This is a genomic window from Streptomyces sp. NPDC001914, from assembly GCF_042891215.1.
GTDB lineage: Bacteria > Actinomycetota > Actinomycetes > Streptomycetales > Streptomycetaceae > Streptomyces.
Window position 1 is genome coordinate 1 of sequence record NZ_JBIASW010000021.1, and the last position, 56,033, is coordinate 56,033.

The following is a 56,033-nucleotide window of genomic DNA, read 5'->3' on the forward strand; positions in this document are numbered from 1 at the left end:
AAGCGAACAAGCCCCACGGGGCTCCCTACGTTGTCTAGGCCCACCGTCAGGCATCGCCTGGGACCAGAACGTCAGGCATCAGCTGGGATCCGACAACGCCCTTGTACTGGGGCACCGTCGGCTGTTGCCATGAGTGCTGGGGACGAAAAGCGCACTTGGGGGCGGAGCCGATGGCAGATCTCACGGTGAATCCGTGGAAGCGGCACGGCAAGGACAGGCTCTATGTGAACCTGCCAGATGGCACGCCCGTCGCGTGGGCGGACCGGGATTCCAAGGTCATCACCGTCAAGGTCGCCGAGCATCGGCATGAAGCCGTTGTCCTGCTTCGTCAACATCTTGGTGATTCGGTGACCGTGCGCACTGACCGCCCCGACTCGTCGCCTTCTCGTCGGCCTCGGCCGGCCAAGCCTCCTCAGCAATCGCCACCCCCGGCGAAGCCCCAGCGTGATCGACGTTCCCTGTCTCTGCCCGAACTCACCGTTGCCGATGACTTGGCGAAGAATCCTCCTGGTGCAGCGATCCTCAGCGACATCGCCGTTCGTGGCCCCTCGGTTGTTGCGCGGGCCTGGTCCAAGTTACTGAGGCGCCCCTCCGGATGGGAGTCGTGGCTCGATGGCCTTGAAGGGGAAAAGAGGGTGGGGCGTGAGCTGGAGCGTCTCACTGTTCATGGCTGGCGGGTTCTGCATGGCATCCCCAAAGGCAATGGCGGGGACATTGATCACCTGTTGATCGGTCCCGGTGGGGTGTTCGTCTTCAACACGAAACGGCACCCGGGTGCTTCAGTCTGGGTCGGTGACGAGGTGGCCAAGGTCAATGGCGCTCCGCACCCGTACCCCGCGGTGAGCAAGGCGGAAGCCGCCTATGTGCGAGGGGTGATGGAACGCTACGCCGGATTCGCTCCCGACGTAGTGCCCGTCCTCGCCTTCGTCGACGTCTCCTCGGTAGTCCGCGCACCGACGCAGCACACCGTGCGGACCTACCAGGAACGGGAGGTCTCCGCCCTGGCGCCGTTGACAGGCCGGCTTACCCGGGAACAGGTCGATTCGCTGTTCGCGGTGGCGCGGCACAAACGCGCATGGCTTCGCGCTGATCCGCCTTCGGCACCTGGTCAGGCTTCGGGCGTCGGGAACACGTAACAGACGGCGTCGATCTCCTGGCCCTCGCCGTACGCGTGCCTGGCGGTCCCGATGCGATGCATCCCCAACCGCTCGTAGAGCCTGATGGCAGCCTTGTCCTTGGTCATGACGTCGAGAACGACCCGTAGTCCGTGAGCTCTGCTGTAGTCGAACGTGGTCCGCATCAGCTGCTCGCCGAGCCTTTGGCCGCGGGCCTCGGGTGCGATGAACAGGCGGGCGCACACAGCTACCTGGTCCGCGGTGTCGCCACTCTGCTCGAGCCACATCTTCACGGCGTCCTCGCCCTGAGGCTGGCTGAGCATGGCATGTCCAACGATCTTGCCGCCCTTCTCCGCCACCCACGCTTGAAGAACACCCGCGGGGCTCAGCCATTCCAGCGGGGCGTCGACGCCTTCCACCGGGTATCCGTCAACGGCGTGAACGGCGACAAGAGCCGCCGCCGCCCCTGGCAGGTCTGCTTCTGTGCGTGGGCGGATGGTCGTGGTCTGTCCGGCTGCGTCGCGGTGCATCTCGTTCCTCACCTCGTCCTCACTCGACAGGTACGTTGTAGCTGAGCCCGTTCATGTCGGCCCGCATCACGAACCTCGTCAGCTCGTACGGTTCGCCGTCCTGGTCAAGGCTGGTGTGGGCAACTTCGATCACAGGGACTCCAGACGGCAGGCCGAGGTAGCGAACCTCCTCGGGAGTGGGCATACGTGCCGTGATCTCGTCGTTGATCCGGGTCATGACGTGACCCTTCTCTTCGAGAATTCCGTGGATGCCGTACTGGTGGGGGACTTCCTCCTGGAGTAGCCCGGTGCCCTCCGCGATGCTCCACGGGATCCATGTCGTGACCCGGTAAACGGGGTCGTCGTCCGCATAGAACACGTTTTCCCGCCGCAGCACCGACTTCGTCTTGCCGGGCACCTTGAGCTGCTTGGCCAGTTCGGCGTCCGGCTTCACCCGCTCGATGCTGAGCACTTCGAACCGGCCGGTCTTCCCCTGCTTCGCGCACTCGATCAGGAACGGGGAGAGTCCGGTTTCCCGGTACTTGGGTGAGTACCTGTCGTTCCCCAGGCGGATCAGTGCCTGCTTCTCCCGTACGAACACCCCGCGCCCCCACTCCGAGGTGACGAGTCCCTCGCGGCCGAGGATCTTGAACGCTTCGTCCACGGTGTTGCGCGCTACGCCGTACTGCTCAGCAAACGCGCGTTGCGACTTCAGCTTCTCCCCGGGCTCGTACTCCCCGCCTTGAATCGCTGCGCGTAGTTCGTCGGCGATTCGCTGGCTGGGCGGCTTGCTCTCGCCGGCCTGATCCGTCATCGAGTCTCCTAACTGGCTGACGTCACTCTATCGCCTGGCTCAAGCCAGTTGCCGCCGAGGGGTTGACGCCACTGGCTTGAGCCAGTTCTACTGGTGCAAGCCAGTCCAACTGGCCTGAGCCAGTTGCCACTTGATGTCAACACTCACCCAAGGAGTACGCACGATGCGTCAGATCCCCGTCGACACCTCGTCCGCCACCGCGATGGTGGCGCAGCCCCCGCAGCCCAAGGTCAAGGACCGTCGGACCGGTGAGATCGCCACCGACCAGGAGACCGGCAGTGCGCTGGTGACCGTGGACGTTCTGTTCGTGATGAACGGAAACGCGGAGGTCATCACGGTGACCGTGGCCGAGCCCGACATCTCCGGCGAGCTGGTCATGGGTACGCCGGTCGCCCTGACCGGTCTGGTGGCCCGGCCGTGGGAGAACGAGTTCAACGGCCAGAAGCGCCACGGGATCAGCTTCCGTGCGGTCGCCGTCACCTCTCTGGTGACCGAGCCGGCCAAGCCCAAGGCGGCCTGATCATGGGCCGGTTAATGATCGCGCTCGCGGTCGTGGTCGGGTTCGCCCTGCTGCTGAGGTGGCGCCGCCCGGCCTGGTACTGGCTGACCTTCGGCGTCGCCCTGGCCGCGCTCCGGATCCGCTTCCGCTACGCGGCCGTCATGGACGCCTGCCACCTGACCGTGCCGGCCTCGCGCCTGCGGCTCGCGCTCGCCCGGTGGTTCAACAAGCCCGTACCGGAGCAGAGGGTGCCCCGACTGCTGTGGCTGCGGCCGACACGGACCGGCATCCGGCTGCGGATCAAGATGCGTCCCGGTCAGGACGCCTTCGAGTTCTCCGCCGCCGCTGACCGACTGCGCCACTCCTTCGGCGTCCATCAGGTCACCTCCCGAGAGGTCAAGCCGGGCGTCGTCGAGATCACCCTGACCGGCTACGACGTGCTCAGGCACGTACAGATGCCCGCCAAGACCGACCGCGGTCTGTTGAAGATCCCCGTCGCTCTCGTGGAGGACGGCTCGATCCACTATCGGGACTACCGGGAGGTGCCGCACTCGGTGACGGTCGGCGCTACGCAGTCCGGCAAGTCCGTCTTTCAGCGCACCGTGATCAAGGAGCTCGCCGCACAGCCGGTCGCGCTGGTCGGCATCGACTGCAAGAAGATCGAACTCGGACCGTTCGCACGTCGCTTCTCCGCGCTGGCCGACAATCCCGATGACGCCGCTGACCTCCTTGAAGCCCTCGTGGCCCGGATGGAATCCATCTACGACGTGGTCCGCCGCGAACAACGGATCAGCGCAGACACCCCGGATGCCGAGATCGCCGCGAACATCTGGGACCTGCCCGAAGCTCTGCGCCCGGTGCCCGTCGTGGTCACCATCGACGAGATCGCCGAACTCGCTCTCAGCGCCAAGCGGAACGATCCGCGACGGGACCGGATCGTCACAGCCCTTATCCGCCTCGCCCAGCTCGGCCGTGCGGCTGGCATGTTCCTAGACATCTACGGGCAGCGCTTCGGGTCCGAACTCGGTGACGGGATCACCATGCTCCGCGCCCAGCTGACCGGCCGGACCGTGCACCGCGTCAACGACGAATCGACGGCCAAGATGGCCTTCGGCGATGTCTCCCCGCACGCGGTGTTCGCCGCGACCCAGATTCCCAACGCCCGCCGCGGGATGGCCGTGGTCGGCTACTCCACCGGGGACTGGACCCGTATCCGCACGCCGCATACCTCGATGCGGCAGGCCGTCGCCGCCTGCAACCGGCACGCCCACCTCGTGCCGGATCTCCCGGAGCTGGCCCGCTTCCGGCCCGGGCTCGATCTCACGCCCGTTGAGGCTCCAGCGGTAGCTCAAGTCGCCTGATCCTTCCCCGCTCCACCGGCCGGCGCGACCGCCTCGCGCCACGTCCCTACCCGAGCCATGCCTGAAACAGGAGGACCACTCGATGTGTGAGCACTGCGAGGACTTCCACCGCACGGTGCTGATGCTCGGCTCCCTGGCCGTCTACGCCGAACTCCGCGACGCTGACCAGTCGTTCGTTGACACCGTGGGCCCGTGCCTGGCCGCATCTCTGCCGGAACCGCCGCCGGGGATGTTCCCGCCCGGCTACGACCCGAACGAGGGCCCCGAGTACCCCGGCCAGGGCCGGTGACCATGCCCACCGCCAAGAAGCCCGCCGGCCGCCGCAGGACCGCCGTACCCAAGCCCGTGAAGTGCCCGGACTGCGACGGTACCGGCGAGAGCACCGAAGCCGTCCGGGTCGGCTCCCGCAAAGGCCGCGCCACCGCCGATCAGCAGGCCGGACTCTGCCTCACCTGCTGGGGCAGCGGCGAAGTCCCCACCGACTGAACCGCACCGGGGCCCGGGCGGCCGGACACGATCCCCGCCCGGTCCCGGCTCCACCTACAGAAGAAGGAGGTGAAGACATGTCCCGCTCGATTCGCCCGGATGCCGTCCTCGTTCAAGCCGTGATCGCCGGTGCGCTGTCCTTCGCCCACCTGCATGACCTGGCCGCCGCTGCTGGTCAGGACGGATGGAAAGCCTGGGCCTATCCGGTCTCGGTCGACTTGCTCCTGGTGGCTGCCTGGCGACGCCTCCGCTCCGACGGGCCGTCGCGGCTGGCCTGGTCCTGGTTCCTGATCGCCCTGGTCGCCTCTCTCGGCGCCAACGTGGCCACAGCCGGATTCCTGGACCTGGCACATCCGCCGGCCTGGCTGCGGTTCGGCATCGCCGGATGGCCCGCGCTCGCCTTCCTCGGCGGGACGCTCCTTGCCCACTCCTACGCGCCTCCTGACCCGGAGCCCGCAGCACCGGCAACCGAAGTCCCGCCAACCGCACCGGACATGGGCCTGGAGTTCGAGCGTGAGCCCGCCCCTGAGGCTGAGTCGGCGGGGCTGCCTGCTGCCGAGGACCCGCCCGCACTTCCCGCCGCTGATCCTCTTCCGCCAGTCCCGGCCGCACTGGTCGACCATGCCCGCAAGGTCGCCGAAGACCACCGCGCCCGCACCGGCACCCCGATTGACACCGACACCCTGCGTATCCGCCTCGGCGTCCCGCCCCACCTCGCCGACGCAATCTCAGCCCACCTCACCTGACCCCGAAAGGAGAACCACCCATGAGCCTCTACCAGATCTGGCGCGAACTGCACCGCGTCGGAAAGGTCACCGTCGGCACCGCCCACGGACGACGCGGCCAGATCAAATACGTCGCCGCATGCGCCGCCGACGACTGCGGCTGGGCCGTCGAGTACGACGACATCAGCCCCGCCATGATCGCCGCCCAGGGCCACCGCTGCCCCGTCCGCTGAAAGGGGACCGGCGCCGTGTCCGTACCGCTGTGGTTCTTCATCGCCTGCGTCGGCCTGGTCGGCATCAAGCTCGTCCGCCCGCCGCTGTGGCTCGTGATCGTCCTGCTGATCGGCGGCTACCTCCTCGCCGACAGCTTCCTCGCCCCCGCCATCGACGCCACCACCAAATGAGCTGATGCCGAAGGGAGTTCCACCGTGTTCCAGCCCCGCATCCCGGTCAACCCGACCCCTGGCCAGCAGGTCCGCCCTGTGGTCACTCCGACCGCTGTTGAACAGCCCCACCACGCCACGGTTGCCGTCTGCGGTTGCCAGCACCACGCGCCGGCCGTCGTGGCTTCTGCACCGTCCCGGCCCGCTGCCCGGCTCACCCCGGGCGCCATTGTGACCGTTGCTGGCGCAGGCGTTGCCGTAGTCCTCGTGGTGGGCGTGGTCCTCGTCTCCATGCTGCTCGCGGTCGCCATTGCCGCCGCCTCCCTGGCGGTGTGCGCGCTCGTCGTCCGCTCGATCCTCGCCAGCGACACCCGACGCTGACCGGCCCCCGGAGCGGCCTCTACCGCCAAGTTTCGTCCGCTCCGGGAGCCGTGCCCCCGTCCGATCTCTCAACCGGAAGGAACGCCCATCATGGCGCACTACACCGAGCTCTTCCCCGACGACGGCCGCACGTGCCCCAACTGCTCGGGCTTCGGGCGTGCCGCCGTCACCGTCGGCACCCGACGCGACGACGGCTCCTACTCGATCGTCTTCGCCAATTGCATCGGCTGCAACGGCCTCGGCTGGCTGCCGCTCCAGCTCATCGCCGACGTGTACGACGCGGCGATCGCGCGTGGGGCGGTGGACCGTGTCCTCTGACCTCACCTACATCGACTTCTTCGCCGGGGTCGGTGGCTCGTCCTACGGCGCCGTCTCCGTGCCCGGCATTCGTCCGGTCCTGGCCGCCAACCACTGGGACCGGGCGATCGAGTCGCACAGCGCGAATTTCCCCGACACCGACCATTTTCGCGGTGACCTGCACGACGCTGATGTCGCCCGCTTCCCGGCGGCCGACGTGTTCTGGGCATCCCCGGAATGCCCCCAGTGGTCCAACGCGCGCGGGCGCCGCCGGGACTTCGACAAGCAGCCCGACCTGTTCGGCGAAACCCTGCCTGACCCGGCCGCCGACCGCTCCCGCGCCCTGATGTGGGACGTGCCCCGCTACCTCGAAGCCTGCCTGGCCAAGGGTCGGCCTGTGCTCGCCGGGATCGTCGAGAACGTCATCGACGTCCGGGCCTGGGACCTGTGGCACACCTGGCGGGCCATCATCCGCGAACTCGGTTACGACACCCGGCTGATCGCCCTGAACTCGATGCATGCCCGCCCGGTCCGCACGCCGTACGCGCCCCAGTCCCGAGACCGGCTCTACCTCGCGTATTGGCGCCGCTCGCTCGGTCGCGCTCCCGACTGGGACAAGTGGTTGAGGCCGTCGGCCTGGTGCCCCGGCTGCGAGACCTGGGTGCGCGCGGTACAGGTGTTCAAGAACCTCCGCCGCGACATGGGTCGCTACCGGCAGCAGTACGTCTATCGCTGCCCGCACGCCACCTGCCGCAACGCCCTCGTGGAACCCTCCGTCCTCCCTGCCGCCGTCGCCGTCGACTGGTCGCGCCCCGGCACACCGATCGGCGCCCGCCCCGGCGGCCTGTCACCCAAGACCCTCGCCCGGATCCGCGCCGGACTCGACCGCTACGCGCTGCCCGTCACCGTCCCCGCGGGCGGCACCTGGCGCACCGAGGCAAGCCCCGTCACGGCGCCGCTGCCCACCCGCACCACCCGGGAGAACGACGCCCTGGCCGTGCCTCCGCTGCTGGTCCCCGTGGAAGGCCGCGACGGCAAGCACGCCGCCCCGGCCGGCGAACCGCTGCGCACCCAGACCGCCCGCAACGAAACCGGCCTGGCCTGGCTGCCCTTCATCGCCGAACTGCGCGGCGGCAACTCCGACGCCCGCCCCGTCCTGGACGCTCTCGCCACCGTCACCGCCTCCGGCAACCACCACGGCCTGGTCACCCCGTCCAGCCTCGAACAGGTCCACTGGGACAGCCTCCTCATCCCGTACTACGGCACCGGTACCGCCCGCCCGGTAGCCGAACCCGTCGGCACCCTGACCACGCACGACCGCTACGGCCTGACCACGGGCAGCCATGTCGACCTGGACGACGTGCTGTTCCGGATGCTGGAGCCGTACGAGATCGGCCGCGGTATGGCCTTCACCGACGCCTACACCGTGCTCGGTACCAAGCGTGAACGCGTACGCCAGTACGGCAACGCCGTCACTCCACCCGTCGCGGAAGTCCTTGTCTCCGCCCTCACCGAGACCATCACCGGCACCCCGCTCGAGCGAGAGACGGTGGTGACCGCCGCATGACCGACACCGCGTCCCTCGCGGGCCTGGACCCGGCCACCCTCGCCGACACACTCCGGGTGGCCGGCTCCCCGGGTTTCGACCGCTGGCAGGACCAGATCCGCCGCACCGGCGGCTGCGCCAACCCCATCCACCTCACGGGCTGGACCCTCACCAAGGACAGGACGACCGGTGAGACGCTCCACCACTACAGCACCGAGCACGAGCCGGGCGCGCGGTTACGGATCGCCTGCGGAAACCGCCGCGCCTCCCGCTGCCCGGCCTGCGCCTGGACCTACGCGGGCGACACATACCACCTGATCCGCGCGGGCCTCGCCGGAGACGACCGCCACGGCATCCCCGCCACGGTCCGAGAACGGCCTCGCGTTTTTGCCACCTTCACCGCACCGTCCTTCGGACCTGTCCACAACCGGCCCACCCGCGGGTTCTGCCGCTGCGGCAGTCGGCACGCCGAGGACGATTCCGCGCTTGGTACGGCGCTGGACCCGGCAATGTACGACTACGCGGGCGCCGTGCTCTTCAACAACCACGCTGGCGACCTGTGGCACCGCTTCGTCAAGCGGTTGCGCCGTGAGATTGCCGCCCGCGCGGGCCTGACCCAACGCGTACTGGCCGATACCTGCCGCCTCTCCTACGGCAAGGTCGCCGAGTTCCAGAAACGCGGCGCCGTCCACTTCCACGCCGTGATCCGCCTCGACGGACCCGACGGGCCGGAGGATCCGCCGCCGTCGTGGGCCACGACCGCGCTACTCACGGAGTCCATCCGGGCCGCCTCCGTTCACCGTTACTCGACCGTCAGCACGCCCGCCGCGGGGCAGCAGTCGGCCCGCTCCTTCCAGTGGGGCACTCAGCTCGACATACGCCCCGTCAAAGCCTTCGGCGACGGTTCCGACATCACCGAGCAGGCGGTCGCCTCCTACGTCGCCAAGTACGCCACCAAGGCGGCCGAGAACACCGGAACCCTGGACCGGCCGATCGGCAACCGCGAAGCCTCGGTGGTGCTCGGCGTCCCCGACCACGCCCGCCGCCTCATCGAAGCCTGCTTCGACCTCGATTCGCTCTACCCGGATCGGCGCCTGCGGGCCTGGGCGCACATGCTCGGCTTCCGCGGCCACTTCTCCACCAAGTCCCGCCGCTACTCGACCACCCTCGGCACCCTGCGCCAGATCCGCGCCGACTACCGCGCAGCTCAAGAGCGCCAGGACCGCGGTCTCGACGACACGGAGCCGGACACGGTCCTCGTACTGGCGAGCTGGCAGTACGCCGGCCACGGCCATACGCCCGGGGAATCCGTCCTCGCCGCTGGCATCGCCCGGGACCTCCAGATCAACCGCGAAACGGCACGCGAAGCCCTGCCCGACCAACTAGCCCTGGAAGGAGCGCACCTGTGAGGGATGAACTGATGACCGTTCCGGAGATCCTTGACGAGCTGGGGAAGGTCTCCCGGCGCACCTTCTACCGCTGGCGGGAGCTGGGCCAGGCACCGAAAGCCCTGAAGCTCCCCAACGGTGAGCTGCGTGTGTGGCGAAGCGACTTCACCGCGTGGCTGCGCGAGCGGGAGGAAGCCGCATGAAGTCCTTGGACGTGAAGATCTGGGGGGTTCGCAAGCGTGCTTCAAAGCGACCCTCTTACGACGTGCGCTGGTCGGTTGCTGACAAGGTCTTCTCCGAGACGTTCCGGACCAAGGCGCTCGCGGATCACTACCGCACCAAGCTCATGGGTGCCGCGCGGGACGGTGAGGAATTCGACGACGCCACCGGCCTCCCGGACGCGATGGCCGAGCAGAAGGCCAAGCTCACCTGGTACGACTTCGCTTTGAAGTACCTGGCGATGAAATGGCCGCATGCCGCGCCCAACACCCGCGACGGGATCAACGAATCACTGACCTCGGTGACGATCGCGCTGCTCGGCGACCGCCCGGGACGGCCAAGCGCCTTTCTGATCAGGCAGGCCCTGCGGAACTGGGCGTTTGTGCTCCCCGGGCCGGCTGAGCGGGAGGCGCCTACCGAGATCGCCAACACGCTGCATTGGATCGCCAAGGCGTCGCGCCCGTTGAATGACCTGGTCGATCCTGTGACGGCGCGTGAGGTGCTCGACTCGTTCAAGATCCGTCTTGATGGGAAGTCCGCTGCAGCCGAGACCGTACGCCGTAAGCGCCGTACCTTCGTCAACGCCTTGCACTACGCCGTTGACCTCGGTGAATTCAGGGAGAATCCGCTGACTGCCGTGCGCTGGCAGAAGCCCAAGGTCTCCAGCGAGGTGGACCCGCGCGTTGTGGTGAATCCGCAGCAGGCTCTTTCCCTGCTGCACGCCGTGTCCTACGTGGGCGGCTACCGCAGGGCCCGCGGCCGTCGACTGGTCGGGCTCTTCGCCTGCATGTACTTCGCGGGCCTGCGGCCCGCCGAAGCCATCGGCCTCGCCGAAGCTGACCTGACGCTGCCCGAGCACGGCTGGGGAACCGCGCTCCTGCATCGCACCCGTCCGAGCGTCGGTAGACAGTGGACGGATTCCGGGGAGAGCCACGACGACCGCGGGCTGAAGAACCGACCGGCAGAGGATGTGCGCCGGGTGCCAATCCCACCCCAACTCGTGGCGATGCTCCGTGAGCACGTTGACACCTTCGGAGCGGCTTCCGACGGGCGCCTGTTCTTCAGCGAGGGCGGGGGAGTGGTGGCCTCCTCGACGTACTCTCGGGCCTGGCAGGAAGCCCGCGCGCTGGCGCTGCCGCCGGCCGCGGTGGCTTCGCCGCTTGCCCGTCGCCCCTACGACCTTCGCCACTCCGCCCTGTCCACGTGGCTCAACGCCGGGGTCGACCCGACCGAGGTCGCCGAGCGGGCGGGCAACAGCGTTGAGGTCCTCCTCGGCCGGTACGCGAAGTGCCTCGACGGGCGCCAGGAGGTGGCCAACCGCCGCATCGAGGACCTGCTGAACGAGTACGTCTGACCGGCGCGAGTATCGCGCGCCTACGCTGGGCCCCTGGACCTTTCCGGGGGCCTTCGCTGTTTTCTGGGACTGACCAGGGGAAACGCTCCAAGGTCCTGTCCACGAATAGTCCACAGACGCCGACATAGGGCCGCTCAGGGCGGCATGCGGCTGCACAAGGCTGTAGATACGCGAAGACCCCGGCCTCAGCGTTTCCGCTGGTGACGGGGTCTTTGGGCACCTCATGAGGGGTGCCCCCGGCAGGATTCGAACCTGCGCACACGGCTCCGGAGGCCGTTGCTCTATCCCCTGAGCTACGGGGGCGTGTCGGGCGCTTTGTGTGCGGCGACGGGTAGAACCCTACCAGCTCTTTCAGGGGTGATCGCCACGTCTTTTGGTCGGGGTGGGTGGTGTTGCGGGGGTGGGTGGGGGAGTGAGGGGCGAGAGGGGGAGCAGGGGGTGAGTGGGGTCCGCTCGGTGCGTGGGGGTGAGGTGGCTCGGGGGGAGGGGGTGGGGCGGTGCGGGGGTGTGGGGGGAGGGGCTCGGGGGTTGGGCTGGGTGGGGTGGAAGTGGGGAAAAGCCGGACGCGGTGGTGGGTGCGGACCTACTCTCGAGTTGTGCCAGGCGTGTCCGGTCGGGTGCTTGTTGTGGACGACAACAAGGTCATCCGGCAGCTGATCAGGGTCAACCTTGAGCTGGAGGGTCTCGAGGTCGTGACCGCGGCTGACGGTGCCGAATGTCTGGACGTCGTCCATCAGGTTCGGCCCGATGTCGTCACCCTCGACGTCGTGATGCCTCGACTCGACGGCCTCCGTACCGCCGCTCGGTTGCGTGCCGACCCGCGGACCCGGAATCTGCCCCTCGCCATCGTCAGTGCCTGTACGCAGTACGAGGTCGAGAGCGGGCTCGACGTCGGTGTCGACGCGTTCCTCGCCAAGCCGTTCGAGCCGTCGGAACTCGTCAGCCTTGTCAGGCAGTTGATCGAAGGGCGTGACTCGGGTGCCGACCCCGGTGGGGGTGCGGGTGCTGTCGAGCAGGCCGAGCCGTCCGGGCGCGCCGGTCACTGACTCGTGTCGCGGGGTTCGTGGCTCGTTAGCGACGGTTCGTAGCTCGTAAGCGTCGGTTCGTAGCTTGTAAGCGTCGGTTCCGATTCCGTCCTGGTCCCGGTTCCGCCCAAATCCCGGTTCCGGCCCCGGCCTCGGGCTCGGCTCCCATTCCGAGGTCGGTCTCGGGCTTGGTTCCCGTTCCGGCCCCGGACCCAGCCCCGATCACCGGGTCACCCGGCGCGTCGTAGCCACCCATACGAGCACCCCTCACGCCTCATGGCGTAGCCCGTGGGCGCGTCCGTCCGGGCTCGCGGGCTCGGTCATCCCTCGAGCTTCCGGCACGACACGGCACGGTTCACGCATTCCATTCCTGCTCGACCTCCGGCCCGTTCCGTCCCGCGCCCCCAGGAACTCAGCGCCCCGGCCGGCCCGAGCACCGGCACCGCATCCCACCCCGCCCCAGTCCACCCGGCCCCAGTCCACCCCGCCCCAGTCCACCCGGCACCTAGGTCCACCCGGCCCCCAGCTCTACCGGCCCCCTATCCCTCCGGCACCCCAGCCCCCCAGCACCACCACCCCCGTCCACTTCCCGCACCACCACCTCCATCCACATCCCGCACCCCCACCCCCGTCCACATCCCGGACCATCCCCCAAACCGGCTCGCTTTCCCACCCCCCTTCTCCCCTAGGCTTGTCCCGTGACTCCCGTCGAGCTCTCCCGGACCGTGCTGTGCGCGGTGCGTCGTGCTGTCGAGCAGGGGGAACTGGGCGGGGTCACCGTGCCCGAGCGTGCGGTGGTCGCGCCGCCGGGGCCCGGCGGGTGCGGGGACTACGCGACCGGCATCGCGCTGCGGCTGGCCGGGGCGGCGCGGCGGCCGGCGCTCGACGTCGCCGAGGTGCTGCGGACGTACATCGCGCGGGAACCCGGTGTCGCCGACGTGACCGTCACCGGACCCGGGTTCCTCAACATCACCCTCGCGGGCGGCGCCTCCGGCGAGCTGGTGGAGGCGGTGCTGGAGCAGGGTGCGCGATACGGGCACGGGGACACCCTCGCCGGGCAGGTCGTCGAGCTGCGCGTGCCCTACGACACCCGGGCCGAGGTCGTCGCCGACGCCCTCGTACGGATCGTCGCCACCCAGGGCGGACGCGCGGAGGTCCGGCACGCCGAGCCCGTGAACCTCCGGCCCGTGCCCGCGCCCGAGGATCCCGCCCCCCTCGGTCACGACGCCGCCCGCTGGGCGCTGCTCCACCCCGCGCCGCACGACCGGCCCCGGATCAGCGCCGATCACCTCCTCCAGCGCGAGAGCAACCCTCTCTTCCGCGTCCGGTACGCCCACGCCCGCACCCGGGCCCTGCACCGCAACGCCGCCACCCTCGGCTACTCCAGTGATCACACCGGGGAGCGCTCCGCCTCCGCCGTCCTGGTCGGCGCCGGCGCGCCCGTCGGGGCCGGTGCTCACGCCGGTCCCGCTGCCCGGCACACGAGTGCACCGAGCGCCCCGCTCCGCGCATCCGACCCCGCCCCCGGCGAAGCCGACCTCCTGGCCGCGCTCGCCGAGTACCCGCTCGCCCTGCGTCTCGCCGCGCGGCACCGGGCGCCCGACCGGCTGGCGCGGCATCTCGTCGTGACCGCCGACGCTCTTCTCGGTTTTCAGCACGTCGTGCTGCCGCTCGGCGACGAGAAACCCTCGGCCGCCCACCGTGCCCGGCTCGCGCTCGCCGAAGCCGCCGGGGCGGTGCTGGCCGGTGGCCTGTCCCTGCTCGGCATCAGCGCACCCGAATACCTTTGACGAAGTAGAGAGCACCGCAGACATGAGCCGTTCCGCACACCCCGCCGGGCCCCGTCACGCCGACGTCCTCACCGAGGGCCACTACAGCGCCCCGCCCGCCGACCTCAACGCCCTCGACCCGAAGGTGTGGGCGCACACCGTGAGCCGGGGGGAGGACGGTGTCGTACGCGTCGGCGGGCTCGAAGTCACCGCGCTGGCCGAGGAGTTCGGCACCCCCGCGTACTTCCTCGACGAGAGCGACTTCCGCGAGCGGGCGCGTGCCTGGCGCACCGCGTTCGGGCACGACGCCGACGTCTTCTACGCGGGCAAGGCCTTCCTCTCGCGTGCCGTCGTCCGGTGGCTGCACGAGGAGGGGCTGAACCTGGACGTGTGTTCCGGGGGTGAGCTGGCGACGGCCCTGTCGGCCGGGATGCCCGCCGACCGCATCGCCTTCCACGGCAACAACAAGTCCGCCCACGAGATCCGTACGGCCGTCGAGGCCGGTGTCGGGCGGATCGTGCTCGACTCCTTCCAGGAGATCGTGCGGGTCGCGCACATCGCGCAGTCCCTGGGCAGGCGCCAGCGGGTGCAGATCCGGGTGACGGTGGGCGTCGAGGCGCACACGCACGAGTTCATCGCCACCGCGCACGAGGACCAGAAGTTCGGGATCGCGCTCGCCGACGGGCAGGCCGCCGAGGCCGTACGGCGGGCGCTCGCGCTCGACTCGCTCGACCTCGTCGGGATCCACTCGCACATCGGCTCGCAGATCTTCGACATGGCCGGCTTCGAGGTCGCCGCCCGGCGCGTGGTCGCGCTGCTGGCCGCGGTGCGCGACGAGCACGGCGTCGAACTGCCCGAGATCGACCTCGGCGGCGGGCTCGGCATCGCCTACACCAGCGACGACGACCCGCGCGAGCCGCACGAGATCGCCAAGGCGCTGAGCGAGATCGTCACGCGCGAGTGCGAGGCGGCGAAGCTGCGCACGCCGCGGATCTCGGTGGAGCCGGGCCGCGCCATCGTCGGCCCGACCGCTTTCACGCTGTACGAGGTCGGCACGATCAAGCCGCTCGACGGGCTGCGGACCTACGTCTCCGTCGACGGCGGCATGTCCGACAACATCCGGACCGCGCTGTACGACGCCGAGTACAGCGTCGCCCTCGTCTCGCGCACCTCCGACGCCGAGCCGATGCTCGCGCGCGTGGTCGGCAAGCACTGCGAGAGCGGGGACATCGTGGTCAAGGACGCGTTCCTGCCGGCCGACCTCGCGCCGGGCGACCTGATCGCGGTGCCGGCCACCGGCGCGTACTGCCGGTCCATGGCCAGCAACTACAACCACGCCCTCCGTCCGCCGGTCGTCGCCGTGAAGGACGGGGCGGCGCGGGTGATCGTCCGCCGCGAGACGGAGGAGGACCTCCTGCGTCTCGACGTCGGGTGACGTCACCCGACATCGAGTGACAAGGGGTGACGTCAGGTGATCGGATGGACCGGATCCGGCGGGTGCGGACCGGGGCGGAAGATCTCCTGTCGTCACCTACCAGAAAAATGAAATGGACGTCTCACGATCCGGACGAAGGGTAGAAACTCCCGTCCGGTGAGTGAGACTGGTCCAACCGAACACGGTATGAGGAAACGAGGTCGGATGATGCGTACGCGTCCGCTGAAGGTGGCGCTGCTGGGCTGCGGGGTTGTCGGCTCAGAGGTGGCGCGCATCATGACGACGCACGCCGACGACCTCACGGCCAGGATCGGCGCCCCGGTCGAACTCGCGGGCGTCGCCGTGCGCAGGCCCTCCAAGGTGCGCGCAGGCATCGATCCCGATCTGATCACCACCGACGCCACCGCCCTCGTCAAACGCGGGGACATCGACGTCGTCGTCGAGGTCATCGGCGGCATCGAGCCCGCCCGTTCGCTGATCACCACCGCGTTCGAGCACGGCGCCTCCGTCGTCTCCGCGAACAAGGCGCTGCTCGCCCAGGACGGCGCCGCTCTGCACGCGGCCGCCGTGGAGCACGGCAGGGACCTCTATTACGAGGCCGCCGTCGCCGGCGCCATCCCGCTGATCCGGCCGCTGCGCGAGTCCCTCGCCGGCGACAAGATCAACCGGGTGATGGGCATCGTCAACGGCACCACCAACTTCATCCTCGACAAGATGGACTCCACGGGGGCGGGTTATCAGGAGGCCCTCGACGAGGCCACCGCGCTCGGATACGCCGAGGCCGACCCGACCGCCGACGTCGAGGCGTTCGACGCCGCCGCCAAGGCCGCCATCCTCGCCGGGATCGCCTTCCACACGCGGGTGCGTCTCGACGACGTCTACCGCGAGGGCATGACCGAGGTCACCGCCGCCGACTTCGCCTCGGCGAAGGGGATGGGCTGCACCATCAAGCTGCTCGCCATCTGCGAGCGGGCGGCCGACGGGGGCTCGGTGACGGCGCGCGTCCACCCCGCGATGATTCCGCTGACCCACCCCCTCGCCTCCGTGCGCGGCGCGTACAACGCCGTGTTCGTCGAGTCGGAGGCCGCCGGTCAGCTCATGTTCTACGGGCCGGGCGCCGGCGGCGCCCCGACCGCGTCCGCCGTTCTCGGCGACCTGGTGGCCGTCTGCCGCAACAGGCTCGGCGGCTCGACCGGCCCCGGCGACTCCGCGTACGCGCAGCTTCCCGTCTCGCCCATGGGCGAGGTCGTCACGCGGTACCACATCAGCCTCGACGTGGCCGACAAGCCCGGTGTCCTCGCCCAGGTCGCCACCGTCTTCGCCGAGCACGGGGTGTCCATCGACACCGTGCGTCAGTCGGGCAAGGACGGCGAGGCCTCCCTCGTCGTCGTCACCCATCGCGCTTCCGACGCGTCCCTCGCCGGTACGGTCGAGGCGCTGCGCAGCCTCGACACCGTGCGGGGTGTCTCCAGCATCATGCGGGTTGAAGGAGAGTAACCAGCAATGACCCACCAGTGGCGCGGAATCATCGAGGAGTACCGGGACCGGCTTCCGGTGTCCGACAGCACGCCGGTCGTGTCGCTCCGCGAGGGCGGTACGCCGCTCGTGCCCGCGCAGGTGCTCTCCGAGCGCACGGGCTGCGAGGTCCACCTCAAGGTGGAGGGTGCCAACCCGACCGGGTCCTTCAAGGACCGCGGAATGACCATGGCCATCACGCGGGCGAAGGAGGAGGGCGCGAAGGCCGTCATCTGCGCCTCCACCGGCAACACGTCGGCGAGTGCCGCCGCCTACGCCGTGCGCGCCGGGATGGTCTGCGCCGTCCTCGTGCCGCAGGGCAAGATCGCGCTCGGCAAGATGGGCCAGGCGCTCGTGCACGGCGCCAAGATCCTGCAGGTCGACGGCAACTTCGACGACTGTCTGACGCTGGCGCGCTCGCTGTCGGACAACTACCCGGTGGCGCTGGTCAATTCGGTGAACCCGGTGCGGATCGAGGGCCAGAAGACGGCCGCCTTCGAGATCGTGGACATGCTCGGCGACGCGCCCGACGTCCATGTCCTTCCGGTGGGGAACGCGGGCAACATCACCGCGTACTGGAAGGGGTACAAGGAGTACGCCACCGACGGCATCGCCGGGAAGACCCCGCGCATGTGGGGGTTCCAGGCGTCCGGCTCCGCGCCCATCGTGCGCGGCGAGATCGTCAAGGACCCGTCGACCGTCGCGACCGCCATCCGGATCGGCAACCCGGCCTCGTGGCAGTTCGCGCTGGCCGCGCGGGACGAGTCCGGCGGTCTCATCGACGAGGTGACGGACCGTGAGATCCTGCGCGCCTACCGGCTGTTGGCGGCGCAGGAGGGCGTCTTCGTCGAGCCGGCGTCGGCCGCGTCCGTCGCCGGTCTGCTGAAGGCCGCCGAGCAGGGCAAGGTCGACCCGGGGCAGCGCATCGTCTGCACCGTCACCGGCAACGGTCTCAAGGACCCCGACTGGGCCGTCGCGGGCGCGCCCCAGCCGGTCACGGTCCCGGTGGACGCGGCGACGGCGGCGGAACGGCTCGGACTGGCGTAGGCCGGCGGAGTCAGGGCAGGCCGGGCTCCGGTCGGGGTGTCACTGAGCTTCAGCAAGCTCCGACTGGCGTGAAACCGGCCCGGAATGGCGGAACTCAGCCTGCTTCTGGCGTGAATCCGCCGGTGACGGGCAGGGCGGTGTCGACGCGTACGGGTGGGGCCGGTGGCCCCGCCCGGAGCGGCACGAGCCGGCCGGCCGGGAGGAACTCGCCGCGAACGGGCGGGAAATCGTCAGAAAGTCGGCGGAAACCGTCCGTCGCCGGAGTCGTCCCCCTGCCGGTCCGACGGGGGGTGCACGAGGGGCTTACGACACGCATCGTGCGCCTCCTGTGCGCCCTATGTCGCCACAGAACCTTCCTTCGATAGGCTGTACCGAACCCGCCCGCCGCATATGCCGCGGTGCCGCGCGGTCATCGCGGACCCCGGGTCCACGTGCCCGTTCGTCGTGGTTCATCTCGCAGTTCTTCGTCAATCTCGTACATCACGCAGCTCAAGGAGAGTCATCGAGCGATGGCCGGTCCAGCGTTCCGCGCCGCCGCCGTCCGGGTGCGCGTCCCCGCCACCAGTGCCAACCTCGGCCCGGGTTTCGACGCCTTCGGCCTGTCACTGGGGCTCTATGACGACGTGGTCGTCCGGGTGGCCGACTCAGGACTGCACATCGACATCGCGGGTGAGGGCAGCGAGACGCTGCCGCGCGACGAGAAGCATCTCCTCGTACGTTCCCTGCGCACCGCCTTCGACCTGCTCGGCGGACAGCCGCGCGGCCTGGAGATCGTGTGCGCCAACCGCATCCCGCACGGCCGGGGGCTCGGCTCCTCGTCGGCCGCCATCTGCGCCGGCATCGTCGCCGCCCGCGCGGTGACCATAGGCGGGGACAGCAGGCTCGACGACACCGCGCTCCTGGAGCTCGCGACCGAGATCGAGGGACACCCCGACAACGTCGCGGCCTGTCTGCTCGGCGGATTCACGCTCTCCTGGATGGAGTCCGGAGCCGCGCGCGCCATCAGGATGGACCCCGCGGACTCCATCGTTCCGGTGGTCTTCGTCCCCGGAAAGCCCGTGCTCACCGAGACCGCGCGCGGTCTTCTGCCGCGCACCGTCCCGCATGTCGACGCCGCCGCCAACGCGGGCCGCGCCGCACTGCTCGTCGAGGCGCTGACACGGCGTCCCGAGCTGCTGCTGCCCGCCACCGAGGACCGGTTGCACCAGGAGTACCGCGCCCCCGCGATGCCGGAGAGCGCCGCGCTCGTGGAGCGTCTGCGCGCCGACGGAATCCCGGCGGTGATCTCCGGCGCGGGCCCCACGGTCCTCGCGCTCGCGGACCGCGCGTCGGCCGACAAGGTGGCCGATCTCGCAGGTCAGGGCTGGGCCGCCAACCGTCTGGACCTCGACGCCCAGGGGGCGTGCGTGCTGCCCCTCGCACCTGTCGAGGTCGATTGACGACGCACGGTTGCCGGATTTGGAGAGGGGGAATGTTTGTTGGATCCGGTAGTGTTAACCTCAAGTCTGCACCCGACCCCACCATGGCGAGGTGCTTCGCGTCCCTGTCCGGGACACCCATTCTTCCGGGAGCCTCCCAAACTGCTACGTGCCTTGCATTGGGTGCTATGCGCTGAGCAGTGCTGAGCACGCTCCGGAACCGGCGTGACCGAGCCGATGACACCGAACCTCAGTGCCACGGCTCCGGAATCGTCATCACCAGCAATGTCTTCCGCCGCTTTGGCGGACCACCGCCCCGGCACGGTCCACACAGCAAGGGCCAATGCCGGACAGCACAACCGGTCGCCGAGCCAGACAGGCCGACGTCCGCTCCAGGGAAGGACCCTTCGTGAGCGACACCACCGATCTGATGGGCGCACGTGTCGAGGAGACCGCTGCCGCGCCCGCCACGGACGCCTCCGCGCCTGCCACCGGTGCCGGCTCCAGGCGACGCCGCGGTACCGGCCTCGAGGGCATGGTGCTGGCCGAGCTGCAGCAGGTCGCGTCCGGCCTCGGTATCAGGGGCACCGCGCGGATGCGCAAGAGCCAGCTGATCGAGGTCATCAAGGAGGCCCAGGCCGGAGGGGGTGCTCCGGCCAAGGCCGAGGCGTCCGACACCGCCGAGACCAAGCCGAAGCGCCGCGCCACCTCGAAGGCCCGTACGGGTGACGAGGCCGCCGCCCCGGCCGTGGACAAGGCCGAGAAGGCCGCCGAGAAGGCCGTGGCCCAGCAGCAGATCGAGATCCCCGGCCAGCCGGCCGGCGGTCCCTCCCGTACGAGCGAGGCCGACCGCGGGGCGGACGAAGCCCCCGCCGAGCGCCGCCGTCGCCGTGCCACCGCCGAGGCGGGCAGCCCCGAGACGGTCACCGCCGAGGCCAAGGGCGAGACGAAGACCGAGACGCAGGGCGACGCCGAGGGCGCCGAGGGCCGTCGTGAGCGCCGCGACCGCCGTGACCGCGACCGGGGCGGCCGTGACCGCGACCGCCGTCCGGCCAAGGGCGACGAGCAGCAGGGCGGCCAGGGTGCCGGCCAGCAGCGTCCGGACCGTCAGGAGCGCCAGGACCGCCAGGACCGCCCCGACCGTCAGCAGCAGGGCGGCGGCCGTCAGGACCGCCAGCAGCCGCGCGACAACGGACCGCAGGACGACGACGACTTCGAGGGCGGCCGCCGTGGCCGGCGCGGTCGGTACCGGGACCGTCGCGGCCGTCGTGGACGTGACGAGATCGCCGAGCCGCAGGTCGCCGACGACGACGTGCTGATCCCCGTCGCGGGCATCCTCGACATCCTCGACAACTACGCGTTCATCCGTACGTCGGGCTACCTGCCGGGTCCCAACGACGTGTACGTCTCCCTGGCCCAGGTCCGCAAGAACGGTCTGCGCAAGGGTGACCACGTCACCGGCGCGGTCCGTCAGCCCAAGGACGGCGAGCGCCGCGAGAAGTTCAACGCGCTCGTGCGCCTGGACTCGACCAACGGCATGGCCCCCGACTCCGGTCGCGGCCGTCCCGAGTTCAACAAGCTGACGCCGCTGTACCCGCAGGACCGGCTCCGTCTGGAGACCGACCCGGGTGTGCTGACGACCCGCATCATCGACCTCGTCGCGCCCATCGGTAAGGGCCAGCGCGGTCTGATCGTGGCCCCGCCGAAGACCGGCAAGACCATGATCATGCAGGCGATCGCCAACGCGATCACGCACAACAACCCCGAGTGCCACCTGATGGTCGTCCTGGTCGACGAGCGTCCGGAAGAGGTCACCGACATGCAGCGGTCGGTCAAGGGCGAGGTCATCTCCTCGACCTTCGACCGTCCGGCCGAGGACCACACCACGGTCGCCGAGCTCGCCATCGAGCGTGCCAAGCGTCTGGTGGAGCTGGGCCACGACGTCGTCGTGCTGCTCGACTCGATCACCCGTCTGGGCCGTGCGTACAACCTGGCCGCCCCGGCCTCCGGCCGCATCCTGTCCGGTGGTGTCGACTCGACCGCGCTCTACCCGCCGAAGCGCTTCTTCGGTGCCGCGCGCAACATCGAGGACGGCGGCTCGCTGACGATCCTGGCCACCGCGCTCGTCGACACCGGCTCGCGCATGGACGAGGTCATCTTCGAGGAGTTCAAGGGCACCGGCAACGCCGAGCTCAAGCTCGACCGCAAGCTCGCCGACAAGCGCATCTTCCCGGCGGTGGACGTCGACGCGTCCGGTACCCGTAAGGAAGAGATCCTGCTCGGCAGCGACGAGCTGGCCATCACCTGGAAGCTGCGTCGCGTGCTCCACGCGCTCGACCAGCAGCAGGCGATCGAGCTGCTGCTCGACAAGATGAAGCAGACGAAGTCGAACGCCGAGTTCCTGCTCCAGATCCAGAAGACGACGCCGTCGCCGGGCAACGGCAACGACTGACGTCTTCGCGGCCGAGGTCGTCCGCGACCGGAGTTCGCAGGGCAGAATCCGCAAAGGGCCGCCCCCGTCACCCAGGTGACGGGGGCGGCCCTTTGCGCTGTTCGGGACACGTGTACGATCGCGCCCTTGAACAACTGCTGAAGCAGATCTGAACTCTAATCTCTGAGGGGGGACTTGAGTGGATACGTCCACGTCCGGGGGCGGTAGGCACAGACGCCGTATACGGATCGCCGTCCCGGTCGCCGCGGCGGGCCTCGCCGCGGTGGTCGCCGGCGCGCTCCTGATGTCGTCCGCGAACGCCGCGCCCAGCACGACGCTGCCGACTCCGACCGTGCGGCCCACCCACTCGACGCCGTCCCAGGCCGAGCTGGAGAAGCGTGTCGCGGGCGCCGTAGCCGGTGACGACGTCGCGGGTCGGATGACCCAGAAGGCGTCCCTGAGCGCCGGTACGAACACGGCGAAGGTCGACCCGAAGATCATCGGCGGTACCACGACCACCATCTCCACGGCTCCGTGGATGGCGCAGCTCTGGTACTACGACGAAGCCAGGGGCATCGGCTTCTTCTGCGGCGGCTCCGTCGTGGCGCCGACGAAGATCCTCACGGCCGCGCACTGCGTCAAGGGCTACGACTGGAACGCCAACGGCGCCGTCGTCACGGGCACCGCCCAGCTGGCGAGCGGCAGCACGCTGCCGTCCGGCGCCACGGTCAGCGCTCCCCTGCGCCAGTGGAACCACCCGTCGTACAGCTCGACGACCATCGACAACGACATCGCGATCATCACGCTGGCGAACGCCGTGAGCGCCAAGCCGATCCCCATGACGACGTCGGGCGACACCGCGTCGTACGCGTCCGGCACCAAGGGCACGCTGTACGGCTGGGGCCGCACCTCGTCCACCTCGCAGGACATCTCCGAGACGCTGAAGACGGCCACGCTGCCGATCAACTCGGACACCACCTGCAAGAACACGTACGGCACGGACTTCGTCGCCGGCCACATGGTCTGCGCGGGCACCAAGGCGACCGGCTCCGACGCCGGCACCACCACGGCCTGCAACGGCGACTCGGGCGGCCCGCTGATCGTGGGCGGCCGCATCGTCGGTGTCGTCTCCTGGGGTGTCGAGGACTGCGTCGCGGCGGGCGCGTACAGCGTCTTCTCGAAGGTCAGCACCTACGTCGGCGCCGCCTACCCGCGCGTCGAGGACACCAACCTGAACGGTGACCACAAGGCCGACCTCTGGGTCCGCAACTCGTCGACCAAGACGGGTTACTCGAAGAACTCCAACGGCACCTCGTTCGCCGCGCGCGTGACGTGGGGCGACTGGGACGGCGTCAACAGCGTCGTCCAGGCGGACCTGAACCGTGACGGCTACCAGGACCTCGTGGTGCGCGACAGCGTCAGCGGCGACGTCTTCTGGATGCACTACGTGAAGTCGATCGACGACTGGTCGACCGACAAGATCTTCACCAACTGGAAGACCCGCACCCGGATCATCGCCCCCGGCGACATCACCGGCGACGGTCTGCCCGACATGCTCTCCGTCGACTCCGCCGGAGCGATGTGGGAGTACCCGGGCAAGGGCAACGGCACCTTCTCGGCACGCATCCAGGTCCGCACGGGCTGGAACCAGTACAACTCCATCCGCGCGCACGGTGACTTCACCGGCGACGGCAAGGCCGACCTGCTCGCCCGTCAGTCGGGAAGCAGCGACCTGTACCTGTACAAGGGCACCGGCAAGACCGGCTCCGAGGCGTTCTCCTCCCGGATCAAGGTGCGCAGCGCCTGGACCGGCTACAACGCCTTCGACGCGGTCGGTGACATCACCGGCGACGGCAAGGCCGACTTCCTGGCCCGCACCCCCGGCGGCACGCTCTACCTGTACGCCGGGACCGGAAAGGCCACCAGCGAGATCTTTGCCACAAGGGTCTCGGTAGGTACCGATTTCAAGCAGTACGACATCTTCGGCTGACATCGCAGGTGAGCGGGGTTCTCCCCGCTCCGGCCGAGCGCAGATCGAGTACACAAAGTGCCCACCGCGTCACGCGGTGGGCACTTTTCGTCGTGCAACCCTTTCCCGAGTTTCCCCGTCTGACCGTACGGAGTGACCATGGAGCGGTACGCCTCGTCACGACCAGATGGGCCTGGCCCTGAAAGCAGGGGGTAACCGACCGCAAAGAGGAAGCCGAGGAACACATGCCCGCCGAGAGCACGCCGGAGCCCGCCATACCGGGCGAACCCGGCAACAGCACCCCGCCGCCCCGCCCGAAGGGCAGCCGCCGCAAGCCCCGCAGCGCTCGGAGCAAGGCCCTGCTCATCACGGCCTGGACCGCGGCGGGTGTCGTGGCGCTCGGCGGCGCCGGAGCCGGCTACCTGTTCTTCAAGCTCAACGGCAACCTCAAGAGCGTCGACATCAACCAGGCGCTCGGCAGCGACCGGCCCCTGAAGGTCGACAACGGCTCGGAGAACATCCTGGTCCTCGGCTCCGACACCCGCTCCGGCACCAACAAGAAGCTGGGCGGCGGTACCGACGACGGCAGCGCCCGCTCCGACACCGCGATGATCGTCCACGTGTACAAGGGCCACAAGAAGGCCAGCGTGGTCTCCATCCCCCGGGACACCCTCGTCCAGCGGCCCTCCTGCACCGACTCCCAGGGCACCGTCCACGGCGCGGAGTCCGACGCGATGTTCAACTCCGCCTACTCCACCGGCGGCGCCGCCTGCGCGGTGAAGACCGTTGAGTCCATGACCGGTATCCGCATGGACCACTACATCGAGATCGACTTCAGCGGCTTCCAGAAGCTGATCGACGACCTCGGCGGTGTCACGGTCACCACGACCAAGGCCATCTCCGACAAGGAGAGCCATCTGCACCTCTCGGCCGGGTCGCACGAGCTCAACGGCAAGCAGGCGCTCGGCCTGGTCCGCACCCGGCACGGCGTCGGCGACGGGTCCGACCTCGGCCGCATCCAGCTCCAGCAGGCGTTCATGAAGGCGCTCGTCGACCAGGTCAAGCACATCGGGCTCCTGTCCAACCCGAAAAAGCTGTACGACCTCGCCGACACCGCGACCAAGACCGTGACCACCGACTCCGACCTCGGCAGCGTCACCGACCTCGCCTCCTTCGCGGGCGGCCTCAAGGGCATCGGCTCGTCCCACATGACCATGGTGACGATGCCGGTCCAGTACGACCCGAACGACGGCAACCGCGTCCTGGTGGACAAGGCCAAGGCCGAGATGGTGTGGAAGGCGCTGGAGGCCGACCGGCCGATCCCGAAGGCGGCGACGAAGGGAACGGCCACCGGTACCGCGAAGGGCGTCGTCAGCCCCGGCTGAGCCCCGCGCGGACGTGCGCGGACCGGCACCGGCGGTGCCCGGCCGCCGTGGGTGCGGGCCGGTTGCCCTGTGCGCGACCCGGCCGCCGTGCGCGGCGGTCGGGCCCCGTCCGGCCCGCCCCGGGACCCCGGGGAATAGATCGCCGCGTCCCCCCGTTTTGGGGGATACGGCCAGTGCTGGCAGACTGGTACGTCGGCCCCGGTTCACGCATCCGCATCCAGCGGCGGCGACCCGGTGCCCTCCCGAATCTAGGAGACACCTTGAAGCGCGACATCCACCCCGAGTACGTCGAGACGCAGGTCAGCTGCACCTGTGGCGCGTCGTTCACCACCCGCAGCACGATCTCCAGCGGCACCATCCGCGCCGAGGTCTGCTCCGAGTGCCACCCGTTCTACACGGGCAAGCAGAAGATCCTCGACACCGGTGGCCGTGTGGCCCGCTTCGAGGCCCGCTTCGGCAAGGCTGCCGCTGCCAGCAAGTAGCGAGCCCACAGCGCCGGTCTTCGACGTCCCCCGCCCGGGGACGCCGGGACCGGCGCTTTGCGGTCCAGCCCCCTCCCCGGGCTCTCGACGCGTTCGAGCAAGGGGAACCCCACGCCGTACCTACGTCCCCGCGCCCTGCACGGAGCTGGGGACAGTCCATTGGAGCCGGAGATGTTCGAGGCGGTCGAGGAACTGATCGGCGAGCACGCCGATCTGGAGAAGAAGCTCGCTGACCCGTCGGTCCACGCCGACCAGGCCAACGCGCGCAAGCTCAACAAGCGCTACGCCGAGCTGACCCCGATCGTCGCGACGTACCGCTCCTGGAAGCAGACCGGGGACGACATCGGCACGGCCAAGGAGTTCGCCGCCGACGACCCCGACTTCGCCGCCGAGGTCAAGGACCTGGAGAAGCAGCGCGAAGAGCTCACCGAGAAGCTCCGCCTGCTGCTCGTCCCCCGCGACCCGAGCGACGACAAGGACGTCATCCTGGAGATCAAGGCGGGCGCCGGCGGCGACGAGTCCGCCCTGTTCGCCGGTGACCTGCTGCGCATGTACCTGCGCTACGCCGAGCGCATCGGCTGGAAGACCGAGATCATCGACTCCACCGAGTCCGAGCTCGGCGGCTACAAGGACGTCCAGGTCGCGGTGAAGACCAAGGGCGGCCAGGGTGCCACCGAGCCCGGCCAGGGTGTCTGGGCCCGCCTGAAGTACGAGGGCGGTGTGCACCGGGTGCAGCGCGTGCCCTCGACCGAGTCGCAGGGCCGGATCCACACCTCCGCCGCCGGCGTGCTCGTCACGCCCGAGGCCGAGGAGGTCGACGTCGAGATCCACGCGAACGATCTCCGCATCGACGTCTACCGCTCCTCGGGCCCCGGCGGCCAGTCCGTCAACACGACCGACTCCGCGGTGCGCATCACGCACATTCCCACCGGAGTCGTCGCCTCCTGCCAGAACGAGAAGAGCCAGCTGCAGAACAAGGAGCAGGCGATGCGTATCCTGCGCTCCAGGCTCCTCGCGGCGGCGCAGGAGGAGGCGGAGCGGGAGGCCGCCGACGCCCGCCGCAGCCAGGTCCGTACCGTCGACCGCTCCGAGAAGATCCGTACGTACAACTTCCCGGAGAATCGCATCTCGGACCACCGCGTCGGCTTCAAGGCGTACAACTTGGACCAGGTCCTCGACGGTGAGCTCGACGCCGTCATCCAGGCCTGCGTCGACGCGGACTCGGCCGCCAAGCTCGCGGCCGCGTAACCGACGACGACGGTCCGGCGCCGCACCACCCACGACACCAGCTCAGCCCCGGAGGACCAGCGTGAACCTGCTGCTCGCGGAAGTGGCCCAGGCCACCCAGCGGCTGGCCGACGCCGGCGTGCCCTCGCCGCGCAACGACGCGGAGGAGCTCGCCGCCTTCGTGCACGGTGTGAAGCGGGGCGAGCTGCACAGCGTCAAGGACGCGGACTTCGACGCCCGCTACTGGGAGGTGACCGCGCGCCGCGAGGCCCGCGAACCGCTCCAGCACATCACCGGGCGCGCCTACTTCCGCTACCTCGAACTCCAGGTGGGGCCCGGCGTGTTCGTCCCCCGCCCGGAGACCGAGTCGGTCGTCGGCTGGGCCATAGACGCCGTCCGCGCGATGGACGTCGTCGAACCGCTGATCGTCGACCTGTGCACCGGCTCGGGCGCCATCGCGCTCGCCCTCGCCCAGGAGGTCCCGCGCTCCCGGGTGCACGCCGTCGAGCTGTCCGAGGACGCCCTGCGGTGGACGCGCAAGAACGTCGAGGGGTCCAGGGTCGACCTGCGCCAGGGTGACGCCCTCGCCTCGTTCCCCGACCTCGACGGCCAGGTCGACCTGGTGATCTCCAACCCTCCGTACATCCCGCTCACCGAATGGGAGTACGTACAGCCGGAGGCCCGCGACTACGACCCCGAACTCGCCTTGTTCTCCGGCGAGGACGGACTCGACCTCATCCGCGGCATCGAGCGCACCGCGCACCGGCTGCTGCGCCCCGGAGGTGTCGTCGTCATCGAGCACGCCGACACCCAGGGCGGGCAGGTGCCGTGGATCTTCACCGAGGAGCGGGGCTGGGCCGACGCGGCCGACCACCCGGACCTCAACAACCGGCCGCGGTTCGCGACCGCCCGCAAGGCGATGCCGTGAGCACGGCCCGGACGGTCCCGGCGCGCGGTCGCACCACGGGGCGCCCGCGCACCGCGTACGCCCGCATCGCGTTTCTTCGCACCCCCAGCCAGCAGTACGTGTATGAGGAGGCCCGCTAAATGGCACGGCGATACGACACCAACGACGCGACCGACCGCACCACAGGTCTGCGTGAGGCGGCGTCCGCCGTCCGCCGTGGCGAACTGGTGGTCCTCCCCACCGACACCGTCTACGGCATCGGCGCCGACGCCTTCACCTCGGAGGCCGTCGCCGACCTGCTCGACGCCAAGGGCCGGGGCCGCAACATGCCCACGCCCGTCCTGATCGGCTCCCCGAACACCCTGCACGGCCTCGTCACGGACTTCTCCGAGATGGCCTGGGAGCTCGTCGACGCGTTCTGGCCGGGTGCCCTGACCCTCGTCGCCAAGCACCAGCCCTCGCTCCAGTGGGACCTGGGGGACACCCGCGGCACGGTGGCCATCCGTATGCCGCTGCACCCCGTCGCCATCGAACTCCTCACGGAGGTCGGCCCGATGGCCGTCTCCTCCGCGAACCTCACCGGCCACCCCGCGCCGGAGGACTGCGACGCCGCCCAGGGCATGCTCGGCGACTCCGTCTCGGTCTACCTGGACGGCGGCCCGACCCCCGGCAACGTGCCCTCCTCGATCGTCGACGTCACCGGCAAGGTGCCCGTCCTGCTGCGCGCGGGCGCACTGTCGGCGGAGGAGCTCCGGAAGGTCGTACCCGACCTCGAGGTGGCGAATTGACAGCCCCCGAGCCCTCCGGGCTCCCCGCTCGGCCGGAGCAGGGAGCAGTCCCATGCGTGGCATAGGCACGGGGACCACCGGGACCGGCGGATCCCCGAACGGGTCCTTCCGCATCCTCCATGTCAGCACCGGCAACGTGTGCCGCTCGCCGATCACCGAGCGGCTGACCCGGCATGCCCTGGCGGACCGGCTGGGCGACCCCCTGTGGGGCGGCCTCATCGTGGAGAGCGCCGGCACCTGGGGTCACGAGGGTGCTCCCATGGAGGCCAACGCGGCCACCGTCCTGACCGACTTCGGGGCGGACCCCTCCGGCTTCGTCGGGCGCGAGCTCCTCGACGACCACGTGATCCGCGCCGACCTGGTCCTGACGGCCACCCGCGACCACCGGGCCCAGGTCATCTCCATGGGCCACTCCGCCGGCCTGCGCACCTTCACGCTGAAGGAGTTCACCCGGCTGGTGCGCGCCATAGACCCCGCGACCCTGCCGCCCCTGGAGGACGGCGCGGTCGAGCGTGCCGTGGCCCTGGTGCGGGCCGCCGCCGCGCTGCGCGGCTGGCTGCTGGCCCCGACCGCCGAGGCGGACGAGGTGTTCGACCCGTACGGGGCGCCCCTGCCGTTCTTCCGGTCCATCGGGGACGAGATCAACGAGGCGCTGGACCCCGTCGTCACCGCCCTGACGGGGGTACCCGCGCGGACGTGACACCGGGCGTGGCAACGGTCCCGGTTCTACATTGGACGTAAGCGTCCCCCCGCAGATGTCCGGAGTCCACCATGCCGGTCGCCACCATGCCCGATGCGGATGTACTGAGCCGACAGGATCCCGAGCTCGCCGAGATCCTGCGCGGTGAGCTGGACCGGCAGACGACCACGCTGCAGCTCATCGCCGCGGAGAACTTCACGTCGCCGGCCGTGCTGGCCGCGCTCGGCTCGCCGCTGGCGAACAAGTACGCGGAGGGCTATCCCGGCGTCCGTCACCACGGCGGCTGCGAGATCGTCGACGTCGCCGAGCGGATCGCCGTCGACCGCGCCAAGGCCCTCTTCGGCGCCGATCACGCCAACGTGCAGTCCCACTCCGGGAGTTCGGCCGTGCTGGCCGCGTACGCCGCCCTGCTGCGTCCGGGGGACACCGTGCTGGCGATGGGCCTGCCCTTCGGCGGTCATCTCACGCACGGGTCGCCCGCGAACTTCTCCGGCCGCTGGTTCGACTTCGTCGGCTACGGCGTCGAGGCGGAGTCGGGGCTGATCGACTACGAGCAGGTGCGCACCCTGGCCCGCGCCCGTCGCCCCAAGGCCGTCGTCTGCGGGTCCATCTCGTACCCGCGGCACATCGACTACGCGCTGTTCCGGGAGATCGCCGACGAGGTCGGCGCCTATCTCATCGCGGACGCCGCCCACCCGATCGGGCTCGTCGCGGGGGGAGCGGCGCCGAACCCGGTGCCGTACGCCGACGTCGTGTGCGCCACCACGCACAAGGTGCTGCGCGGTCCGCGCGGCGGCATGCTCCTGTGCGGCGGCGAACTCGCCGAGCGGGTCGACCGGGCCGTCTTCCCGTTCACGCAGGGCGGCGCGCAGATGAACACCATCGCGGCGAAGGCCGTCGCGTTCGGCGAGGCGGCGACCCCGGCCTTCACGGCGTACGTCCATCAGGTGACCGCGAACGCGCGGGTGCTGGCCGCGGGTCTGGAGGCGGAGGGGCTCGCGGTGACCACGGGGGGCACCGACACCCATCTGCTCGTCGCGGATCCGGCGCCGCTCGGCGTCGACGGGCGGACCGCTCGGGGCCGGCTGGCCGCCGCCGGTATGGTCCTCGACACCTGTGCGCTGCCTCACGGCGACGCCCGCGGCCTGCGGCTCGGCACCGCGGCGCTGACCACCCAGGGGATGGACGAGCCGGAGATGGCACGGGTCGCGGCACTGTTCGCGGGGGTGCTCAGGGACGAGATCGACAGCCGGTCGGCACGGGAGGAAGTGCGGGAACTGACGGGAAGATTTCCGCCTTATCCGGACTGACCGGGGGTACGCGTACCGAGTCGCACAGCCACACGTGCAACCATCGTCGCTACCCGAAAGTCCTCAACCATATGCGTGCATCGCTAGGGTGTGGGGCTGTGATGGCCAGCGAGACCTGTGGGGAAGCCCGTGCGTGAATACCTGCTGACGCTCTGCATCACGGCCGCGGTGACGTACCTGCTCACAGGGCCGGTGCGGAAATTCGCGATCGTGGCCGGAGCCATGCCGGAAATCCGGGCGCGCGACGTGCACCGTGAACCCACGCCGAGGCTCGGCGGCATCGCGATGTTCTTCGGTCTGTGCGCCGGCCTGCTGGTCGCCGACCACCTGAAGAACCTGAACGCGGTCTTCCAGAACTCCAACGAGCCGCGCGCCTTGCTCTCCGGGGCCGCGCTGATCTGGCTGATCGGCGTGCTCGACGACAAGTTCGAGATCGACGCCCTGATCAAGCTCGGCGGCCAGATGATCGCCGCGGGCGTCATGGTCATGCAGGGTCTGACGATCCTGTGGCTGCCGATCCCCGGGGTCGGGCTGGTCGCGCTGACCCAGTGGCAGGGCACGCTGCTGACGGTGGCGCTGGTCGTCATCACGATCAACGCGGTCAACTTCGTGGACGGTCTCGACGGGCTGGCCGCCGGCATGGTGTGCATCGCCTCCGCCGCGTTCTTCCTGTACGCCTACCGGATCTGGTACTCGTACGGCATCGAGGCGGCCGCCCCGGCGACGCTCTTCGCGGCGATCCTGATGGGCATGTGCCTGGGCTTCCTGCCGCACAACATGCACCCCGCGCGGATCTTCATGGGTGACTCCGGCTCGATGCTCATCGGTCTCGTGCTGGCCGCCGGAGCCATCTCCATCACCGGGCAGATCGACCCCGACGTGATGAACCTGTTCTCCGGTTCCGAGCGCAACACCGTGCATCAGACGGTGCCGGTGTTCATCCCGCTGCTGCTGCCGCTGACGATCATCGCGATCCCGGCCGCCGACCTGGTGCTCGCGATCGTGCGGCGCACCTGGCGCGGGCAGTCGCCGTTCGCCGCGGACCGGGGGCATCTGCACCACCGGCTCCTGGAGGTCGGCCACTCGCACAGCCGCGCGGTCCTGATCATGTACTTCTGGTCGGCGCTGATCGCGTTCGGCGCTCTGGCGTACTCGGTCAACTCCGGGGCCATGTGGAGCGTGCTGACGATCGCGGCACTGAGCGCGGTCGGTCTCGTCCTGCTCCTGCTGCCGCGCTTCACGCCGCGTGCCCCGCGCTGGGCGGAACACCTGCTGCCGCCCCGCTACCGCCGTCGCAGGGCCGCCGCCAGGGACACGGCGCCCGTGACCCACGAGGCGGCCTCCGGCGAGCCGGAGGAGGCGCGTGAGCACCGCGCTCCGGCGGTCGCCGGAGTCTCGGGAGTCAATGGAGCCACCGCGATCGGTACCCGTCCGCGACTTCTGGACCGGCGCGAGGCGGAGTCCTCGCGCTGAGCCGAAGGTAAGAATCTGACTAACGCGTGACCAAACCGTGGGGGAGTAAAGCGCCCCAATATCAGACAAAAGGGCGCTTGAAATGCACAGACGCGCAGCTTCACTCTCATGTGTGACAGTCAGCACACCAACCAGGTAAAGACCTCATCAAATAGTTTGTGATACGGTTCACGAGAACCCAGGGCAGAGCCGAAGGACCCCTGAACGACGGTCCTTTGGCGTGAGGTTCTCTCTCAGCCCGGGACTACGCTCGTCCATGACGACACGCCCCCCTTAGCAAGCGGAGTTGCCGCCATGCCGTCCAATGACGCCCGGATCCTCCTTCAGGCCGCCGTACCCACGGCTGCCGTCGGCGCGATCGCCGCCGTCGTCAGCGGTGCGGTCGCCGGCGGCAAGGGAGCCCTCGGGGCGGTCGTCGCGACGCTGGTGGTGCTGCTCTTCATGGGGCTCGGCCTCTACGTCCTGCAGCGCACTGCCAAATCGCTTCCGCACTTGTTCCAGGCGATGGGTCTCCTGCTCTACACGGCACAAATTCTTCTGCTCTTCATCTTTGTCGCCGCGTTCAAGAACACATCGCTGTTCAATCCCAAGTCCTTCGCGCTCACCCTGGTCGTCACCACGCTCGTGTGGATCGGCGCACAGGCACGTGCCCATATGAAGGCCAAGATCCTCTACGTCGAGCCCGACTCCTCGAAGGCCGAAAAGCCCGAAAACAAGGGGCACTCGTCGTGAGGGGTAGGGCCGGGATAAGTGCACGCAGGAGATCCTGCTATCGTCCGGTGCCAACTGCGGCATCGCGGGCGCGGGCATCTGAGCTGACGCCTGTTCGATCGCGAGGCTTGATGCCCCTCTGCCGCCCCCACATCCGTAACACCAGCCCAGTGCCGAACCGCGGCTGCGCGCCGCGCCGACACAACGAGGATGCCGTACCTATGCGCCACGCTGAAGGAGCCCGCGGTGAGTGCTGACCCGACGCAGGTGCTCGCCTTCGAGACCGACTGCCACATCTTCGACGGTTGTGGCTTCCCGGCACCCGGCCTGCACTCGTTCCTGTTCGAGCCTCTCTGGGGCGACGGGGACAGCAACTTGTACTTCAACAAGACGATGCTCCTGGCGCTGCTCGGCTCGATCGTCGTCGTCGCCTTCTTCTGGGCCGCCTTCCGCAAGCCGAAGGTCGTCCCGGGCAAGCTGCAGATGGTCGCCGAGACCGGCTACGACTTCATCCGCCGCGGCGTCGTCTACGAGACGATCGGCAAGAAGGAAGGCGAGAAGTACGTTCCGCTGATCGTCTCGCTGTTCTTCTTCATCTGGATGATGAACCTCTGGTCGATCATCCCGGTCGCGCAGTTCCCGGTCACGGCGATCATCGCCTACCCCGCGGTTCTCGCCCTGATCGTCTACATCGTCTGGGTCTCCCTGACGTTCAAGCGCCACGGATTCGTCGGAGCGTTCAAGAACTTCAGCGGCTACGACAAGTCGCTCGGCCCGGTTCTCCCGCTGGCCATGTTCATCGAGCTGCTCTCGAACCTGATCGTCCGGCCGTTCACGCACGCGGTGCGACTCTTCGCGAACATGTTCGCGGGTCACACCCTGCTGCTGCTGTTCACGATCGCGTCCTGGTACCTGCTCAACGGCTTCGGGATCGTCTACTCCGGCGTCTCGTTCATCATGGTCCTCGTCATGACGGCCTTCGAGCTGTTCATCCAGGCCCTGCAGGCGTACGTGTTCGTGCTGCTGACCTGCACCTTCATCCAGGGCGCGCTGGCCGAGCACCACTGAGCGCCCCTCTCTGAACCCGCATTCGTCCGGTGGCCACCCCCCACCGGTCCGTAAAGAAAAGGAAGAACTGGCATGTCCCAGACCCTTGCCGCTGTCTCCGGCTCGCTCGGCTCGATCGGTTACGGCCTCGCGGCCATCGGCCCCGGCGTCGGCGTCGGCATCATCTTCGGTAACGGCACCCAGGCTCTCGCCCGTCAGCCCGAGGCCGCCGGTCTGATCCGCGCCAACCAGATCCTCGGCTTCGCCTTCTGTGAGGCGCTCGCCCTCATCGGTCTGGTCATGCCGTTCGTCTACGGCACCTGATCCACCCGATCAGCGACAGCCCACTAGACGAAAGGCACTGACATGAGCCACCTGCTCATTCTGGCGGCCGAGGAGAAGGAAAACCCCCTCGTCCCGCCGATCCCCGAGCTTGTCATCGGCCTGCTCGCCTTCGTCATCGTCTTCGGCTTCCTGGCCTGGAAGCTTCTCCCGAACATCAACAAGGTTCTGGAGCAGCGTCGCGAGGCCATCGAGGGCGGTATCGAAAAGGCCGAGGCCGCGCAGACCGAGGCCCAGAGCGTTCTCGAGCAGTACAAGGCTCAGCTCGCCGAGGCCCGTCACGAGGCCGCGCGCCTGCGCCAGGAGGCACAGGAGCAGGGCGCCACGCTCATCGCCGAGATGCGCGCGGAAGGCCAGCGGCAGCGCGACGAGATCGTCGCCGCCGGCCACACGCAGATCGACGCCGACCGCAAGGCCGCCGCTCAGTCGCTGCGTCAGGACGTCGGCACCCTGGCCACCGACCTGGCCGGCAAGCTCGTCGGCGAGTCCCTCGAGGACCACGCCCGCCAGAGCCGTGTCATCGACCGTTTCCTCTCCGAGCTTGAGGAGAAGGCCGAGGCGGCTCGATGACTGCACACGGAGCGAGCCGCGAGGCAACCGCAGCCGCACGTGAGCGTCTCGACGCGCTGACGGACTCGACGTCCGTGGACGCGGCCCGGCTCGCCGACGAGCTGGCCGCGGTCACCGCGCTGCTCCACCGCGAGGTGTCGCTGCGTCGGGTCCTCACCGACCCGGCGCAGCCCGGCGAGGCCAAGGCCGAGCTGGTCCAGCGCCTGATCGGCGGCCAGGTGGGCGGCGCTGCCGCCGACCTGGTGTCCGGGATGGTGCGTTCCCGCTGGTCGCAGCCCCGCGACCTCGTGGATGCCCTCGAGGAGCTCACCGCCACCGCCGACCTCACGGCGGCGCAGCGGAGGGGCGCGCTCGACAACGTCGAGGACGAGCTGTTCCGCTTCGGCCGGATCGTCGCCTCGAACACCGAACTGCGCGCCGCGCTGACCGACCGGGCCGCCACCACGGCGGCCAAGAGCGAGCTGCTGCGCAGCCTGCTCGGCGGCCGGGCCGACGTGACGACCGAGCGTCTGGTGACGCGTCTCGTGACCGCGCCCCGCGGACGTAGCCTGGAAGCGGGACTCGAGTCCCTGTCCAAGCTCGCCGCCGAGCGCCGCGACCGCATGGTCGCCGTGGTCACCTCGGCGGTGCCGCTGAGTGACGGACAGAAGCAGCGCCTCGGCGCCGCCCTGGCCAAGCTCTACGGCCGCCCGATGCACCTCAACCTCGACGTGGACCCCGATGTCCTCGGCGGGATCCGGGTGCAGGTCGGCGACGAGGTCATCAACGGTTCCATCGCGGACCGACTCGAGGACGCCGCCCGCCGCATGGCGAGCTAGTAACACACAAGCAGTACGCAATTACGGCCCTGGTTGGGCCGTGCAGAGGATTCACCTCTCATCGGGGGGAGTCCCCCATCCCCCCAAGTGAAACTTCGGGCCCAACAAGGAGAGCAGGGAACCCAGATGGCGGAGCTCACGATCCGGCCGGAGGAGATCCGGGACGCACTGGAGAACTTTGTCCAGTCGTACCAGCCGGACGCGGCCTCGCGCGAGGAGGTCGGTACGGTCACCGTCGCCGGCGACGGTATCGCCAAGATCGAGGGTCTTCCCTCGGCCATGGCGAACGAGCTGCTGAAGTTCGAGGACGGAACCCTCGGCCTCGCGCTGAACCTGGAAGAGCGCGAGATCGGTGCGGTCGTCCTCGGCGAGTTCAGCGGTATCGAAGAGGGCCAGCCGGTGCAGCGCACCGGTGAGGTGCTGTCCGTCGCCGTGGGCGAGGGCTACCTCGGCCGCGTCGTCGACCCGCTCGGCAACCCGATCGACGGCCTCGGCGAGATCGAGACGTCCGGCCGCCGCGCCCTCGAGCTGCAGGCCCCGGGCGTCATGGTCCGCAAGTCGGTGCACGAGCCGATGGAGACGGGCTACAAGGCCGTCGACGCGATGACCCCGATCGGCCGTGGCCAGCGTCAGCTGATCATCGGCGACCGTCAGACCGGCAAGACCGCGCTGGCCGTCGACACGATCATCAACCAGCGTGACAACTGGCGCTCGGGCGACACCAAGAAGCAGGTCCGCTGCATCTACGTCGCCATCGGCCAGAAGGGTTCGACCATCGCCTCCGTGCGTGGCGCCCTCGAAGAGGCCGGCGCGCTGGAGTACACGACCATCGTCGCCGCCCCGGCGTCCGACCCGGCCGGCTTCAAGTACCTTGCGCCGTACACCGGTTCGGCCATCGGTCAGCAGTGGATGTACGAGGGCAAGCACGTCCTCATCATCTTCGACGACCTCTCGAAGCAGGCCGACGCCTACCGCGCCGTGTCCCTGCTGCTCCGCCGTCCGCCGGGCCGCGAGGCCTACCCCGGTGACGTCTTCTACCTGCACTCCCGTCTGCTGGAGCGCTGCGCGAAGCTCTCCGACGACCTGGGCGCCGGTTCGATGACGGGTCTGCCGATCGTCGAGACCAAGGCGAACGACGTGTCGGCGTTCATCCCGACCAACGTCATCTCCATCACCGACGGCCAGTGCTTCCTGGAGTCCGACCTGTTCAACGCCGGCCAGCGTCCGGCCCTGAACGTCGGTATCTCGGTCTCCCGCGTCGGTGGCTCCGCCCAGCACAAGGCGATGAAGCAGGTCTCCGGCCGTCTTCGCCTCGACCTGGCCCAGTACCGCGAGCTGGAGGCGTTCGCCGCCTTCGGTTCCGACCTGGACGCCGCGTCGAAGTCGCAGCTGGAGCGCGGTCAGCGTCTGGTCGAGCTGCTCAAGCAGGCTCAGTACCAGCCGATGCCGACCGAGGACCAGGTCGTCTCCGTGTGGTCCGCCACCACGGGCAAGATGGACGACGTCCCGGTCGCCGACATCCGCCGCTTCGAGAAGGAGCTCCTGGAGTACCTGCACCGCAAGGAGCAGGGCCTCATGACCTCCATCAAGGAGGGCGGCAAGATGTCGGACGACACGCTCACCGCCATCGCCGACGGCATCGCGGACTTCAAGAAGCAGTTCGAGACCTCGGACGGGAAGCTTCTCGGCGAGGACGCTCCGGCCGCCGCCAAGTGACGTAAGGAAGGGACCTGACTCATGGGAGCCCAGCTCCGGGTCTACAAGCGTCGCATCCGATCCGTCACCGCGACCAAGAAGATCACCAAGGCGATGGAGATGATCGCCGCCTCGCGCGTCGTCAAGGCGCAGCGCAAGGTGGCGGCCTCCACGCCGTACGCGACCGAGCTCACCCGCGCGGTCACGGCGGTCGGCACCGGTTCGAACACCAAGCACCCGCTGACCACGGAGGCGGAGACGGCGACCCGTTCCGCGGTGCTGCTCCTCACGAGCGACCGCGGACTGGCCGGCGCCTTCAACTCCAACGCCATCAAGGCGGCGGAGCAGCTGACCGCCCGCCTCGAGGCCGAGGGCAAGACGGTCGACACGTACATCGTCGGCCGCCGCGGTCTGGCCCACTACAACTTCCGCGAGCGCAAGGTCGTGGAGTCGTGGTCGGGCTTCACCGACGAGCCCACCTACGCGGACGCGAAGAAGGTCGCGGGTCCGCTGATCGAGGCCATCGAGAAGGACACGGCCGAGGGCGGCGTGGATGAACTCCACATCGTCTACACCGAGTTCGTCTCGATGATGACGCAGACGGCCATCGACGGCCGACTGCTGCCGCTTCGCCTCGAAGAGGTCGCGGAGGAAGCGCCCAAGGGCGAGATCCTCCCGCTGTTCGAGTTCGAGCCGTCGGCGGAGGACGTCCTTGACGCCCTGCTGCCGCGCTACGTCGAGAGCCGTATCTACAACGCGCTGCTCCAGTCGGCTGCCTCCAAGCACGCCGCCACGCGCCGCGCGATGAAGTCGGCGACCGACAACGCGGGAGACCTGATCACCACGCTCTCCCGACTTGCCAATGCGGCCCGCCAGGCCGAAATCACCCAGGAAATCAGCGAGATCGTCGGCGGCTCCGCAGCCCTTGCCGACGCGACCGCGGGGAGTGACAAGTAATGACGACGACTTCTGAGACGGCCGTTGCCACGGGCCGCGTCGCCCGGGTCATCGGCCCGGTCGTCGACGTGGAGTTCCCCGTCGACGCGATGCCGGACATCTACAACGCTCTTCACGTCGAGGTGGCCGACCCGGCCAACGCCGGCGAGAAGAAGACGCTGACCCTGGAAGTCGCCCAGCACCTGGGTGACGGCCTGGTCCGTACGATCTCCATGCAGCCCACCGACGGTCTGGTCCGCCAGGCCGCCGTCACCGACACGGGCACGGGCATCTCCGTCCCGGTCGGCGACTTCACCAAGGGCAAGGTGTTCAACACCCTCGGTGAGGTGCTGAACTCCGACGAGAAGTACTCGGGCGAGCGCTGGTCCATCCACCGCAAGGCCCCGCGCTTCGACGAGCTCGAGTCGAAGACCGAGATGTTCGAGACCGGCGTCAAGGTCATCGACCTTCTCACCCCGTACGTCAAGGGTGGAAAGATCGGTCTGTTCGGTGGTGCCGGCGTCGGCAAGACGGTGCTCATCCAGGAGATGATCTACCGCGTCGCCAACAACCACGACGGTGTCTCCGTGTTCGCCGGTGTCGGTGAGCGCACGCGTGAGGGCAACGACCTCATCGAGGAGATGTCGGACTCGGGCGTCATCGACAAGACCGCCCTTGTCTTCGGCCAGATGGACGAGCCCCCGGGCACCCGTCTGCGCGTGGCCCTCGCGGGTCTGACCATGGCGGAGTACTTCCGCGATGTGCAGAAGCAGGACGTGCTGTTCTTCATCGACAACATCTTCCGCTTCACGCAGGCCGGTTCCGAGGTCTCGACCCTGCTCGGCCGTATGCCCTCCGCGGTGGGTTACCAGCCGAACCTGGCCGACGAGATGGGTCTCCTCCAGGAGCGCATCACCTCGACCCGTGGTCACTCGATCACCTCGATGCAGGCGATCTACGTCCCCGCGGACGACCTGACCGACCCGGCACCGGCCACCACGTTCGCCCACCTCGACGCGACGACGGTTCTCTCCCGTCCGATCTCCGAGAAGGGCATCTACCCGGCCGTGGACCCGCTGGACTCCACGTCCCGCATCCTGGACCCCCGCTACATCGCGGCGGACCACTACGCGGCCGCGATGCGCGTCAAGTCGGTTCTGCAGAAGTACAAGGATCTTCAGGACATCATCGCGATCCTCGGTATCGACGAGCTGGGCGAGGAGGACAAGCTCACCGTCCACCGTGCCCGTCGCGTGGAGCGCTTCCTGTCCCAGAACACCCACGTCGCCAAGCAGTTCACCGGCGTCGACGGGTCGGACGTCCCGCTGGACGAGTCGATCGCGGCCTTCAACGCGATCATCGACGGTGAGTACGACCACTTCCCGGAGCAGGCGTTCTTCCTCTGCGGTGGCATTGAGGACCTCAAGGCCAACGCCAAGGAGCTCGGCGTCTCCTGAACCTCGGTTCTGAAGTGATGGGGCGGGGCCGCACCTCGCGGGGTGCGGTCCTTCCCCCTCCGTACGCCTACTAGACTTTGACCCAACACCCGGCAGCAACGCCGGGTGGTGACCCGAGGAGCCCACCTTGGCTGCTGAGCTGCACGTCGAGCTCGTCGCCGCGGACCGTAGTGTCTGGTCCGGCGAGGCCACCCTGGTCGTCGCGCGTACCACGTCCGGCGACATCGGCGTCATGCCCGGTCACCAGCCGCTTCTCGGTGTGCTGGAGTCGGGCCCGGTGACCATTCGTACGAGTGATGGTGGAACGGTCGTCGCCGCGGTGCACGGCGGTTTCATCTCCTTCGCCGACAACAAGCTGTCGCTGCTGGCCGAGATCGCCGAGCTGTCGGACGAGATCGACGTCCAGCGTGCGGAGCGGGCGCTCGAGCGCGCGAAGTCGGACGCGGACGCGTCCGCCGAGCGTCGCGCGGACGTCCGTCTGCGTGCGGTGGCGACCCGCTGACCCTTGGTGCGACCCCAGCCCTGCAGGCGCTGGGGGAGCACTGTGCAAGGCTTTGACTCAGCCGCGGCTGGGACCGGATCACTCCGGCCCTGGCCGCGGCTGAGGCAAATCCGGAAGTTTTTTCTTTTCCGTTACCTAGGAGACGAGGAGGTCGGTGTCGATGGTCCTCGCTCTGACTGTGTGCGGAGTGGTAGTGGCGCTCGTGGTGGTGGGGCTGTTCGTCTTCGGCCTCCGCCGCCGGCTCATCCAGCGTTCCGGCGGAACGTTCGACTGCAGCCTGCGCTGGGACGTCCCCGAGAAGGGTGACCACAGCGGCAAGGGCTGGAGCTACGGGGTCGCCCGCTACAACGGCGACCGCGTCGAGTGGTACCGCGTCTTCTCGTACGCCCCCCGCCCGCGCCGCGTCCTCGAACGCTCGGCGATCGAGGTCGCCGGCCGTCGCGCCGCCGAGGGCGAGGAGGAGCTGGCGCTGCTCTCCGACGCGATCATCCTGGCCTGTCTGCACCGCGGGACGCGTCTCGAACTGGCGATGAGCGAGGACGCGCTGACCGGATTCCTCGCCTGGCTGGAGGCCGCCCCGCCCGGCCAGAGGGTGAACGTCGCCTGAGGTACCCACCGTCGGCCCGTCGGCTTCCTGATGCCGTACGGGCCTTTTGACGTTCCTGCGCGGGCTTCTCCGCGCCCTGCGGGCCCTGTCCTGCGGGCACCTGTCCTGCGGGCCCTGTGTCGTCCCGTCCCGCGGGTTCCGCCGGTCCCGGACAGCGAACCGCGGGCAGACCCCTGGAGGTCTGCCCGCGGTTCGTTTCGTCGTGCGGGGTGGAGCGGTGCCCGGTCCGGGCCGGTGATCAGCTCAGGCCGCTGTTGATGGCGCTGACGAGTTCACCGTTGCTGGTGTCGCCGCTGAACTCCCAGAAGAAGGCGCCGCCCAGGCCCTGGCTCTTGGCCCACGACATCTTCGTCCCGATGGTGGCCGGGGTGTCGTACGACCACCAGTTGTTGCCGCAGTAGGCGTACGCCGTGCCGGCGACGGTGCCGGTCGAGGGGCAGGACGTCTTCAGGACCTTGTAGTCCTCGATGCCCTGCTCGTACGTGCCGGCGGCCGGTCCGGTCGCCGTGCCGCCGGGCGCGGACTGGGTGACCCCGGTCCAGCCGCGGCCGTAGAAGCCGATGCCGATGAGCAGCTTGCTCGCGGGCACGCCCTTCGACTTGAACTTGGCGATCGCGTCGGCCGTGGTGAAGCCGGGCGTCGGGATGCCGCTGTACGAGGTGAGCGGGGAGTGCGGGGCGGTCGGGCCCTGCGCGTTGAACGCCCCGAAGAAGTCGTACGACATCACGTTGTACCAGTCGACGTACTGCGCGGCGCCCGCGTAGTCGGCGGCGTCGATCTTGCCGCCGGAGGTGCCGTCGGCCGTGGTGGCCGCGGTGACCAGGTTGTTCGAGCCGAACTTGGCGCGCAGGGCCTGCATCAGGTTCTTGTAGGCCGCGGCACCGCTGGTGTCACAGGACAGACCGCAGGCGTTCGGGTACTCCCAGTCGATGTCGATGCCGTCGAAGACATCGGCCCAGCGCGGGTCCTCGACCAGGTTGTAGCAGGAGTTGGCGAACGCGGTCGGGTTGGCGGCCGCCTGGGCGAAGCCACCGGACCAGGTCCAGCCGCCGAAGGACCACAGCACCTTGATGTTCGGGTACTTGGCCTTCAGCTCGCGCAGCTGGTTGAAGTTGCCGCGCAGCGGCTGGTCCCACGTGTCGGCGACGCCGCTGACCGACTGGTCGGCGGTGAATGCCTTGTCGTAGTCGGCGTAGGAGTCGCCGATCGCGCACTGGCCGTTGGTGACGTTGCCGAAGGCGTAGTTGATGTGCGTGATCTTGGCGGCCGAGCCCGACGTCACGAGGTTCTTGACGTTGTAGTTGCGGCCGTAGATGCCCCACTCGGTGAAGTAGCCGAGCTTGACGTTCTTGCCGCTGGGCGGCGGGTCGGTGGTGCCGCCGGTGGTGTGGACCGCGACCGAGCCGCTGACCGGACCGGTCTGGTCGGCGGTGTCCCGGGCCTGGACGGTGTACGAGTAGTCGGTGCCGGCGGTCAGGCCGGTGTCCGTGTACGAGGTCGTCGTCACGGTCGCGACCTTGCTGCCGCCGCGCAGGACGTCGTAGTTCTTGACGCCCTTGTCGTCGGTGGCCGCGCTCCAGGAGAGCTTCACCGAGGTGTCGGTGATCGAGGAGGCGGTGGGGGTGCCCGGCGCGGATGGCGCGCTGTCGCCGGGGACGGTGGGCCCGCCGTCACAACTGCCGCCGTTCAGGGTGCAGTTGGAGGGGGAGCCGGAGCCCGCCCCGTTGAAGCCGAAGGAGACGGAGGCGCCCGCGGCGAGCGTGCCGTTCCAGGACTTGTTCTTGGCCGTCCAGTGGTTGCCCGAGCTGGTGACGTCCGCGTCCCAGGCCGAGGTGACGGAGGTGCCGGAGGGGAAGTCCCACTGGATCGTCCACGAACTGATGGCAGTGGTACCGGTGTTCTTGACGGTCCACTTGCCTTCGAAGCCCGTGCCCCAGTCCTGGGTCTTCGTGTACGTGGCGGTGGCGCTGTCGGCGGCCTGGGCCGGACTCGCGAGACCGACCAGGCCGGCCAGGGGGAGCAGCAGCGTGGCGAGCCCTGCCGTGGCTCGTTGTCTGAAGCGCATTCCGCGCCTCCTCGGGGGGAGTTGGGGAGGGAGGGGCGTGACTGAGCCTTCACACCCACGGTGCCGTGAGAATAGGAAGGTCTGGACCACAGGTCAATAGGTCTGGACCACTAGTTCGCCGTGCTCCATGATCCTCAACTCCCCTGCGCATGCAGCTCCTTGACGACGCATCGTGCGCCGCTGACGGTCCGGCAGGTGGCTGACGTGGCCCTTCGTGCTCCCGGGCGCGGACGGCCGCGGCCCGCTCCGGGGACGACGAAGGGCGCCCGCGGCGGCGGGCCCGAAGGTCGCTTCGAGCCCGGCGCGGACGCCCTGACGGTGTTCGGCGGAAGAGTCCGGAGGTCGCTCAGCGCTCCCCGCCCGGCACCCACAGCACGTCGCCCACGTCCTTGTTCGCCGTGCGCGCCAGGATGAACAGGAGGTCGGAGAGGCGGTTGAGGTAGGTGGCGGTGAGCGGGTTCATCGCCTCGCCGTGGACCTCCAGGGCGGCCCAGGTGGAGCGCTCGGCCCGGCGCACGACCGTGCACGCCTGGTGCAGGAGCGCCGCGCCGGCGGTGCCGCCGGGCAGGATGAAGGAGCGGAGCTTCTCCAGCCGCTCGTTGAACAGGTCGCAGTCCGCCTCCAGCTTGTCGACGTAGAACTGCTCCACCCGCAGCGGCGGGAACTTCGGGTCCTCGACCACCGGCGTCGACAGATCCGCGCCCACGTCGAACAGGTCGTTCTGGACGCGGGTGAGGACCCGGACGACCTCGTCCTCCAGGCCGCCCAGCGCGATCGCCGTACCGATCACCGCGTTCGCCTCGTTGGCGTCGGCGTACGCCGAGATCCGCAGATCGGTCTTGGCGACCCTGCTCATGTCCCCGAGGGCCGTGGTGCCCTGGTCGCCGGTCCGGGTGTAGATGCGCGTCAGATTGACCATGGAGTCAATCTAGACGGCCTCACCGGACGGGGGGACGCCGTGCCGGCGTCGTGCGGATCACAGGGCGCGGACCCGGCCGGTGAGGGTTCGCCGGGCCCGTGGGACGGGACGTGACGGGTGTCTCACGCCCTGAGACCGTGACACGCGTTACTTACGGGTTTCGCGCCCCCTTCCGAACGCTACTCTCCGCCGAAGAGGCATACACAAGCAGCGTGTTAAGGGAGTCTGAGTGGCTGGGAAGCTCGCCGTCATCGGAGCCGGACTCATGGGGTCCGGTATTGCCCAGGTCTCCGCGCAGGCGGGCTGGGACGTCGTTCTGCGCGATGTGACCGACGAGGCGCTGAACCGCGGCCTCGACGGCATCAAGGCCTCGTACGACAAGTTCGTGAGCAAGGGCAAGCTGGAGGCCGCCGACGCGGACGCCGCCCTCGCGCGCATCACGGCGACCACCGACCTGGACGCCGCCGCCGACGCGGACATCGTCGTCGAGGCGGTCTTCGAGAAGCTCGAGGTCAAGCACGAGATCTTCCAGGCCCTGGACAAGATCGTCCGTCCCGACACGGTGCTCGCCTCCAACACCTCCGCGATCCCGATCACGAAGATCGCGGCGGCCACGGAGCGCCCGGAGCGGGTCGTCGGCGTGCACTTCTTCTCGCCGGTGCCGATGATGCAGCTCGTCGAGCTCGTCCGCGGCTACAAGACCAGCGACGAAACGCTCGCCGCCGCGCGCGAGTTCAGCGAGTCCGTCGGCAAGACCTGCATCGTCGTCAACCGCGACGTCGCCGGCTTCGTGACCACCCGCCTCATCTCGGCCCTCGTCGTCGAGGCGACGAAGCTGTACGAGTCGGGTGTGGCCACCGCCGAGGACATCGACCTCGCCTGCCGGCTGGGCTTCGGCCACGCCATGGGCCCCCTGGCCACCGCCGACCTCACGGGCGTCGACATCCTGCTCCACGCCACCGGCAACATCTACACCGAGACCCAGGACGAGAAGTTCGCCCCGCCGGAGCTGATGCGCCGGATGGTTGACGCCGGTGACATCGGGCGCAAGAGCGGGCAGGGCTTCTACAAGCACTGAACGATCATGCGGCGACCGGGCCACCGGTCGCCGCATGTGCCACGGACGCCGTGCACGCCTCTCGGATGTCACTCCATGAGGTGAATTCGGTATCGGTTCGCTTACAGACGGCAACCTCCGCGGCCCTCAGGCAGTCAGACCATGCACAACATGCAGACGCGAAGACGCGGAAACAGACACACGCGGAGTTACGAGACGCATTCTCGGGGAGCGCATATGTACATCAGGGGCGACCACGCCGAGCTGGTCGTCGGGGGCCGCCTCGACGTCCGCAGCGCGGCGGACGCCCGAACGGTCCTGCACACCGCCGTCGACGACGGAGCCGGCGACCTCGTGCTCGACCTGTCCGAGCTGGACTCCTGGGACGCCACCGGGCTCGGGGTCATCATGGGGGCCCACCGGCGCGCCGGACGGTGCGGCCGGCGGCTCGTGCTGCGCGGCGTACCGCCGCAGATGCAGCGCCTGCTGGTGGCCACCCGGCTGCACCGGATCCTGGCGATCGAGGGTGGTATCGGGGTCGAGTCCCTGCCTCGGGTGTGACCTGAACGCGCGCCCCCGCCGCTCCGCGTACGCGACCGCGTACGCGACCGCGTACGCGTCCTGACCGGCGCGCCGGCGGGCATCCCGTGCACAATCCTCACGAAGCCGTGACGGTTCGGACGGCGCGGTACCCCGCCTGTTCATAGATACTGTGCGAAGGTTTAGGGTTCGGCTGCCCGCCGACCGAAACCCTACGAGCGGGCACCGGACCAGAAGCGACGAAGCGCTGTGCAGCCAGGCCGGGAGGGCATCGGCACACGACGCTTTTGGGGGGCTTGGAACATGGACCCGATCAACCGGGGATCCGACGAGTACGGCCGTGAGGACGACGGCCAGGCGACCCGCCCGCGCCCTCCGCGCGACCCGCTCGCGGCGGACCTCGGACACCACAAGCCCGCGCCCGTCCGCACGGTCAGACTCGTCACCGGCGAATTCGCCCTCACGGTCAACCCCGTCGACGGCAGCGAGCTGGAGAACTGCCCGCCGCACGAGCGGCCGCGGCCGCCGGCCAAGCACGGCGCCGCCGAACGCGCCGAACTGGCCCGCGCGGCCCAGCCGCCCGTTCCGCCCGGCCCGGCACAACCCCGGCTGCCGCTCCTGGAACGTCACGAGGAGCGCGAGCAGGTCGTACGCCTCCTCGCGCGCGGCCGCTCGGTACGGCTCACCGGACCCTCGGGATCGGGCCGCAGCGTCCTGCTGGACGCCGTCGCCGACGACTGCGCGGACCTCGCCCCCGACGGTGTCGTCCGCCTCTCCGGCTACGGGCGCACCGCGAGCGACGTGCTGTACGACCTCTTCGCCGCCGTCTACGACGCCCCCCTGCACCGCCCCGACCACGACGAGATGCTCCGGCTCGTCCGCGACATCGGCGCGGTCGTCGTCCTCGACGACGCGGAGATGGGCGGCAGCGAGCTCGACGTGCTGATCGACGCCACCCCCGAGTGCGCCTTCGTCGTCGCCGCCACCCCCGACATACCCGCCCCGTCCGCCCGTGCCCAGCTCGACGAGGTCCTCCTCGGCGGCCTCGACCGCAGCGGCGGTCTCGAACTGCTGGAGCGCTCCGTCGGACGTGTCCTGACCGAGGACGAGTCGAACTGGGCCGGCGACCTCTGGTTCGAGTCCGAGGGACTGCCGCTGCGCTTCATCCAGGCCGGAGCACTGCTGCGCCAGCGCGACCGGATGCGGGCCGGTGAAGAGGCCTTCGACGACTACGGCGTCTTCCAGGAAGCGCCGGCCGACGCGCCCTTCGAGACCGGCGACGGCGCCGACGTACCGCTGCCCTCCCTCGCCGAGGGCGCCGCGCCCGCGGCCCTGCTCGCCTCCCGGCTCAGCGAGTCGGCCCGCGCCACCCTGCGCTTCGCCGTCGCGCTCGGCGGCGAGGTGCCCCACCAGGCCCATCTGCCCGCGCTCGTGGGCGACACCCACGCCGACGCCGCGCTCGCCGAACTCGCGGCCTGCGCGCTGGTCTCCCCGGTCGGCTCCCGCTACCGGCTCGCCGCCGGTGTGCAGGCCCAGCTCGAGGCCTCCGGATACGCGGACACCCTCCAGGAGAGCGCGCTGGCCGCCGCCCGGCACTACACCTGGTGGGCCGGGCACCCCTCGGTCACCCCGGAGCGGGTCTGCGCCGAGGCCGACGCGGTGCTCGCCGCCCTGGACGTGCTCGTACCGGTCACCACCGTCCCGCGGGGCGAGGAGGAGAGCGCCTCCGTCCAGCTCGCCCGCACGGCCGCGCCCGCCTTCGCCGCGGGGCTGCACTGGAGCGCCTGGGAGCGCGTCCTGCGTCTCGGCGTCGAGGCCTCCGAGCTGGCCGACGACCTGGGTGAACAGGCCTACTTCCACCACGAGCTGGGTGTCCTCGCGCTCTGCGGTCTCCAGCTCGACCGGGCCCGCGCCGAGCTGGAGGCCTCCGTCGCCATGCGCGGCGAACTCGCCGACAAGCGCGGCTCCACCGCCGGCCGCCGCGCCCTCGCGCTGATCGCCGACCGTTCCGGGACCCTGCAGATCACCGGCGGGCACACCCCGTCGGGCGAAGAGGTGCCCGACGCGCGTCACGACGAGTCGGTGTCGCCTCCCGGCGGTGTACCGGCCGTCGTCCCCCGTACCGACCCGGCGGACGACACCATCACGGTGCTCGCCCGTCCCGGAGACCCCGGTTTCCCCGCGGCCAAGCCGCGGAGCGTCGCCGGCCGGCTCGTCAGCGGCACCCGGCGCAACCTGGTGGCCGCGGGCGCGGGCGCGCTCCTCGTGGCCGTCCTCGGGACCGTGGTGACGCTGGGCGCGACCTCGGAGCACGACAACGGCACCCCCTCCGAGAAGGTCGGCGTCAACCCGTCGGCCACCCAGGACGCCCAGGACGACAGCCTGGGGGCGGACACCCCGAAGAAGGGCGACGACTCCTCCTCCAGCCCCGCGGCCACGCCCACCGACCCGACCCCGACGTCCTCGGAGAGCCGGCAGCCGTCGGCCGACCCGAGCGGGACGCGCACCGGCACGAGCAAGCCGTCGAAGTCGCCGACCGCGTCGACGTCCACGCGGCCGACGCACCGGCCGTCCTCACCGTCGCCAAAGCCGTCGAAACCCTCGTCGTCACCGTCCTCGGCGAGCCCTTCGCCGTCGTCGCCGTCGCCGTCACCCAGTACCTCGACGACCCCGTCCACCTCCGACTCCGCGAGCGGCCCGGTGCCGACGGCGTCCGGCGGCGCGGTGATCTGATCGCGGGGGCCGGACGTACGGCCGGACCAGCGCAACGAAGGAGAGGGCCGGGTCCGTCGTCGGACCCGGCCCTCTCCTTCGTATACGAACCCGGGGGGCTCAGAACAGCCGCAGCTTGTCGTCCTCGATGCCGCGCAGCGCGTCGTAGTCCAGGACCGCGCAGCCGATGCCGCGGTCGGTGGCGAGAACGCGGGCCTGTGGCTTGATCTCCTGCGCGGCGAAGATGCCGCGCACCGGCGCGAGGTGCGGGTCGCGGTTCAACAGCTCCAGATAGCGCGTGAGTTGCTCCACACCGTCGATCTCGCCGCGCCGCTTGATCTCCACGGCGACGGTCTGCCCCTCGGAGTCCCGGCACAGGATGTCGACCGGGCCGATGGCGGTCATGTACTCGCGGCGGATGAGCGAGTAGCCCTCGCCGAGGGTCTCGATGCGGTCGGCGAGCAGCTCCTGGAGGTGCGCTTCCACGCCGTCCTTGATCAGGCCGGGGTCCACGCCGAGTTCGTGCGAGGAGTCGTGGAGGATCTCCTCCATCGTGATGATGAGCTTCTCGCCCGCCTTGTTGATGACGGTCCAGACGCCTTCGTCGTCGCCGGAACCCTCCTTCAGTGTGCAGGGCGGCGACATCCAGTTGAGGGGCTTGTAGGCCCGGTCGTCCGCGTGGATCGAGACGCTGCCGTCCGCCTTCACGAGGATCAGGCGGGGCGCCGACGGGAGATGGGCGGTGAGCCGGCCCGCGTAGTCCACGGAACAACGGGCAATGACGAGACGCATGGTCGGCAACGCTACTCGACGGGCGGTGGTGCACGCGATTCCCGCGTCCGTCCCGTACTCACCTCCCGTGCCGGACCCCGAGGCGGAATCTGTGATTCATCCCGTTTGTTCGGTCGGTCGGCATCGCGCGGCCCGGCCGGTGTTTTCGCGGGTCACCCCATTGATCCTGAAGATTCCGGGTTCCGTCGTGGCTGATAGTCGGCCTACCCGGTGTTCGCTATGTGCCCATTCTCCTGGTGCCGTTACCTGCCGATGCTTACCGTATGAACGGGAGGTCGCGGTACATGTACTCAGCGTGTTCGATACCGCGGTCCCCGTCCCTGTCCGGCAACCCCCGAGGTGTGGGGGTGCGAGAGGAGTACCCATGTCGCTCGACGTCTCACCGGCCCTACTCCAACAGGCCGAGCGAGGCGAGGTCGATGAAGCAGAATTCGTCGACTGCGTCCGGACCTCCCTGCCCTACGCGTGGGAGATGATCAGCTCCCTGGTGGCCCAGCTGAAGGTGGACGGCGGCACGTTCGCCGACAACCAGACGCCCCCGCCGGACGAGCAGGCACGTGGCCAGCTGCTGCGTGCGCTCGCGAGTGACGCGATACGCGGCGCGCTGCAGCGGCACTTCGGAGTGCGGCTGGCCTTCCAGAACTGCCACCGGGTGGCGGTGTTCCCACTGGACGACTCGGTGGACGACACACTGGCACGCTTCACCTCGGTCCGCAGTCAGCTGCTCAACCAGTCCCCGGAGTTCAGGGACTGCTGACGCACTGATGCCGCACTGCTTGCCGCTCCGTACGCGGGAGGTGCATTGGTACTGGGGCGGCAAGCTCCCCGTGTGTCCGGCCCGTCGGGGCCGGACCCCGTGCGGTCACCTGAGCTGGGGCAGCACCTCGGCCCCGAGCCGCCGTACGTTCTCCTCGGTCGCCGCCAGGTCGCCCGAACCCTCGACGAGCAGCGCGAAACGTCCGATGCCGGTCCGCTCCGAGGTCGCCGCGAGCCGGTCGGCGCACAGCCGCGGGGTGCCCACCGGGTGCAGCCCGCAGAGGAGTTCGGTGTACGCCACCGGGTCCCGCATGGAGCGGACGCGGCCGTCGACCGTCACATGGGCGTCCAGCCCCTGCTTCAGCCAGCCCGGCATCGCCTTGACGAGCGTCTCGACGGCGTCGGTCCGGCGGTCCGCGATCTGGCAGACGCCGGCGGAGACATGGGCGGCGGTGGCGATCTCGTCCGAAGGGCGGCCCGCCGCGCGCGCGTGGCGCCTCCACAGCGCGACCATTTCGGCCTTCTCCTCGTCCCCGACGTGCATGCCCAGAAGCATCGGCAGACCGCGCTCGGCGGCGAGCCGCACGCTCGCGGGCGAGGTGCACGCCACGACGACCTCGGGGCCCGCCACGCCGCTCAGCGCCTCCGACGGGCGCGGTACGACGGGGACTTCACGGAACGGGAACCGCTCGGAGGTTCCCTCGACCGACGGCTCGCGCAGCCAGCGCATCAGCAGATCGAGTGACTCCGGGAATCCGTGTTCGTACGCCGCGAGACCCGCGCCGAAGACCTCCAGGTCGACCCAGGGACCGCCGCGGCCGACCCCCAGCGAGAACCGCCCGCCGGACGTCAGGTGCAGCAGGGCGGCCTGCTCGCCGAGCGCCACGGGATGGGCGGTGGGCAGCACGCTGACCGCCGTGCCGATCCGGATCCGGTCGGTGCGGCCGAGCAGATACGCGGCGAGTGTGACGGCCGACGGGCATGTCCCGTACGGCACGAAGTGGTGTTCGGCCAGCCAGACCGCGTCGAGCCCGGCCTCCTCGGCGACCTCGGCGGACCGCACCGCGCGGTGCAGGGCCTCTCCCTGGCCCTGTCCGGGGAACTGGGCCGCCAGTACAAAACTTCCAACGTGCATCGAACTTCCTGCTTCCTCGGCTCCGACACGGAGCTCCCCCACCCGGCATAACCGCCTGACACGTGCCGAAGTCACGGCCTTGCGGGGAGATTTGCGGATTGTCTGGGAATTGAGCTGTCCGGAGACAGTCCGAGGACGGTCCGAAGGGGGATCTGTACGGGTTGGCGGAGTACGCGTACCCGTGTGTGTCCCGCGTAGGCTGGGGTCGGCCCCTGCTTCCTGTATAGCTCCGTGAGGTGTCCCTTGTCCCCGCGTCGCAACCGTCCGAAGGACGCCGGCTCGTCCGGCAGGAGCCCCGAGGAGGACTCGTCGGACCGTTACGGCGGCTGGCAGTCCACGGAGAGCTGGCAGGGCGAGGAGTGGAGCGTGCGTCATGTGGCGGGCGCGAGCGCGCAGGGCAAGACCTACCGCTGCCCCGGCTGCGACCAGTTGATCCCCTCCGGGGTGCCGCACGTGGTGGCCTGGCCGGAGCACTCGGGCGTCGACGAGCGGCGGCACTGGCACAAGGCCTGCTGGAACGCGAAGGACCGCCGCACCTCGCGGGTGCAGCGGTCCCGTAACGCGCCCAGGTTCTAGGCGACTTCGGTCCGTCCGGCCCGAGGGCCGGGGCGGGCGCGGCCGTCAGACGTCCCGGCGCTCCAGGAGCACGAAGGCGGCGACGACCGCCGCCGCCGTGATCCCGGCCAGCAGGCCGAGCTGCGCTCCGCCGTTGCCGTTCTCCGAGTCGAGCCGGAAGACGTGGGCGAGGGCGTTCGGCGCGTTGTACTCCTGCATCTTCTCGCCGATCGTGCGCATGCTCTCGGACATCATCAGGAACGCGGGCATGATCGCGGGCACCAGCACGACACCGAGCATCGTGGTGATCGCGCCCGCCGAATGACGCAGCATCGAGCCCACCGCGAGCGCGAGTACGCCGAGCAGGGAGACGTACAGCGCGCCCATCACGACGGTGCCGCCCCAAGTGACTTCGGAGGCTTCACCGGCGGCGTCGCTGTGCATCCCCTCGGTGAACAGACCGACGAGACCGATCGCGAACGCGGAGACGCCGAAGGCCACCGCGAAGAAGATGATCAGCTTGGCGGCGAGCACCCGGTAGCGCTGCGGCGAGGCCGTGAAAGTCGTACGGATCATGCCGGTGCCGTACTCGGAGGAGACCACCAGCACGCCCAGCGTGATCAGGCAGATCTGCCCGAGCATCAGGCCGAAGAACGCCGGGATCGTGTACGGAACGTCGCCGAAGTCCTCGTTCGTCGTCTGCACGGCGACCAGGAAGCCGATGCCGATCACGAGGAGGAGGAAGATCCCGAGCGTCCACATCGTGGAGCGCACCGACTTGATCTTCGTCCACTCGGAGTGGAGCGCGTGCCCGAGGTGGGTGCGGGTGACGGGGATCGGCGAGGTGTACGAACTGCCGGGCGCCGCCTGCCATGAGGGGGCAGCGGCGGCCTGCTGCGGCATCGGGGGCTGGGGCGTGCTCATCGGGCGTCCTCGGGCTTGGTCAGGTCGGCGGCGGGCGCGGTCGTGGGTGCGGCTTCGGGCGCCGGAGCGGGCGCGGCGGCGGGCGCCGGAGGGCTCGCGGGAGCCTGCGCGTACGGATTGGCGTCCGGGGCGCCGGGGGCGGCCGGAGCGCCGTACGGGCCGGGTGCGGCGGCACCGGGGGCCGCGGGAGCGCCGTAGGGCCCGGCCTGCGGCATGGCGAAGGGCTGCCCGCCCTGCTGGGGCGGCAGCGGCGCGTACCAGCCCGGCTGGCCCTGGCCCGCCACCGGCATCTGCGGGGGCGGCATGGCGCCCGGCGGCAGCGGCTGCTGGAGTCCGGCCTTCTGGTCGACGGTCGAGCGGTAGTCGACGGCGCCCTGCGTCATCCGCATGTACGCCTCCTCGAGCGAGGCCTGGTGCGGCGACAGCTCCCACAGCCGGACGTCGGCGGAGTGCGCGAGGTCGCTGATGCGGGGGAGCGGCAGGCCGGTGACGCGCAGCGCGCCGTCCTGCTCGGGCAGCACCTGGCCGCCGGCCTCGGTCAGCGCCGCGGTCAGCTTCTCGCGCTGCTGCGGCTCGGTGTCGGGGGTGCGCACCCGGGCGAAGTCGGCCGAGTTGTGCGAGATGAAGTCCTTGATGTTCTGGTCCGCGAGGAGCTGGCCGCGGCCGATCACGATGAGGTGATCGGCGGTCAGCGCCATCTCGCTCATGAGGTGCGAGGAGACGAAGACCGTACGGCCCTCCGCGGCGAGGGACTTCATCAGGTTGCGCACCCAGAGGATGCCCTCGGGGTCGAGGCCGTTGACCGGCTCGTCGAAGAGCAGCACCTGGGGGTCGCCGAGGAGCGCGGCGGCGATGCCGAGGCGCTGGCCCATGCCGAGCGAGAAGCCCTTGGAGCGCTTCTTCGCCACTTCCTGAAGGCCGACGACGCCGAGCACCTCGTCCACGCGGCGGGCCGGGATGCCCGACAGCTGGGCCAGGCTCAGCAGGTGGTTGCGGGCGCTCCGGCCGCCGTGGACGGCCTTGGCGTCGAGGAGCGCCCCGACCTGGCGGGGCGCGTTCGGCAGCCTGCGGTAGGGGAAGCCGCCGATCGTCACCTGCCCGGAGGTCGGGTTGTCGAGGCCGAGGATCATGCGCATCGTCGTCGACTTGCCCGAGCCGTTGGGCCCGAGGAAGCCGGTGACCGCACCCGGCCTGACCTGGAAGGAAAGGTTGTACACGGCTGTCTTGGCGCCGTAGCGCTTCGTCAGGCCGACTGCCTCGATCATTCTCCGCACCCATCGAAAGGTTCAGGACCTCGGGGCGCACGCCCCCGTAAGGGTTAGGAGGATATCCGGGCGCCGACGGTTCCACTCAAGGGGAAGTAAAATCGCGCCCATCGCCTGGTGAAAGATCCAGGAGAGGGCGGAGTTTCGCACCGCTGTTCTGTCAGGTACCCGTCTTTCCTGGCGGGGCGGCAAAAGCGAATTCAGGCCGTCCCGAAGCACAGGGAAATCTCAGGACCGCTCCGGCAGGGAATCGCCGAGCGGCGGAAGATCGTCGTACAGCCGCAGCTCGGCCGATTCGTCGAGGTAGGGCAGGAAGTCGGTCTGCGGCAGCACCCAGCCCTCCTCGCCGAAGACGAGGGTGCCCGCCTCGCGCAGCGACCGGTCGGCACCCGCGCGGCGCACCCACGCCGCCGGGTCGGGCCCGAGCAGGTCACGCAGCCGCCCGGAGCCGGCCAGCAGGGCCGCCAGCAGCTCGGCCTGGTCGCCGCCGCCGGGGCGGGGCCGGCCTGTCCCCGGATCGGCGAGCACGCCGTGCGCGCTGAAGTAGATGTACGCGCCGCCGAGCCGTTCCCCCGACGGCATCGTCATCGTGAACGCGTCGCCCGGGAGTATCGCCCGCCGGTAGTCAGGGAACTCGGTGTCGTCGACGGCCTTGAGCTGCGTCGAGTCCAGCCAGGTCACCACGAGCGTCGTCTCGGCGCCCGCGTCCACGTACGGCGTCCCGGCCACGTAACCCGCCGGACTGATGTGTCCCGAGCAGCCCACGCCGATCCCGCGCACCCGCACCGGGACCATCGGCACCGTCGCCGGGATGCCCAGCCGGGTCAGCTTGTGGGCGACCTGCCCGGGGGAGGCGTTCGAACCGACGGCGATGACCGGGTGGCGCAGTCCGGTGCCCACCTGCCCCAGGTCGGCGAGGGCCTCGTCCAGCCGCTGCTGAGCCTGGCGCTCCTCCACGAACCACTCCCCGAGCCGCAGCGGCCGCACGTCGAGCTGGAGCAGCTCGCCGCCGGTCAGCAGCGACGGTTCGGTGGTGGGCCGGCCCGGATAGGTGAGGGGCTTCTTCGCGGGCACGTCGCTCAGGCCCAGTGCCTCCAGGCTTCGGTCCTTCGTCGTCACGGTGACGCCCTCCGGGGGTGGTGTCGCGCGCATGCAGGCACAGCCTTTCACGCGAGATGAACCTGGGCCTTCATCCGAGGTCTACCCGGCGTGGGACCCGGTCTCCCCGGCTGGGCGGGGTTGGCCTGAACCGACACCGGGAATGATGTCGCCCCTATTGTATGGCTGAGGGCGAAATCGGTTACGGGGGAGGCGAGTTGGGACTCGTGAGGCAAAGTCTGGGGCGGCTGGGGCGGACCGGCCGGGGACCGGGGCATCCGCGCTATCGCATGTCCGTTCGCTGGTGGATCGCGGGACGCACCGTCCACGCCCTGCTGCTGATGACCCTAGGCGCGCTGGCCGTGCTCTCGGCCGTCGTGGCGGCGGCCTGGACGCTGACCGAGGACTCGACGCGTTCGATGGCGGACCGTTTCTCCGACGGGGAGCGGCTCCTGGACCTCAGCCTCGGCGTGCTGCGCGCCTGCGTCGGCACCGACAGCCTGGACCCCGAGCCGGACAGCACCGCCCACCAGCTCCTCGCCACGCTCGCCTCCGTGACCGGCGCCCTGGTGCCCGCCGTGCTGCTGGGCATCGTCCTGATCAAGCTGTTCGCGCTGCGCCCCTTCGTCTGGCGGCGGCGGGCCAGCATCTCGCACGCCTGGACCGCCGACTTCCCGGGTTACTCGCGGCGGCACGCGGGCAGCGACCACGCCATCATCGCCGTCCGCTTCTACAACCGCTTCGACAATCTGTCGGTCGTCGACCTGCGGGCCCGCGCCCATCTGCGCTATCTGGAGCGCTCCCCGCACGACGGCAGTCTCGTCATCTACAAGCAGTGGCTGAAGGTCCTGGACGCGCAGGGCGATCCGGCCGACGAGCGGAGCTGGCTCGCGGTGGAGCGGGGGGCGCCCTTCACGGTCTGGATACCGGTCGAGGCGCCGGTGGCCGAACTGCCGTTCCACCGGATCCAGGGCAAGGACCTGTCCCGCTCCTCCGGGGTGAAACTGCTCGTCCGGCTGACCGCGCGGACCGTCGGCCTCGGCACCGAGGTCGCCGACGAGCGCTGGTTCGACCTGGAGGCCGGGGACTTCGAACTCGGCCGATTCGTGCCCCTCCAGCCTGACCTCGGCAAGGACGTGTGGCAGTGGGACGGCTGGTCCGACTTCGACGGGCTGATCCACCCCGGCCCGGACGGCGACGGACCGCCCGCCCCGCCCGCCTCCTGAGCGAGGCTGAGCGACGCCCGTCCTACGCGTCCCGCTTCTTGAGCAGGGCGTACCCGCCGGCCAGGGCCACCGCCACCCACAGCAGCATGATGGCGAGGCCGCCCCAGGGGCCGTAGGGAGTGTCGTCGAGGGGCGTCACCACCCGCAGGATCCTGCTGCCGGCCTGGTCGGGGAGGTAGCGGCCGACCTTCTTGGTGGCCGAGACCGCGCCCAGGATGTTGGAGATCAGGAAGAAGAACGGCATCAGGATGCCGAGTGAGAGCATCGGCGAGCGCAGCATCGCCGCGACGCCCATCGAGAAGACGGCGATGAGCGTCATGTAGAGCCCGCCGCCGATCACCGCGCG

56 protein-coding genes and 1 tRNA gene (1 of these 57 running past the window's edge) are annotated in these 56,033 nt (G+C 69.7%); 46 read left to right on the forward strand and 11 right to left on the reverse strand.

The genetic code is table 11. The features are described from left to right. The first annotated feature begins 170 nt into the window (after positions 1–170). A complete protein-coding gene (locus ACFYYF_RS36805; protein ID WP_388782778.1) occupies positions 171–1,136 on the forward strand; it encodes a nuclease-related domain-containing protein in 966 nt (321 codons plus the stop codon). On the opposite strand, the gene ACFYYF_RS36810 is transcribed toward ACFYYF_RS36805, so the two are convergent. Both ACFYYF_RS36810 and ACFYYF_RS36815 read right to left on the reverse strand, forming a co-directional pair. Next, positions 1,109–1,645 carry a GNAT family N-acetyltransferase gene (locus ACFYYF_RS36810; protein WP_388782780.1) on the reverse strand — a complete coding sequence of 179 codons (537 nt, stop codon included), beginning with the start codon at positions 1,643–1,645 and terminating at the stop codon, positions 1,109–1,111. The genes ACFYYF_RS36805 and ACFYYF_RS36810 overlap by 28 nt on opposite strands. Positions 1,646–1,664: 19 nt before the next feature. After that, positions 1,665–2,438 (reverse strand): GntR family transcriptional regulator, encoded by a 774-nt coding sequence (locus ACFYYF_RS36815; RefSeq protein ID WP_388782783.1) that lies wholly within the window; start codon positions 2,436–2,438, stop codon positions 1,665–1,667. Between the two features lie 163 nt (positions 2,439–2,601). Between ACFYYF_RS36815 and ACFYYF_RS36820 the strand changes: the two genes are divergently transcribed. From ACFYYF_RS36820 to ACFYYF_RS36880, 13 genes are all read left to right on the forward strand, one after another. Beyond that, positions 2,602–2,958: a hypothetical protein gene (locus ACFYYF_RS36820; RefSeq protein ID WP_388782786.1), complete on the forward strand. Its 357-nt coding sequence runs from the start codon at positions 2,602–2,604 to the stop codon at positions 2,956–2,958. A gap of 2 nt (positions 2,959–2,960) precedes the next feature. Further along, positions 2,961–4,298, forward strand: coding sequence for an FtsK/SpoIIIE domain-containing protein (locus ACFYYF_RS36825; RefSeq protein WP_388782789.1), 1,338 nt, complete (start codon positions 2,961–2,963; stop codon positions 4,296–4,298). Between the two features lie 82 nt (positions 4,299–4,380). Then, entirely contained in the window at positions 4,381–4,587 is a 207-nt protein-coding gene (locus ACFYYF_RS36830; protein ID WP_388782792.1) for a hypothetical protein, read from the forward strand. Between the two features lie 2 nt (positions 4,588–4,589). After that, the gene (locus ACFYYF_RS36835; RefSeq protein ID WP_388782794.1) at positions 4,590–4,784 is read left to right on the forward strand and encodes a hypothetical protein; all 195 of its coding nucleotides are present in this window, start codon (positions 4,590–4,592) and stop codon (positions 4,782–4,784) included. Between the two features lie 77 nt (positions 4,785–4,861). Further along, the gene (locus ACFYYF_RS36840) at positions 4,862–5,530 is read left to right on the forward strand and encodes a DUF2637 domain-containing protein (RefSeq protein ID WP_388782796.1); all 669 of its coding nucleotides are present in this window, start codon (positions 4,862–4,864) and stop codon (positions 5,528–5,530) included. Between the two features lie 20 nt (positions 5,531–5,550). Further along, positions 5,551–5,742 carry a mobile element transfer protein gene (locus ACFYYF_RS36845; RefSeq protein ID WP_097224767.1) on the forward strand — a complete coding sequence of 64 codons (192 nt, stop codon included), beginning with the start codon at positions 5,551–5,553 and terminating at the stop codon, positions 5,740–5,742. Between the two features lie 15 nt (positions 5,743–5,757). Continuing rightward, positions 5,758–5,913: a hypothetical protein gene (locus ACFYYF_RS36850; protein ID WP_183127172.1), complete on the forward strand. Its 156-nt coding sequence runs from the start codon at positions 5,758–5,760 to the stop codon at positions 5,911–5,913. A 24-nt stretch (positions 5,914–5,937) separates the two neighbouring features. Then, positions 5,938–6,273: a SpdD-like protein gene (locus tag ACFYYF_RS36855; RefSeq protein ID WP_388782799.1), complete on the forward strand. Its 336-nt coding sequence runs from the start codon at positions 5,938–5,940 to the stop codon at positions 6,271–6,273. A gap of 90 nt (positions 6,274–6,363) precedes the next feature. Continuing rightward, on the forward strand, positions 6,364–6,591 hold the full coding sequence (locus ACFYYF_RS36860) for a hypothetical protein (RefSeq protein ID WP_388782802.1): 228 nt from the start codon (positions 6,364–6,366) through the stop codon (positions 6,589–6,591). Continuing rightward, positions 6,581–8,137 carry a DNA cytosine methyltransferase gene (locus ACFYYF_RS36865; RefSeq protein WP_388782804.1) on the forward strand — a complete coding sequence of 519 codons (1,557 nt, stop codon included), beginning with the start codon at positions 6,581–6,583 and terminating at the stop codon, positions 8,135–8,137. Before ACFYYF_RS36860 ends, ACFYYF_RS36865 begins: the two co-directional genes overlap by 11 nt. Then, entirely contained in the window at positions 8,134–9,525 is a 1,392-nt protein-coding gene (gene repSA, locus ACFYYF_RS36870) for a replication initiator protein RepSA (protein ID WP_388782806.1), read from the forward strand. Before ACFYYF_RS36865 ends, repSA begins: the two co-directional genes overlap by 4 nt. Before the next feature lie 11 nt (positions 9,526–9,536). Beyond that, complete coding sequence (locus ACFYYF_RS36875) at positions 9,537–9,707, forward strand: helix-turn-helix domain-containing protein (protein ID WP_183127728.1); 171 nt, start codon at positions 9,537–9,539, stop codon at positions 9,705–9,707. Next, complete coding sequence (locus ACFYYF_RS36880; RefSeq protein ID WP_388782808.1) at positions 9,704–11,077, forward strand: tyrosine-type recombinase/integrase; 1,374 nt, start codon at positions 9,704–9,706, stop codon at positions 11,075–11,077. The genes ACFYYF_RS36875 and ACFYYF_RS36880 overlap by 4 nt, the downstream gene beginning before the upstream one ends. Before the next feature lie 231 nt (positions 11,078–11,308). Here the strand turns inward: ACFYYF_RS36880 and ACFYYF_RS36885 are convergent. Beyond that, positions 11,309–11,380 (reverse strand) — tRNA-Arg (locus ACFYYF_RS36885). Between the two features lie 245 nt (positions 11,381–11,625). On the opposite strand from ACFYYF_RS36885, the gene ACFYYF_RS36890 reads away from it, so the two are divergent. The 26 genes from ACFYYF_RS36890 (at position 11,626) to ACFYYF_RS37015 (ending at position 40,643) form a co-directional block, all read left to right on the forward strand. Beyond that, complete coding sequence (locus ACFYYF_RS36890; RefSeq protein WP_388782811.1) at positions 11,626–12,123, forward strand: response regulator; 498 nt, start codon at positions 11,626–11,628, stop codon at positions 12,121–12,123. A gap of 677 nt (positions 12,124–12,800) precedes the next feature. Continuing rightward, positions 12,801–13,892: an ArgS-related anticodon-binding protein NrtL gene (gene nrtL, locus ACFYYF_RS36895; protein ID WP_388782814.1), complete on the forward strand. Its 1,092-nt coding sequence runs from the start codon at positions 12,801–12,803 to the stop codon at positions 13,890–13,892. A 22-nt stretch (positions 13,893–13,914) separates the two neighbouring features. After that, positions 13,915–15,306 (forward strand): diaminopimelate decarboxylase, encoded by a 1,392-nt coding sequence (gene lysA, locus ACFYYF_RS36900; RefSeq protein ID WP_388782817.1) that lies wholly within the window; start codon positions 13,915–13,917, stop codon positions 15,304–15,306. 204 nt (positions 15,307–15,510) lie between these two features. Further along, complete coding sequence (locus ACFYYF_RS36905; RefSeq protein ID WP_361683365.1) at positions 15,511–16,803, forward strand: homoserine dehydrogenase; 1,293 nt, start codon at positions 15,511–15,513, stop codon at positions 16,801–16,803. Between the two features lie 6 nt (positions 16,804–16,809). Then, on the forward strand, positions 16,810–17,868 hold the full coding sequence (thrC, locus tag ACFYYF_RS36910) for a threonine synthase (RefSeq protein WP_388782820.1): 1,059 nt from the start codon (positions 16,810–16,812) through the stop codon (positions 17,866–17,868). Between the two features lie 509 nt (positions 17,869–18,377). Continuing rightward, positions 18,378–19,307, forward strand: coding sequence for a homoserine kinase (thrB, locus tag ACFYYF_RS36915; RefSeq protein ID WP_339131544.1), 930 nt, complete (start codon positions 18,378–18,380; stop codon positions 19,305–19,307). A 388-nt stretch (positions 19,308–19,695) separates the two neighbouring features. Continuing rightward, on the forward strand, positions 19,696–21,738 hold the full coding sequence (gene rho, locus ACFYYF_RS36920) for a transcription termination factor Rho (protein ID WP_388782822.1): 2,043 nt from the start codon (positions 19,696–19,698) through the stop codon (positions 21,736–21,738). Positions 21,739–21,916: 178 nt separating this feature from the next. Beyond that, positions 21,917–23,707 carry a trypsin-like serine protease gene (locus tag ACFYYF_RS36925; protein ID WP_388782825.1) on the forward strand — a complete coding sequence of 597 codons (1,791 nt, stop codon included), beginning with the start codon at positions 21,917–21,919 and terminating at the stop codon, positions 23,705–23,707. 224 nt (positions 23,708–23,931) lie between these two features. Beyond that, complete coding sequence (locus ACFYYF_RS36930) at positions 23,932–25,071, forward strand: LCP family protein (protein ID WP_388782828.1); 1,140 nt, start codon at positions 23,932–23,934, stop codon at positions 25,069–25,071. Positions 25,072–25,331: 260 nt separating this feature from the next. Next, positions 25,332–25,553: a 50S ribosomal protein L31 gene (rpmE, locus tag ACFYYF_RS36935; protein WP_037624960.1), complete on the forward strand. Its 222-nt coding sequence runs from the start codon at positions 25,332–25,334 to the stop codon at positions 25,551–25,553. A 171-nt stretch (positions 25,554–25,724) separates the two neighbouring features. Further along, the gene (prfA, locus tag ACFYYF_RS36940; RefSeq protein ID WP_388782831.1) at positions 25,725–26,801 is read left to right on the forward strand and encodes a peptide chain release factor 1; all 1,077 of its coding nucleotides are present in this window, start codon (positions 25,725–25,727) and stop codon (positions 26,799–26,801) included. Between the two features lie 61 nt (positions 26,802–26,862). Beyond that, positions 26,863–27,708, forward strand: a complete 846-nt coding sequence (gene prmC, locus ACFYYF_RS36945) for a peptide chain release factor N(5)-glutamine methyltransferase (RefSeq protein ID WP_361683353.1) — start codon at positions 26,863–26,865, stop codon at positions 27,706–27,708. Between the two features lie 119 nt (positions 27,709–27,827). Further along, positions 27,828–28,475 (forward strand): L-threonylcarbamoyladenylate synthase, encoded by a 648-nt coding sequence (locus ACFYYF_RS36950; RefSeq protein WP_103550972.1) that lies wholly within the window; start codon positions 27,828–27,830, stop codon positions 28,473–28,475. Between the two features lie 52 nt (positions 28,476–28,527). Further along, complete coding sequence (locus ACFYYF_RS36955; protein ID WP_388782834.1) at positions 28,528–29,175, forward strand: protein-tyrosine-phosphatase; 648 nt, start codon at positions 28,528–28,530, stop codon at positions 29,173–29,175. Positions 29,176–29,261: 86 nt separating this feature from the next. Next, entirely contained in the window at positions 29,262–30,485 is a 1,224-nt protein-coding gene (glyA, locus tag ACFYYF_RS36960) for a serine hydroxymethyltransferase (protein WP_388782837.1), read from the forward strand. 129 nt (positions 30,486–30,614) lie between these two features. Then, positions 30,615–31,958, forward strand: coding sequence for an MraY family glycosyltransferase (locus tag ACFYYF_RS36965; protein WP_361683347.1), 1,344 nt, complete (start codon positions 30,615–30,617; stop codon positions 31,956–31,958). A 294-nt stretch (positions 31,959–32,252) separates the two neighbouring features. Next, the gene (locus ACFYYF_RS36970) at positions 32,253–32,690 is read left to right on the forward strand and encodes a hypothetical protein (protein ID WP_361683345.1); all 438 of its coding nucleotides are present in this window, start codon (positions 32,253–32,255) and stop codon (positions 32,688–32,690) included. A 210-nt stretch (positions 32,691–32,900) separates the two neighbouring features. Further along, on the forward strand, positions 32,901–33,737 hold the full coding sequence (atpB, locus tag ACFYYF_RS36975; protein WP_361683493.1) for a F0F1 ATP synthase subunit A: 837 nt from the start codon (positions 32,901–32,903) through the stop codon (positions 33,735–33,737). A gap of 72 nt (positions 33,738–33,809) precedes the next feature. Next, on the forward strand, positions 33,810–34,040 hold the full coding sequence (atpE, locus tag ACFYYF_RS36980) for an ATP synthase F0 subunit C (RefSeq protein WP_028804225.1): 231 nt from the start codon (positions 33,810–33,812) through the stop codon (positions 34,038–34,040). A gap of 42 nt (positions 34,041–34,082) precedes the next feature. Further along, the gene (locus ACFYYF_RS36985; protein WP_388782842.1) at positions 34,083–34,628 is read left to right on the forward strand and encodes a F0F1 ATP synthase subunit B; all 546 of its coding nucleotides are present in this window, start codon (positions 34,083–34,085) and stop codon (positions 34,626–34,628) included. Then, positions 34,625–35,446, forward strand: a complete 822-nt coding sequence (locus ACFYYF_RS36990) for a F0F1 ATP synthase subunit delta (RefSeq protein ID WP_388782845.1) — start codon at positions 34,625–34,627, stop codon at positions 35,444–35,446. The genes ACFYYF_RS36985 and ACFYYF_RS36990 overlap by 4 nt, the downstream gene beginning before the upstream one ends. Positions 35,447–35,572: 126 nt before the next feature. Continuing rightward, the gene (gene atpA, locus ACFYYF_RS36995; RefSeq protein ID WP_382787357.1) at positions 35,573–37,162 is read left to right on the forward strand and encodes a F0F1 ATP synthase subunit alpha; all 1,590 of its coding nucleotides are present in this window, start codon (positions 35,573–35,575) and stop codon (positions 37,160–37,162) included. 21 nt (positions 37,163–37,183) lie between these two features. Then, positions 37,184–38,098, forward strand: a complete 915-nt coding sequence (locus ACFYYF_RS37000) for a F0F1 ATP synthase subunit gamma (protein ID WP_388782849.1) — start codon at positions 37,184–37,186, stop codon at positions 38,096–38,098. Continuing rightward, on the forward strand, positions 38,098–39,534 hold the full coding sequence (atpD, locus tag ACFYYF_RS37005) for a F0F1 ATP synthase subunit beta (RefSeq protein ID WP_388782852.1): 1,437 nt from the start codon (positions 38,098–38,100) through the stop codon (positions 39,532–39,534). The genes ACFYYF_RS37000 and atpD overlap by 1 nt, the downstream gene beginning before the upstream one ends. Positions 39,535–39,661: 127 nt before the next feature. After that, complete coding sequence (locus ACFYYF_RS37010; protein ID WP_037624931.1) at positions 39,662–40,036, forward strand: F0F1 ATP synthase subunit epsilon; 375 nt, start codon at positions 39,662–39,664, stop codon at positions 40,034–40,036. A gap of 160 nt (positions 40,037–40,196) precedes the next feature. Beyond that, positions 40,197–40,643 (forward strand): DUF2550 domain-containing protein, encoded by a 447-nt coding sequence (locus ACFYYF_RS37015; RefSeq protein ID WP_361683333.1) that lies wholly within the window; start codon positions 40,197–40,199, stop codon positions 40,641–40,643. A 238-nt stretch (positions 40,644–40,881) separates the two neighbouring features. Here ACFYYF_RS37015 and ACFYYF_RS37020 read toward each other — a convergent pair whose 3' ends face one another. Both ACFYYF_RS37020 and ACFYYF_RS37025 read right to left on the reverse strand, forming a co-directional pair. Next, entirely contained in the window at positions 40,882–42,708 is a 1,827-nt protein-coding gene (locus ACFYYF_RS37020; protein ID WP_361683331.1) for a glycoside hydrolase family 18 chitinase, read from the reverse strand. A 346-nt stretch (positions 42,709–43,054) separates the two neighbouring features. Next, positions 43,055–43,627: a cob(I)yrinic acid a,c-diamide adenosyltransferase gene (locus tag ACFYYF_RS37025; RefSeq protein ID WP_361683329.1), complete on the reverse strand. Its 573-nt coding sequence runs from the start codon at positions 43,625–43,627 to the stop codon at positions 43,055–43,057. Positions 43,628–43,856: 229 nt separating this feature from the next. On the opposite strand from ACFYYF_RS37025, the gene ACFYYF_RS37030 reads away from it, so the two are divergent. The 3 genes from ACFYYF_RS37030 (at position 43,857) to ACFYYF_RS37040 (ending at position 47,957) form a co-directional block, all read left to right on the forward strand. Then, on the forward strand, positions 43,857–44,705 hold the full coding sequence (locus ACFYYF_RS37030; protein WP_361683328.1) for a 3-hydroxyacyl-CoA dehydrogenase family protein: 849 nt from the start codon (positions 43,857–43,859) through the stop codon (positions 44,703–44,705). Between the two features lie 216 nt (positions 44,706–44,921). Further along, entirely contained in the window at positions 44,922–45,245 is a 324-nt protein-coding gene (locus ACFYYF_RS37035; RefSeq protein WP_329301685.1) for an STAS domain-containing protein, read from the forward strand. A 282-nt stretch (positions 45,246–45,527) separates the two neighbouring features. After that, on the forward strand, positions 45,528–47,957 hold the full coding sequence (locus ACFYYF_RS37040) for an ATP-binding protein (RefSeq protein WP_388782858.1): 2,430 nt from the start codon (positions 45,528–45,530) through the stop codon (positions 47,955–47,957). A gap of 99 nt (positions 47,958–48,056) precedes the next feature. Here the strand turns inward: ACFYYF_RS37040 and nucS are convergent, their stop codons facing one another. After that, the gene (gene nucS / locus ACFYYF_RS37045) at positions 48,057–48,728 is read right to left on the reverse strand and encodes an endonuclease NucS (protein ID WP_361683323.1); all 672 of its coding nucleotides are present in this window, start codon (positions 48,726–48,728) and stop codon (positions 48,057–48,059) included. Between the two features lie 364 nt (positions 48,729–49,092). Here nucS and ACFYYF_RS37050 point away from each other — a divergent pair, with 364 nt between their 5' ends. Continuing rightward, entirely contained in the window at positions 49,093–49,485 is a 393-nt protein-coding gene (locus ACFYYF_RS37050; protein ID WP_103550954.1) for an SCO5389 family protein, read from the forward strand. 105 nt (positions 49,486–49,590) lie between these two features. Here the strand turns inward: ACFYYF_RS37050 and ACFYYF_RS37055 are convergent, their stop codons facing one another. Further along, positions 49,591–50,619 carry an LLM class flavin-dependent oxidoreductase gene (locus ACFYYF_RS37055; protein WP_361683321.1) on the reverse strand — a complete coding sequence of 343 codons (1,029 nt, stop codon included), beginning with the start codon at positions 50,617–50,619 and terminating at the stop codon, positions 49,591–49,593. 243 nt (positions 50,620–50,862) lie between these two features. On the opposite strand from ACFYYF_RS37055, the gene ACFYYF_RS37060 reads away from it, so the two are divergent. Next, positions 50,863–51,195, forward strand: a complete 333-nt coding sequence (locus ACFYYF_RS37060) for an ATP/GTP-binding protein (protein WP_361683319.1) — start codon at positions 50,863–50,865, stop codon at positions 51,193–51,195. 45 nt (positions 51,196–51,240) lie between these two features. On the opposite strand, the gene ACFYYF_RS37065 is transcribed toward ACFYYF_RS37060, so the two are convergent. The 3 genes from ACFYYF_RS37065 to ACFYYF_RS37075 form a co-directional block, all read right to left on the reverse strand. Next, positions 51,241–52,098: an ABC transporter permease gene (locus tag ACFYYF_RS37065; protein WP_388782863.1), complete on the reverse strand. Its 858-nt coding sequence runs from the start codon at positions 52,096–52,098 to the stop codon at positions 51,241–51,243. After that, positions 52,095–53,363 carry an ABC transporter ATP-binding protein gene (locus ACFYYF_RS37070; RefSeq protein ID WP_388782866.1) on the reverse strand — a complete coding sequence of 423 codons (1,269 nt, stop codon included), beginning with the start codon at positions 53,361–53,363 and terminating at the stop codon, positions 52,095–52,097. The genes ACFYYF_RS37065 and ACFYYF_RS37070 overlap by 4 nt, the downstream gene beginning before the upstream one ends. A 228-nt stretch (positions 53,364–53,591) precedes the next feature. Continuing rightward, positions 53,592–54,515, reverse strand: coding sequence for a hypothetical protein (locus ACFYYF_RS37075; RefSeq protein WP_365486753.1), 924 nt, complete (start codon positions 54,513–54,515; stop codon positions 53,592–53,594). Between the two features lie 236 nt (positions 54,516–54,751). Between ACFYYF_RS37075 and ACFYYF_RS37080 the strand changes: the two genes are divergently transcribed. Then, positions 54,752–55,687, forward strand: a complete 936-nt coding sequence (locus tag ACFYYF_RS37080) for a hypothetical protein (protein WP_388782868.1) — start codon at positions 54,752–54,754, stop codon at positions 55,685–55,687. Positions 55,688–55,709: 22 nt separating this feature from the next. Here ACFYYF_RS37080 and ACFYYF_RS37085 read toward each other — a convergent pair whose 3' ends face one another. Beyond that, on the reverse strand, positions 55,710–56,033 hold the end of the coding sequence (locus tag ACFYYF_RS37085) for an ABC transporter permease (RefSeq protein WP_361683309.1). 444 nt of this gene lie beyond the right edge of the window; the window shows 324 of its 768 coding nt (coding positions 445–768); the start codon falls outside the window, past its right edge; the stop codon is at positions 55,710–55,712.

Excerpts from the sequence above, each read along its gene's own strand:
- ACFYYF_RS36805 (WP_388782778.1), top strand. The coding sequence starts at position 171 with ATGGCAGATCTCACGGTGAATCCGTGGAAGCGGCACGGCAAGGACAGG.
- ACFYYF_RS36810 (WP_388782780.1), bottom strand. The coding sequence starts at position 1,645 with ATGCACCGCGACGCAGCCGGACAGACCACGACCATCCGCCCACGCACA.
- ACFYYF_RS36815 (WP_388782783.1), bottom strand. The coding sequence starts at position 2,438 with ATGACGGATCAGGCCGGCGAGAGCAAGCCGCCCAGCCAGCGAATCGCC.
- ACFYYF_RS36820 (WP_388782786.1), top strand. The coding sequence starts at position 2,602 with ATGCGTCAGATCCCCGTCGACACCTCGTCCGCCACCGCGATGGTGGCG.
- ACFYYF_RS36825 (WP_388782789.1), top strand. The coding sequence starts at position 2,961 with ATGGGCCGGTTAATGATCGCGCTCGCGGTCGTGGTCGGGTTCGCCCTG.
- ACFYYF_RS36830 (WP_388782792.1), top strand. The coding sequence starts at position 4,381 with ATGTGTGAGCACTGCGAGGACTTCCACCGCACGGTGCTGATGCTCGGC.
- ACFYYF_RS36835 (WP_388782794.1), top strand. The coding sequence starts at position 4,590 with ATGCCCACCGCCAAGAAGCCCGCCGGCCGCCGCAGGACCGCCGTACCC.
- ACFYYF_RS36840 (WP_388782796.1), top strand. The coding sequence starts at position 4,862 with ATGTCCCGCTCGATTCGCCCGGATGCCGTCCTCGTTCAAGCCGTGATC.
- ACFYYF_RS36845 (WP_097224767.1), top strand. The coding sequence starts at position 5,551 with ATGAGCCTCTACCAGATCTGGCGCGAACTGCACCGCGTCGGAAAGGTC.
- ACFYYF_RS36860 (WP_388782802.1), top strand. The coding sequence starts at position 6,364 with ATGGCGCACTACACCGAGCTCTTCCCCGACGACGGCCGCACGTGCCCC.
- repSA (WP_388782806.1), top strand. The coding sequence starts at position 8,134 with ATGACCGACACCGCGTCCCTCGCGGGCCTGGACCCGGCCACCCTCGCC.
- ACFYYF_RS36875 (WP_183127728.1), top strand. The coding sequence starts at position 9,537 with ATGACCGTTCCGGAGATCCTTGACGAGCTGGGGAAGGTCTCCCGGCGC.
- ACFYYF_RS36880 (WP_388782808.1), top strand. The coding sequence starts at position 9,704 with ATGAAGTCCTTGGACGTGAAGATCTGGGGGGTTCGCAAGCGTGCTTCA.
- lysA (WP_388782817.1), top strand. The coding sequence starts at position 13,915 with ATGAGCCGTTCCGCACACCCCGCCGGGCCCCGTCACGCCGACGTCCTC.
- ACFYYF_RS36905 (WP_361683365.1), top strand. The coding sequence starts at position 15,511 with ATGATGCGTACGCGTCCGCTGAAGGTGGCGCTGCTGGGCTGCGGGGTT.
- thrC (WP_388782820.1), top strand. The coding sequence starts at position 16,810 with ATGACCCACCAGTGGCGCGGAATCATCGAGGAGTACCGGGACCGGCTT.
- thrB (WP_339131544.1), top strand. The coding sequence starts at position 18,378 with ATGGCCGGTCCAGCGTTCCGCGCCGCCGCCGTCCGGGTGCGCGTCCCC.
- ACFYYF_RS36930 (WP_388782828.1), top strand. The coding sequence starts at position 23,932 with ATGCCCGCCGAGAGCACGCCGGAGCCCGCCATACCGGGCGAACCCGGC.
- prfA (WP_388782831.1), top strand. The coding sequence starts at position 25,725 with ATGTTCGAGGCGGTCGAGGAACTGATCGGCGAGCACGCCGATCTGGAG.
- ACFYYF_RS36950 (WP_103550972.1), top strand. The coding sequence starts at position 27,828 with ATGGCACGGCGATACGACACCAACGACGCGACCGACCGCACCACAGGT.
- ACFYYF_RS36955 (WP_388782834.1), top strand. The coding sequence starts at position 28,528 with ATGCGTGGCATAGGCACGGGGACCACCGGGACCGGCGGATCCCCGAAC.
- glyA (WP_388782837.1), top strand. The coding sequence starts at position 29,262 with ATGCCCGATGCGGATGTACTGAGCCGACAGGATCCCGAGCTCGCCGAG.
- ACFYYF_RS36970 (WP_361683345.1), top strand. The coding sequence starts at position 32,253 with ATGCCGTCCAATGACGCCCGGATCCTCCTTCAGGCCGCCGTACCCACG.
- atpE (WP_028804225.1), top strand. The coding sequence starts at position 33,810 with ATGTCCCAGACCCTTGCCGCTGTCTCCGGCTCGCTCGGCTCGATCGGT.
- ACFYYF_RS36985 (WP_388782842.1), top strand. The coding sequence starts at position 34,083 with ATGAGCCACCTGCTCATTCTGGCGGCCGAGGAGAAGGAAAACCCCCTC.
- ACFYYF_RS36990 (WP_388782845.1), top strand. The coding sequence starts at position 34,625 with ATGACTGCACACGGAGCGAGCCGCGAGGCAACCGCAGCCGCACGTGAG.
- atpA (WP_382787357.1), top strand. The coding sequence starts at position 35,573 with ATGGCGGAGCTCACGATCCGGCCGGAGGAGATCCGGGACGCACTGGAG.
- ACFYYF_RS37000 (WP_388782849.1), top strand. The coding sequence starts at position 37,184 with ATGGGAGCCCAGCTCCGGGTCTACAAGCGTCGCATCCGATCCGTCACC.
- atpD (WP_388782852.1), top strand. The coding sequence starts at position 38,098 with ATGACGACGACTTCTGAGACGGCCGTTGCCACGGGCCGCGTCGCCCGG.
- ACFYYF_RS37015 (WP_361683333.1), top strand. The coding sequence starts at position 40,197 with ATGGTCCTCGCTCTGACTGTGTGCGGAGTGGTAGTGGCGCTCGTGGTG.
- ACFYYF_RS37020 (WP_361683331.1), bottom strand. The coding sequence starts at position 42,708 with ATGCGCTTCAGACAACGAGCCACGGCAGGGCTCGCCACGCTGCTGCTC.
- ACFYYF_RS37025 (WP_361683329.1), bottom strand. The coding sequence starts at position 43,627 with ATGGTCAATCTGACGCGCATCTACACCCGGACCGGCGACCAGGGCACC.
- ACFYYF_RS37035 (WP_329301685.1), top strand. The coding sequence starts at position 44,922 with ATGTACATCAGGGGCGACCACGCCGAGCTGGTCGTCGGGGGCCGCCTC.
- ACFYYF_RS37040 (WP_388782858.1), top strand. The coding sequence starts at position 45,528 with ATGGACCCGATCAACCGGGGATCCGACGAGTACGGCCGTGAGGACGAC.
- nucS (WP_361683323.1), bottom strand. The coding sequence starts at position 48,728 with ATGCGTCTCGTCATTGCCCGTTGTTCCGTGGACTACGCGGGCCGGCTC.
- ACFYYF_RS37050 (WP_103550954.1), top strand. The coding sequence starts at position 49,093 with ATGTCGCTCGACGTCTCACCGGCCCTACTCCAACAGGCCGAGCGAGGC.
- ACFYYF_RS37055 (WP_361683321.1), bottom strand. The coding sequence starts at position 50,619 with ATGCACGTTGGAAGTTTTGTACTGGCGGCCCAGTTCCCCGGACAGGGC.
- ACFYYF_RS37065 (WP_388782863.1), bottom strand. The coding sequence starts at position 52,098 with ATGAGCACGCCCCAGCCCCCGATGCCGCAGCAGGCCGCCGCTGCCCCC.
- ACFYYF_RS37070 (WP_388782866.1), bottom strand. The coding sequence starts at position 53,363 with ATGATCGAGGCAGTCGGCCTGACGAAGCGCTACGGCGCCAAGACAGCC.
- ACFYYF_RS37075 (WP_365486753.1), bottom strand. The coding sequence starts at position 54,515 with ATGCGCGCGACACCACCCCCGGAGGGCGTCACCGTGACGACGAAGGAC.
- ACFYYF_RS37080 (WP_388782868.1), top strand. The coding sequence starts at position 54,752 with ATGTCCGTTCGCTGGTGGATCGCGGGACGCACCGTCCACGCCCTGCTG.